At 53.4% G+C, this 57,671-nt stretch carries 47 protein-coding genes (2 of these 47 cut by a window edge); 26 read left to right on the top strand and 21 right to left on the bottom strand.

Annotation, left to right across the window (positions count from 1 at the left end):
• Both BM427_RS21030 and BM427_RS21035 read left to right on the top strand, forming a co-directional pair.
• Positions 1–697, top strand: partial view of an alpha/beta fold hydrolase gene (locus tag BM427_RS21030; RefSeq protein WP_090125363.1) — the 3' portion only. It extends 380 nt beyond the left edge of the window; the window shows 697 of its 1,077 coding nt (coding positions 381–1,077); the start codon falls outside the window, past its left edge; the stop codon is at positions 695–697.
• 107 nt (positions 698–804) lie between these two features.
• Entirely contained in the window at positions 805–2,424 is a 1,620-nt protein-coding gene (locus BM427_RS21035) for a methyl-accepting chemotaxis protein (RefSeq protein WP_090125365.1), read from the top strand.
• A 199-nt stretch (positions 2,425–2,623) separates the two neighbouring features.
• Here the strand turns inward: BM427_RS21035 and BM427_RS21040 are convergent, their stop codons facing one another.
• Entirely contained in the window at positions 2,624–3,403 is a 780-nt protein-coding gene (locus tag BM427_RS21040; RefSeq protein ID WP_090125367.1) for an acetoin reductase, read from the bottom strand.
• A gap of 175 nt (positions 3,404–3,578) precedes the next feature.
• Here BM427_RS21040 and BM427_RS21045 point away from each other — a divergent pair, with 175 nt between their 5' ends.
• Entirely contained in the window at positions 3,579–6,287 is a 2,709-nt protein-coding gene (locus tag BM427_RS21045) for a winged helix-turn-helix domain-containing protein (protein ID WP_090125370.1), read from the top strand.
• Positions 6,288–6,466: 179 nt separating this feature from the next.
• Here the strand turns inward: BM427_RS21045 and BM427_RS21050 are convergent, their stop codons facing one another.
• The 4 genes from BM427_RS21050 to BM427_RS21065 form a co-directional block, all read right to left on the bottom strand.
• Positions 6,467–7,702, bottom strand: a complete 1,236-nt coding sequence (locus BM427_RS21050) for an MFS transporter (protein ID WP_090125373.1) — start codon at positions 7,700–7,702, stop codon at positions 6,467–6,469.
• Positions 7,703–7,859: 157 nt separating this feature from the next.
• Positions 7,860–9,398, bottom strand: coding sequence for a DHA2 family efflux MFS transporter permease subunit (locus BM427_RS21055; protein ID WP_090125378.1), 1,539 nt, complete (start codon positions 9,396–9,398; stop codon positions 7,860–7,862).
• Positions 9,399–9,408: 10 nt separating this feature from the next.
• On the bottom strand, positions 9,409–10,587 hold the full coding sequence (locus tag BM427_RS21060; protein WP_090125382.1) for an HlyD family secretion protein: 1,179 nt from the start codon (positions 10,585–10,587) through the stop codon (positions 9,409–9,411).
• Positions 10,588–10,609: 22 nt separating this feature from the next.
• Complete coding sequence (locus BM427_RS21065; protein ID WP_090125386.1) at positions 10,610–11,065, bottom strand: MarR family transcriptional regulator; 456 nt, start codon at positions 11,063–11,065, stop codon at positions 10,610–10,612.
• A gap of 548 nt (positions 11,066–11,613) precedes the next feature.
• Between BM427_RS21065 and tssB the strand changes: the two genes are divergently transcribed.
• The 17 genes from tssB to katG all read left to right on the top strand — a co-directional run bounded on the left by tssB (position 11,614) and on the right by katG (position 33,591).
• A complete protein-coding gene (gene tssB, locus BM427_RS21070) occupies positions 11,614–12,096 on the top strand; it encodes a type VI secretion system contractile sheath small subunit (protein WP_090125389.1) in 483 nt (160 codons plus the stop codon).
• 2 nt (positions 12,097–12,098) lie between these two features.
• Entirely contained in the window at positions 12,099–13,580 is a 1,482-nt protein-coding gene (gene tssC / locus BM427_RS21075) for a type VI secretion system contractile sheath large subunit (RefSeq protein WP_090125392.1), read from the top strand.
• Between the two features lie 39 nt (positions 13,581–13,619).
• Positions 13,620–14,102 carry a hypothetical protein gene (locus tag BM427_RS21080; RefSeq protein WP_090125394.1) on the top strand — a complete coding sequence of 161 codons (483 nt, stop codon included), beginning with the start codon at positions 13,620–13,622 and terminating at the stop codon, positions 14,100–14,102.
• A 51-nt stretch (positions 14,103–14,153) separates the two neighbouring features.
• Positions 14,154–14,576 (top strand): GPW/gp25 family protein, encoded by a 423-nt coding sequence (locus tag BM427_RS21085; protein ID WP_090125398.1) that lies wholly within the window; start codon positions 14,154–14,156, stop codon positions 14,574–14,576.
• A complete protein-coding gene (tssF, locus tag BM427_RS21090; protein WP_090125401.1) occupies positions 14,569–16,368 on the top strand; it encodes a type VI secretion system baseplate subunit TssF in 1,800 nt (599 codons plus the stop codon). Before BM427_RS21085 ends, tssF begins: the two co-directional genes overlap by 8 nt.
• On the top strand, positions 16,359–17,300 hold the full coding sequence (gene tssG, locus BM427_RS21095; RefSeq protein ID WP_090125404.1) for a type VI secretion system baseplate subunit TssG: 942 nt from the start codon (positions 16,359–16,361) through the stop codon (positions 17,298–17,300). Before tssF ends, tssG begins: the two co-directional genes overlap by 10 nt.
• A gap of 14 nt (positions 17,301–17,314) precedes the next feature.
• Positions 17,315–19,300 carry a type VI secretion system Vgr family protein gene (locus BM427_RS21100; RefSeq protein ID WP_090125406.1) on the top strand — a complete coding sequence of 662 codons (1,986 nt, stop codon included), beginning with the start codon at positions 17,315–17,317 and terminating at the stop codon, positions 19,298–19,300.
• A 10-nt stretch (positions 19,301–19,310) separates the two neighbouring features.
• The gene (locus BM427_RS21105) at positions 19,311–19,757 is read left to right on the top strand and encodes a DUF6931 family protein (RefSeq protein ID WP_090125409.1); all 447 of its coding nucleotides are present in this window, start codon (positions 19,311–19,313) and stop codon (positions 19,755–19,757) included.
• Complete coding sequence (locus BM427_RS21110) at positions 19,757–20,056, top strand: PAAR domain-containing protein (RefSeq protein ID WP_090125412.1); 300 nt, start codon at positions 19,757–19,759, stop codon at positions 20,054–20,056. Before BM427_RS21105 ends, BM427_RS21110 begins: the two co-directional genes overlap by 1 nt.
• A gap of 6 nt (positions 20,057–20,062) precedes the next feature.
• Entirely contained in the window at positions 20,063–21,115 is a 1,053-nt protein-coding gene (gene tssA / locus BM427_RS21115; protein ID WP_090125415.1) for a type VI secretion system protein TssA, read from the top strand.
• Positions 21,115–21,747 (top strand): type VI secretion system lipoprotein TssJ, encoded by a 633-nt coding sequence (gene tssJ / locus BM427_RS21120; RefSeq protein WP_090125418.1) that lies wholly within the window; start codon positions 21,115–21,117, stop codon positions 21,745–21,747. Before tssA ends, tssJ begins: the two co-directional genes overlap by 1 nt.
• 1 nt (position 21,748) lies before the next feature.
• A complete protein-coding gene (gene tssK / locus BM427_RS21125; RefSeq protein ID WP_090125421.1) occupies positions 21,749–23,110 on the top strand; it encodes a type VI secretion system baseplate subunit TssK in 1,362 nt (453 codons plus the stop codon).
• Positions 23,107–23,727, top strand: coding sequence for a DotU family type IV/VI secretion system protein (locus BM427_RS21130; RefSeq protein ID WP_090125424.1), 621 nt, complete (start codon positions 23,107–23,109; stop codon positions 23,725–23,727). Before tssK ends, BM427_RS21130 begins: the two co-directional genes overlap by 4 nt.
• A gap of 5 nt (positions 23,728–23,732) precedes the next feature.
• Positions 23,733–27,149, top strand: coding sequence for a type VI secretion protein IcmF/TssM N-terminal domain-containing protein (locus BM427_RS21135; protein ID WP_090125427.1), 3,417 nt, complete (start codon positions 23,733–23,735; stop codon positions 27,147–27,149).
• 19 nt (positions 27,150–27,168) lie between these two features.
• Positions 27,169–29,679: a type VI secretion system ATPase TssH gene (gene tssH / locus BM427_RS21140; protein ID WP_090125430.1), complete on the top strand. Its 2,511-nt coding sequence runs from the start codon at positions 27,169–27,171 to the stop codon at positions 29,677–29,679.
• A 505-nt stretch (positions 29,680–30,184) separates the two neighbouring features.
• The gene (locus BM427_RS21145) at positions 30,185–30,727 is read left to right on the top strand and encodes a winged helix-turn-helix domain-containing protein (protein ID WP_090125434.1); all 543 of its coding nucleotides are present in this window, start codon (positions 30,185–30,187) and stop codon (positions 30,725–30,727) included.
• Between the two features lie 680 nt (positions 30,728–31,407).
• The gene (katG, locus tag BM427_RS21155; RefSeq protein ID WP_090125440.1) at positions 31,408–33,591 is read left to right on the top strand and encodes a catalase/peroxidase HPI; all 2,184 of its coding nucleotides are present in this window, start codon (positions 31,408–31,410) and stop codon (positions 33,589–33,591) included.
• Between the two features lie 341 nt (positions 33,592–33,932).
• Here katG and BM427_RS21160 read toward each other — a convergent pair whose 3' ends face one another.
• Complete coding sequence (locus BM427_RS21160) at positions 33,933–34,142, bottom strand: hypothetical protein (RefSeq protein ID WP_090125443.1); 210 nt, start codon at positions 34,140–34,142, stop codon at positions 33,933–33,935.
• 177 nt (positions 34,143–34,319) lie between these two features.
• On the opposite strand from BM427_RS21160, the gene BM427_RS21165 reads away from it, so the two are divergent.
• Complete coding sequence (locus BM427_RS21165; RefSeq protein WP_090125446.1) at positions 34,320–35,306, top strand: GlxA family transcriptional regulator; 987 nt, start codon at positions 34,320–34,322, stop codon at positions 35,304–35,306.
• Positions 35,307–35,384: 78 nt separating this feature from the next.
• A complete protein-coding gene (gap, locus tag BM427_RS21170) occupies positions 35,385–36,395 on the top strand; it encodes a type I glyceraldehyde-3-phosphate dehydrogenase (RefSeq protein ID WP_090125448.1) in 1,011 nt (336 codons plus the stop codon).
• A gap of 39 nt (positions 36,396–36,434) precedes the next feature.
• Here the strand turns inward: gap and BM427_RS21175 are convergent, their stop codons facing one another.
• Complete coding sequence (locus BM427_RS21175) at positions 36,435–36,788, bottom strand: MerR family transcriptional regulator (RefSeq protein WP_090125451.1); 354 nt, start codon at positions 36,786–36,788, stop codon at positions 36,435–36,437.
• A gap of 83 nt (positions 36,789–36,871) precedes the next feature.
• On the opposite strand from BM427_RS21175, the gene BM427_RS21180 reads away from it, so the two are divergent.
• Entirely contained in the window at positions 36,872–37,756 is an 885-nt protein-coding gene (locus tag BM427_RS21180) for an alpha/beta fold hydrolase (RefSeq protein WP_090125454.1), read from the top strand.
• A gap of 40 nt (positions 37,757–37,796) precedes the next feature.
• Here the strand turns inward: BM427_RS21180 and adhP are convergent, their stop codons facing one another.
• Both adhP and exaC read right to left on the bottom strand, forming a co-directional pair.
• A complete protein-coding gene (gene adhP, locus BM427_RS21185) occupies positions 37,797–38,828 on the bottom strand; it encodes an alcohol dehydrogenase AdhP (RefSeq protein ID WP_090125455.1) in 1,032 nt (343 codons plus the stop codon).
• Between the two features lie 27 nt (positions 38,829–38,855).
• Positions 38,856–40,376 (bottom strand): acetaldehyde dehydrogenase ExaC, encoded by a 1,521-nt coding sequence (gene exaC / locus BM427_RS21190; protein WP_090125458.1) that lies wholly within the window; start codon positions 40,374–40,376, stop codon positions 38,856–38,858.
• 273 nt (positions 40,377–40,649) lie between these two features.
• Between exaC and BM427_RS21195 the strand changes: the two genes are divergently transcribed.
• Positions 40,650–42,386: a sigma-54-dependent Fis family transcriptional regulator gene (locus BM427_RS21195; RefSeq protein WP_090125460.1), complete on the top strand. Its 1,737-nt coding sequence runs from the start codon at positions 40,650–40,652 to the stop codon at positions 42,384–42,386.
• A gap of 791 nt (positions 42,387–43,177) precedes the next feature.
• Here BM427_RS21195 and BM427_RS26395 read toward each other — a convergent pair.
• The 11 genes from BM427_RS26395 to BM427_RS21250 form a co-directional block, all read right to left on the bottom strand.
• Positions 43,178–44,782 (bottom strand): sigma 54-interacting transcriptional regulator, encoded by a 1,605-nt coding sequence (locus BM427_RS26395; protein WP_090125463.1) that lies wholly within the window; start codon positions 44,780–44,782, stop codon positions 43,178–43,180.
• 178 nt (positions 44,783–44,960) lie between these two features.
• On the bottom strand, positions 44,961–45,572 hold the full coding sequence (locus tag BM427_RS21205) for a Fe-only nitrogenase accessory AnfO family protein (RefSeq protein ID WP_090125466.1): 612 nt from the start codon (positions 45,570–45,572) through the stop codon (positions 44,961–44,963).
• 12 nt (positions 45,573–45,584) lie between these two features.
• Positions 45,585–46,079, bottom strand: coding sequence for a pyridoxamine 5'-phosphate oxidase family protein (locus BM427_RS21210; protein WP_090125469.1), 495 nt, complete (start codon positions 46,077–46,079; stop codon positions 45,585–45,587).
• Positions 46,076–46,498, bottom strand: a complete 423-nt coding sequence (locus BM427_RS21215) for a hypothetical protein (RefSeq protein WP_090125471.1) — start codon at positions 46,496–46,498, stop codon at positions 46,076–46,078. The genes BM427_RS21210 and BM427_RS21215 overlap by 4 nt, the downstream gene beginning before the upstream one ends.
• Before the next feature lie 43 nt (positions 46,499–46,541).
• Positions 46,542–47,930: a Fe-only nitrogenase subunit beta gene (anfK, locus tag BM427_RS21220; RefSeq protein WP_090125474.1), complete on the bottom strand. Its 1,389-nt coding sequence runs from the start codon at positions 47,928–47,930 to the stop codon at positions 46,542–46,544.
• Between the two features lie 11 nt (positions 47,931–47,941).
• The gene (anfG, locus tag BM427_RS21225; RefSeq protein ID WP_090125476.1) at positions 47,942–48,286 is read right to left on the bottom strand and encodes a Fe-only nitrogenase subunit delta; all 345 of its coding nucleotides are present in this window, start codon (positions 48,284–48,286) and stop codon (positions 47,942–47,944) included.
• A complete protein-coding gene (anfD, locus tag BM427_RS21230) occupies positions 48,283–49,854 on the bottom strand; it encodes a nitrogenase iron-iron protein, alpha chain (RefSeq protein ID WP_090125479.1) in 1,572 nt (523 codons plus the stop codon). Before anfD ends, anfG begins: the two co-directional genes overlap by 4 nt.
• Positions 49,855–49,898: 44 nt before the next feature.
• Positions 49,899–50,726, bottom strand: a complete 828-nt coding sequence (nifH, locus tag BM427_RS21235; protein WP_035888626.1) for a nitrogenase iron protein — start codon at positions 50,724–50,726, stop codon at positions 49,899–49,901.
• 227 nt (positions 50,727–50,953) lie between these two features.
• Positions 50,954–51,652, bottom strand: coding sequence for a glutamine amidotransferase (locus BM427_RS21240; RefSeq protein ID WP_090125482.1), 699 nt, complete (start codon positions 51,650–51,652; stop codon positions 50,954–50,956).
• Positions 51,653–51,906: 254 nt separating this feature from the next.
• On the bottom strand, positions 51,907–53,559 hold the full coding sequence (gene mqo, locus BM427_RS21245; RefSeq protein WP_090125485.1) for a malate dehydrogenase (quinone): 1,653 nt from the start codon (positions 53,557–53,559) through the stop codon (positions 51,907–51,909).
• A 282-nt stretch (positions 53,560–53,841) separates the two neighbouring features.
• Positions 53,842–54,756, bottom strand: a complete 915-nt coding sequence (locus tag BM427_RS21250; protein ID WP_090125488.1) for an N-acetylmuramic acid 6-phosphate etherase — start codon at positions 54,754–54,756, stop codon at positions 53,842–53,844.
• A 176-nt stretch (positions 54,757–54,932) separates the two neighbouring features.
• Between BM427_RS21250 and BM427_RS21255 the strand changes: the two genes are divergently transcribed.
• Together BM427_RS21255 and dcuR are read left to right on the top strand one after the other, a co-directional pair.
• Positions 54,933–56,549, top strand: a complete 1,617-nt coding sequence (locus tag BM427_RS21255; protein ID WP_090125491.1) for a sensor histidine kinase — start codon at positions 54,933–54,935, stop codon at positions 56,547–56,549.
• Positions 56,546–57,265, top strand: a complete 720-nt coding sequence (gene dcuR, locus BM427_RS21260) for a two-component system response regulator DcuR (RefSeq protein WP_090125495.1) — start codon at positions 56,546–56,548, stop codon at positions 57,263–57,265. The genes BM427_RS21255 and dcuR overlap by 4 nt, the downstream gene beginning before the upstream one ends.
• Here dcuR and BM427_RS21265 read toward each other — a convergent pair.
• Positions 57,246–57,671 carry the 3' portion of an FAD:protein FMN transferase gene (locus BM427_RS21265; RefSeq protein ID WP_090125498.1) on the bottom strand. The gene runs 537 nt beyond the window's last position, so the window shows 426 of its 963 coding nt (coding positions 538–963); its start codon lies beyond the right edge, outside the window; it ends in the stop codon at positions 57,246–57,248. The genes dcuR and BM427_RS21265 overlap by 20 nt on opposite strands.

The following is a 57,671-nucleotide window of genomic DNA, read 5'->3' on the forward strand; positions in this document are numbered from 1 at the left end:
TGATTATGACGATATGGTGACCGCGCAATATCGCTTAATTAAAGAAGGACTCGGTATTTCGCATTTACGCCTGGTGATGGGTTATTCGATGGGCGGTATGCAGACCTGGCTATGGGGAGAAAAATACCCAACGATGATGGATGCTCTGGTGCCAATGGCCTCGCAGCCTAATCAGCTTTCCGGGCGTAACTGGATGATGCGGCGCATGTTAATTGAGTCGATCAAAGCCGATCCTGCCTGGGCGCAAGGTAATTACCAACAGCAACCGCCTGCGCTGAAGACTGCAAATATTATGTTCAGTATTGCCACCACCGGCGGCACGCTGAATTACCAGCATAAAGCACCAACCCGCGCCCTTGCCGATAAACTGGTGGATGAACGTCTGGCCGCACCGGTCACCGCAGATGCTAACGACTTTATTTATATCTGGAGCTCCTCGGCAAATTATGACGCATTGCCGGCATTAAACCGTATTATCGCGCCGATGCTGATCATTAACTCCGCTGATGATGAACGTAATCCGGTAGAAACCGGGATCCTCAGTGGTGAGCTCCACAAAATAAAACAGGCTGAGCTTTTCCTTATTCCGGCCAGCGTGGAAACCAGCGGCCACGGCACCATGATGTCGGCAAAATTTTACCGCGACAAATTGCGCGCTTTTTTAGCCGCTACACCTGCACCGCAGGATAAAAAATAATGACCTCACCTCAGGAAGTGACGCACGTTGCTTCCTGATTTTTCGCATAACAACGTCTTCTTCACCCCTCTTTTCTTTTTTCATTAATTGGTAACAGGGAAAACGCTATGTTTCGTCGAATAAAGATCCGTACTGCTCTTAGCATAATGATATTTTCACTGACGGCCTTATTACTGTTCGTGGGTATTCTGGGATTGGTGGCGGTGCAATCCGGGAACAAATCCTTTGCCCGCGTCGATACTGAAGTCTTGCCCGGTCTGGTTGCCTTAAATGAAAGCTCCGAGCTATTACTGCGTGGACGTCTGGATTTACGGTTGTACGAATCGCTAGTCGGTAACGGCGAAACAGACAAAGCCAACGTGGCGCTGGAGCGTGCGCGCGGCAAAATTGATAGCGCCAGCGGCAAATGGCAGGAGTACCTGAAATATCCGCAATCGGCTGAAGAGCAAGTTATTGCCAATGAAATGGCCACCACCCGCTCCGCGCTGATGAATGAATTTATCGATCCGGCCTTTGCAGCGCTAAAAGCGGGCAAACTTGATGAATACCGCCAGCGCGCAGGGAAATCAACAGCGCTGTATGCAGCATTTGATAAGGCTGCCAAATCGCTGGTCGCGTTTAAAATTAAAAGCATTGACCGCGCCTATGATGATTCCAACAACCGTGTTAAACGCATGGAGTTTGTTCTCTACTTCTCGATTGCCTGTGCGCTGGTACTGGCGGGCCTGGCCTGGTCAGTGATGACCAACCTGATTGTCAAACCGCTCAATAACGTGATTACCGTGTTCGACCGTATTGCCGAGGGTGATTTGCGTGCGCGCATTGATATTGCCGGGAAAAATGAAATCGCCAAGCTCTTTGCCGCTGTGCAGCGTATGCGTGATGGACTGGAGAATATGGTACGTATGGTGCGTAACGGTACGGATGCTATCGGCTCCGGCGTGGAAGAGATTGCTTCCGGCAATATCGACCTCTCCAGCCGTACTGAGCAACAGGCCGCCTCGCTGGATGAAACCGCCTCCAGCATGGAACAAATTATGGCGACAGTAAAAAATAACGAAGACAACACGCGTAAAGCGAACGAGCTGTCGCAAAAAGCATCGGACTCCGCGTCGCGTGGTGCTAGTGTGGTCTCGGAAGTGGTTTCGACCATGAGTGCTATCGAAAAAAGCTCCGCACAAATTGGGGATATTGTCGGTGTGATTGACGGAATTGCCTTTCAGACCAACCTGCTGGCACTGAACGCTGCCGTCGAAGCGGCCCGCGCCGGGGAGGCCGGGCGCGGTTTTGCGGTGGTAGCATCGGAAGTGCGTGTGCTGGCGCAGCGCAGCGCCACGGCCGCGAAAGAGATTGGCACGATGATCAGTGATTCACTTAGCCGCATCGAACAGGGTTCCGGACTGGTAAAAGAAGCAGGCACGACGATGAACGAAGTGATGGTTGATGTGAAAAAAGTGGTCGAGATCATGGATGACGTGATGCTGGCTTCCGGCGAGCAGACGCGCGGTATTTCGCAGATTAATATCGCCATTCATCAGATGGACGGCGTCACTCAGCAGAACGCCTCGCTGGTCTCCGAAGTCTCGACTGCGGCCAGCTCTCTGCAACAGCAGGTGGTGAATTTGCAGCAGTCTGTCACACGCTTCCTGGTCGATGACGCATCCATGCAGCCTGCAAATGGCCGCCACGCCGGACAGCAGGAAATGGCACTGGCTAACGCCAATTAATGAAGTTTGCCACAAGGTAAGCCGACAACATCCACGTTACGGCGTGGATGTTTTTCACCCCGCCCCGCGCAAAATACATTGCAATATCCCGTTGAGAAAACGGATCGCGCGCTGTACCAGGCTAAAAGCCACGGACGTAACCGACTGGAAACGAGCCGGAACGGCGTATTGCCCGTTCCGGCTCTTTCACTTAACTCACTTAACGGTAAACAATGCCGCCATCAATCAGAATTGACTGCCCGGTGACATAATCGGAATCCGGGCCAGCCAGATAAGAGACCAGGCTTGCGACATCATCCGGCGTTTCGGCACGGCCAAGCGCAATACCGCCAACGTATTTGTTCCAGGTTTCGCCAATCGCGGCGCCGGTGATTTCTGAGAAGCGTTTATCGATTTCCGTCCACATGCCAGTGCCGACAATCCCCGGGCAATAAGCATTCACCGTAATCCCTCGGCTGGCGTACTCTTTCGCCGCCGTTTGCGTCAGCGCACGAACAGCAAATTTCGTTGCGGAGTAGATGCCGAGCAGAGCAAAACCGTCATGCCCGGCGATAGAACAGGCATTGATAATTTTCCCTTTCTGTTTACGGTCGATAAATTTTTTCGCCGCTGCCTGAATGCCCCACAGCGTTCCCTGCACGTTGATCCGCATGATGCGATCGACCTCTTCCGGCGTCACATCGGCCAGTGCCTGTACCTGCGCGATACCGGCGTTGTTGACGATAATATCGAAGCCGCCAAGCTGTCTTTCAGCCTGGTTAACGGCCTCATACACCTGCTCGCGATCGGCGATATTAGCCACGAATGTGGCAACCTGACCGCCCAGCGCTTTGACCTCTGCGGCAACCGCGTCCAGCCCTTCGCGTTTAACATCAACCAGCATCAGCGACGCACCATCCTTTGCCAGACGCAAAGCAATACCCCGGCCAATTCCCTGACCAGCACCTGTGACCAGAGCAACTTTATTTTCGATAGCCATAATCTCTACTTACCTCATCCTGATTAACGGTTATGCTGCCCGCTGGCGCATGGTCTGATGGGCAAAACCGCCCGACTATGCACCGACGGTGGATGGTGATTTACTCTATAGACACGAACACAGATGGCCTACCCCCTCTGATGGGGGGTAAAGCAAAAAGCGAGAGAGTGGCGAGATGGCGTTTTTATCCTCAACCATGGATGTATCCGCAGTGCAGACGCACGATGAACCGTTCCGTTTCGCTCGCGCGTTACCGCTGATCCTCACCAAACTCTCACCGCCGCGCTCGCCGGGTACGCTGGTGCAGCGTGACCGACTGTTACAGCAGCTTGACGGTGCCGCTTCCCGTAACCTGACGCTGGTGTGCGCCGCGGCCGGGTTTGGTAAAACGACGCTGCTGGCACAGTGGTATCATCGCCGCCTACAACGAGGTGATAGCATCGCCTGGCTGAGCCTTGAAGAGGATGACAACTCGCCGCTGCTGTTCATGCGTTATTTGCAGTCGGCGTTACACCCGCTCTACCAGCAGGAAAAAAACCCATTATTACCGGTTTCTACCGCTGAACTTGCAGGTGATTTTGCTCACTTTTGCGCCACACTCATTAACCTGTTGCACACGCACCCGCGCCCGCTGTACCTCATTCTGGATGATTATCAGCACATCCAGCATCCGTCCATCCACACCGGGCTGAGTTGGATGTTGGCTCATGCGCCCGCCTGCCTGCATCTGGTTTTAGGCAGCCGTTGTCCGCCGCCATGGGCGCTCAGCCGCCTGCAAATCGAGGATCAACTGCTGGAGATCGATGATGACGCGCTGCGCTTTACCCACGATGAAGCCCACGCATGGTTTTCCGCGACCACCGCAATACCGGTAAAAAAAGAGACGCTTCACCGGTTAATTTCAGTCACTGAAGGCTGGATTGCAGGCATGAAAATGGCCGCCTTTGCCCCGCCCGGTCACACCAATAACGAGGGGAGCCTGCGGGCCAGTTCGCGTTCAGTTTCGCGCTATCTGGATGAGGTCGTCTTCGCCCCGCTACCGGCGGACGTGTTTGATTTTCTGCTACGAACGTCCCTGCTTAATCGTCTCCACCCGGCATTGTGCGATGCCGTAACTGGTCTGCATAACGGTGAGGAGATGCTCGCCTGGATAGCCGAGCGCAACCTGTTTCTCTCCACCCTCGATGACGAGGGATTCTGGTTTCGTTACCACCCGCTAATGCGCGATGCATTGTTCACACGTTTACAGCGTCATGGGCAGCAAGTCGTGAGTTTACTGCATGAACGAGCAAGCACCTGGTTTGCCGCCCAGCAACTTTGGGCTGAAGCCATCCGCCACACGCTCGCCGCCGGTAAACCGATGACCAGCCATGCTGCCGCCGGATCGCAATCGCTGGCTGAAGAAGGCGATATCGATACTATGGTGCGCTGGATGCGCTATCTGCCCGCGGACGTGACACCCGCGCGTATTGAACTGCAAATTAACCTCGCATGGGCGCTGGCACACTATTTCCGGTTTGACGATGCGCGCCAATTGCTGGATGAACTCGACGCTGTGGTGGCAAAAAACCCGGCGCTGGCCCGCCCTTGCCGCATCAAACTTCGCGTGGTGCGGGCGATTTGCGAAGCCTTCGCCGAGAATATTGCTGCCAGTCTCGCCATTGTGGAGCCGCTGCTTCAGGCGGTGCCCTGCGGCGATATCTGGGTAGATGGCCTGGTGTGCAATATTCTCAGCTACGGCTACCTTGTCGCCTCACGCCCACAGCAGGCGCTGGATGTTCATCAGCGTATCGCCATTCCACAAGCGCCCCTGCGTAATCTGTTTGTGGAGGTCTATCGCGCTTTCGTGATGGCGCAGGCCTGCCTGCGGCAGGGGGATTTAACGCAGGCTGAACAGTTAGCTTCCCGTGCACTGTGTCATGCGGAACAGCATACCGGCACAAATTCCAGCAGCAGCGCAACATTGGCACCGCTGCTGGCGGAAATCGCCTGGGAACAGGGAAGTGACGAGCGTATCGAAGAACTGCTGACCCTGCGGTTACAAACCATTGATGGCGTCAGCCCGCCGGACGGTCTGAGCAGTTGCTACCGTGTACTGGCACGTAATGCGCAGCAAAACAACCAGCACCATGAAGCGCTGGCGCTGTTACAGCATGCAGAACAGCTGGCTGGCCAACGCGGCTGGTTACGCATCCGCGCCTTGTTGCTCGCTGAGCAGTTGGCGCTTTATCTGCTGATCGGTCAACACGATACCGCCGAACGTGTACTGGTTCAGTTGCTACAGATTCATGCGGCAGATCCTCATCAACAAGTGCATATCGACAGGTACCGCGTCATCAGCCAGTGTCGGATACTGATGGCGCACGGCGAACTGCTGACGGCGGCGAGCTTACTTCACACACAGGTGGCGGCGCTTGAACAGTGCGGCGAATGGCTTAACGCTGTGCGCTTACGTTTGCTGGAAGCTATTGCGCTGTTCCGCGGCGGAGAAATCGGGCAGGCGGCCACGGTGGGCTTACCGGCACTGCAAAGCGCGGTAGCAAAAAATCTGCGACGCAGTCTGCAAGACCTCGGCCCGGACCTTGTCTTGTGGCTGGCTCACCTGAATAAGCAGCCCACCCAGGATATATCCATCCGTACACTGCTTAGCCAATTGGGCGCGATGCTGCCCGCCCCCGCGACCCCATGCCTGCGGTTAACGGAGCGCGAACAGCAAATATTGCGCTTAATTGCCGATGGACATTCCAACAAACAAATCGCTCGCGCGCTGGGTATCTCTGTGGAAACCGTCAAATGGCACCTGAAACAGCTGTATGAAAAGTTGCAGGTGAAGGGGCGCATTCAGGCGGTTAATCAGGCACGTAAGCAACAATTGTTACGCTGACTATTCGCCAGGGGCTCCAGAAGTACCTGATTAAAGCCCGCCGCTTCTTCTCTCTGCGGCGCGTGGCGCGCCTCTTAAAATGCAATCCGCTTCGCTGCCGGCGTTTCGGCTGCCACGGGTAACATTGATCCACCGTAAGGCACACCGGGCGCTTTCCGGTCTTCCACTCGTTCCTGCGGCTAAGCTGCACTGCTCTCCAGACGCTGACGATGTCGCAGGCCAGGAAACATTTTCATCCACAGTGCCACCACCAGCAGCGTGCCAATACCGCCTAGCGCCGCAGCGGGCACAGCCCCGAGCCACGCGGCGAGCATCCCGGATTCAAATTCGCCGAGCTGGTTCGAGGTGTTGATAAAGATCGAGTTTACCGCATTGACTCGCCCGCGCATCTCATCCGGTGTATCCAGTTGCACCAGCGAACCGCGGATCACCATACTCACCATATCGCAGCCACCGAGGGCGAATAGCGCCAGCAGCGACAGCCATATCAGGTTTGAAAACGCAAAGATCAGCGTTGCCACGCCAAACCCGGCCACGCTCAAAAACATGATCATTCCGACGTTGCGCGTAAGCGCACGGTGGCTGAGCCAGAAGCCCACCAGCAACGCCCCAACCGCAGGCGCGCTGCGCAGCAAACCCAACCCCAACGGCCCGGTATGCAGCACATCGTGAGCGAAAATGGGCAGCAGCGCCGTCGCCCCGCCTAATAACACGGCAAACAGATCGAGGGAGATGACACCCAGCACATCGGGACGTTTTCGGATGAAATTCACCCCGACAAACAGTGATGAAAACGTGGCGGGTGTACGTTTCGGCTGCGCTTGTTCATAGCGTAGTGTGACCACCAGCAGTAGCGACATCAGATACAGCCCCGCCGTGGCGGTATACACCACCTCCGCCCCCGCAGCATAGAGAAAGCCGCCCAGCGCCGGGCCAACAATCTGCGCCGCCTGGCCAGAAACTGCATTGGCCGCAGTAGCGCGGGGTAAAATCGAAGCCGGAACCAGAGCTGGCAGCATCGAAATCATCGACGGTGATTCGACGGTTTTAGCGCAGGCGATAATAAAAATCAGCATCAGGATCACCCAGATGCTGGCATCACCTTGCCACGTCAACCAGGCCAGCGCCGCAATCGCCAGCCATTCGCAAATCTGCCCGATCAGCACCACGCGGCGCCGGTCAAACTGGTCGGCGATGTGCCCGGCAGGCAGCGCCAGCGTGACCGAAGGAACAAACTGCACAAGACCAATCATCCCCAGCCAGAAAGCACTTTGCGTCTGGGAATAGATCTGCCAGCCGACAATGATGGATAACATCTGAAAACCAAAGCTGGAACTGGTTCGCGCCAGCCAGAATGCCACAAACGAACGGTGCTGCAATAAACGACCATCACTGCCTGATAACACAGGTGCCATAGCTTATCTCATCTTATTCCCGCCATACTTCAAGTTGCCTGTTTATTGGCTTTCGATTCGGCTCATCCCTGAGAGTCCCACTTTGGGGAAAGCGCAAACACGGATCAACACGGAAAAGCGTTTTGTCCTGCAACTCGAATGATTTTGGGTATCTGTATTAATGTCCTGCCGCAGGCGGCGCGCTGGCCGTACCGGAACGCACAAACGGCGGACGGGCAAACCAAATCAACACCATTAGCCCCATAAAACCCCAGCCCAGCAGCCAGAAATAGTCAATGGTCGACATCATGTAGGCCTGCTGCTCGATGGTTTTATCCACTGCTGCAAGGTGCTGCTGTGTTACCCCCCCCATCTTATTCAGGTAGTCCATTGCCGTAGGGTTATAGGCAGTGACGCTCTCGGTGAGGTTAGCATGGTGATAAACCTCACGCCGCGACCAAATCCAGGTGGTGAGCGACGAGGCGAAAGAACCGCCGAGCACGCGGAAAAAGGTCGCCAGCCCGGATCCTTCCGCCACTTCAACACCATTCAAATTCGACAGCACAATGGTGGTGATCGGCATAAAAAAGAAGGCCACGCCGATGCCCATAAACATCTGTACTTCGGCAATGGTGCGAAAATCGACGCTGGTATTGAACTGAGCACGAAGCAAACACGATATGCCCATCGTCAGAAACGACAGCGTGGCGAGGAATCGCAGATCCACTTTGTGCGCATAGCGGCCGATAAACGGCGTCAGCAACAGCGGCAAAAAACCCATCGGAGCAGCGGCCAGCCCGGCCCAGATAGCGGTGTAGCCCATCTGGGTTTGTAGCCATTGCGGCAGAATAATGTTGATGGCGAAAAACGCAGCATAGCCGAGCGTCAGCGTTGCCGTACCAATCGCAAAGTTACGCTCCTTAAATAGCCGCAGGTTCACAATCGGGTGGTTTTCCCCCAGTTCCCAAATCACGAACGAGACCAGCGCAATCGCGGAGATGACTGACATAACGATGATTTCCGGCGCGCTGAACCAATCAAGATCGTTGCCTTTGTCGAGCACCACCTGCAACAACCCTACGCCAAGTACCAGCAGCGCAATGCCAATGTAATCAATCGGCGCGATGGTGGTCGTCTCTTCCCTGGTACGAAGCTGACTCCAGACGGCAATAGCGGCGAAAATCCCGATCGGCACGTTGATGTAAAAGATCCATGGCCACGAGTAGTTATCGGTGATCCAGCCACCGGTGATCGGACCGACAATTGGTGCCACGACGGTCACCATCGACAGCAGGGCCAGCGCCATGCTGCGTTTGCTGGTCGGGAAAATGACCAGCAATAGCGTCTGGCACATCGGGAACATCGGCCCGGCGAAAAAGCCCTGCAGGGCGCGGAAAATAATCAGCTCGGTCATGCTGTGGGCAAACCCGCAGAGGAACGAGGTCAGCGTAAAGAGCGCCACCGAACCGACAAACAGCTTAAGCTGACCGAAGCGTCGGGTGAACCAGCCGGTTAGCGGCAGCGCAATGGCGTTGCACACCGCAAACGAGGTGATCACCCAGGTGCCCTGATCCGAACTGACACCGAGGTTACCGGCAATGGTCGGCAGCGCCACATTGGCGATAGTGGTATCCAGCACCTGCATAAACGTTGCCAGCGACAGCGCAATCGTCGCCAGCAGCAGGCTGGGAGGCGTAAACGCCGACTTATCTTGCATAACGTCTCTCTTAACGGGCGCTGGACGCTACCGCCTGGCTGTTGTCATGAAGAATTTTCGCCACCAGTTGATCGGCATTTTGCAGCGCGTTCTGGTACACATCGGTGGTAAAGCGCGGCGCGGCAACCGTTTTCTGTGGCAGCAGGTGACCTTCCGTATCACGGATATCTACGCGGACAAACATTGATAGCCCCACGCGTAGCGGATGCTTCTGCATATCGTGCGGATCAAGCGTGATGCGCACCGGCAGACGCTGGATGATCTTGATCCAGTTACCGCTGGCGTTCTGCGCGGGTAGCAGCGAGAAGGCGCTGCCGGTGCCGATACCGAGGCTCTCAATTACCCCATGGTATTCAACGCTATCGCCATAGAGATCGGCGGTCAGCGTCACTTTCTGCCCCAGCCGCATAGCGTCCATCTGGCTCTCTTTAAAGTTAGCATCCACCCAGACTTGATCCAGCGGCACAATCGACATCAACGTCGTGCCGGAATCAACCCGCATGCCAAGCTGCACCGCGCGTTTGGCAACAAAGCCGCTCACTGGCGCAATAATGGTGCTACGGGCATTATCGAGGTAGCGCTGGCGCAGTGTGGCGACCGCACTTTTGATTTCCGGGTGGCTGTCGATCACCGTGTCATCGACCATCGCCAGATTGGTGGTTAACGCCTGCTGCGCCGCCGCCAAATCACTTTTCGCGGTGGTCACCGCATCGCGGTAATGCGCCAGATCCTCAGCCGCAACCGCTCCGCTGGCGAAGATCTTTTGCCGACGTGCATAATCATTTTGCGCGGTTTGCAGCGCCACCTGTTTGGCTTCGACCTGCGCGCGATAGTTATCGGCGGTGCTGTAAAGCCCACGCACCTGGCGCACGGTGTTGGCAAGGTTGGCTTCCGCCTGTTGCAGGGCGATCTCCGTATCGCTCGGATCGAGTAGCACCAGCGGCTGCCCTTTTTCTACGTAATCGCCTTCATCAACGGCAACCTGAGTGACGGTACCGGCAATTTGCGGCGTCAGCGTTACCAGGTTGTCATTGACGTAGGCATCATCAGTCGTTTCGTAATAGCGGGCATACAAAAAGTACCAGACCAGACATCCTGCGGCGATCGCCAGCAAAATAAGGAACAGAATAGCGAAGTTGCGCTTACGTTTGCCCGGCGCACGTTCGGCTTGTGCAGATGAAGTTTGCATCGTGAATACCTTGTTGGACAGCTTAGCGATGTGGGCGAGTTGCCTCGTCCGGCAACATTTTTATCAGTAAATCGACCAGCAATCGTGACTCTTCATGTGTCAGGCGGCAGGTCAGCGAACTCAGAATTGTGGCCAGCGCCTCATTCTGGAAACGTTCGCAGATCTGCTGCCCTTTTTCGGTCAGGGCCAGGATAACCTGGCGCTTATCCTCCGGATTGGTGTTGCGCACGATCAGATTACGTTTCGCCATCCGTTCCAGCATGCGGCTCATTGCACCGGCATCCATCAGCAAGTTTTTGCTCACTTCAACGGGGCTGTTAAAACCTTTGTAGATATTAATCAGCACCTTGAACTGAGCGGCGGTGATATCCGTCGACGAAAAATACTGATTGATAAGTTGGTCTTTAAACTGGTTCGCCAGATGAATCAGTAAGCCAAGATGCAGTTTGGGAATGGGGATATCCGTCGTGTTCGTCATGATGTTTGCCTGGTCAGTAATTACATATGAAACTACTGACCAGGCAATTATCTGTCAATGGATTGTCAAGATAAACGCACGTTTTGCCTGTCCGTCAGCAACAAACAGCATGCTGCACAGAGGTTTTCACGCGGATGCCTCTGACGTCCCATGGCAAGAGAATTGAATAAGGTACAACGCGTAATAAAGGTTTAATTGTCAGGATGATAACTTTAATCTTTAATTGGAACGGTTATTTAAATTTTACTGGATTAAATATATTATGCTTCTCCGTAAGAAAAATTAAAAACACTACCGATCACGCAATTTTTGATGATGTAACCGTCATACAGCCAGCAATAGCAAGCTTCAGTACTGAAGCATAAAAAGATCGCAAATATTAACTATAAATCGCGTTTTTAAATATCGACACCCACTCTTAATTAAGAGCATAAATATAGCAACAAACTACTATCTGAAGTAACTTATATGCGTACGTTTGAGCACAACACCAACGATAGCTTAATTGCATGGTTAATTAAGTTATACGTCATTATTTGGAGGATACCATGAGTAATACTCAACACAAATTAGATAAAGCTCGTCCACCACGGGTACAAATAACCTATGATGTCGAGATTGGTGATGCCCAGACGGCAAAAGAATTACCTTTAGTTCTTGGCGTTATGGGTGATTTCACCAATACCAAAACTGAACTGCGCGATCGTAAATTTCTGCACATAGATAAAGATAACTTTAACGAAATTATGTCGTCGATGAAACCGGTCGCTGAATTCTTAGTCGATAGCGCATTACCCAATCAGGAGGGGAAAATGGCTGTATCATTAACTTTCCAGAATATGGATGATTTTTCGCCAGATAATATTGTTCAACAAGTAGAACCGCTACGCAAATTGATGGAACTGCGTGAACAATTATCAGATTTACGCAATCGCGCCGCCAGTAATGAACGTTTAAAAACGCAGCTAGCAGAAATAGCAATGCAGCAGAGTAAACAAGCAGAGCAGACAGATAACCCGACAGAGGAATAAAAATGGATAGTGAACTGGCTGTAGGCACTGTTGCTGAAGCATCATTCGGTGATGATTTTCTTAATCAGATAATCGATAATACACAAGCTATTCGTCGTGAATCAGATCGCGGCCGGATGAAAACACAGCTTAATAATTTTCTCGCCGAAGTGACTGCAGGAACGGTGATTGTTTCCAGCGATCTGATTGGCAGTATTGAACAGCGAATTTCAGCCATTGATGAGCTGCTTTCCAGCCAGGTAAGTTTAATTATTCATGCCCCTGAATTTCAGAAAAAAGAGTCTTCGTGGCTCGGCTTGCATAAATTGGTTCAGACCAGCGTAACGGAAAATACGCAAGTCAGGGTTCTGCAATGTACGAAACAAGAGTTGATAAAAGATTTTAAATCGGCCAGCGATTTCGATCAGTCAATGCTGTTTAAATGCGTCTATGAAAGCGAATACGGTACTTTTGGCGGTACGCCATTCTCGTCCTTTCTTGGTGATTTCGAATTTGATAACACACCACAAGATATTAATCTGTTGGAACAGATCTCCCACGTTGCGGCAGCGGCTCATGCCCCTTTCCTGAGCGCTATTGCGCCTGGCATGTTGTCGATGCAGAATTTTTCCGATCTGCCTCGCCCCCGGGATTTGGCGAAAATGTTTGAGACCACGGATTATGCGCGCTGGCGTTCATTCCGCCAGAATGATGATAGCCGTTATATTGGCCTCACCTTACCCCGCGTGCTGGGGCGTATGCCTTACGGCAGTAAAACCATCCCGGCAGAAACCTTTAGCTTCGAAGAACATATCAACGAAAATGAAAGCGGTAGTGATTATCTGTGGATGAACTCCGCCTGGGAACTGGCAGGCAAAATCGTTGAGTCCTTTGAAGAGTACGGCTGGTGCGCATCCATTCGCGGCGTCGAAGGGGGTGGTCTGGTGCAATCATTACCAGCGTATAACTACACCTCATCCAGCGGTGAAAGGACCCTGCAATGTCCTACCCAGGTCGCTATCTCAGATCGGCGGGAAAAAGAGCTTTCTGATCTCGGTTTTATTCCGTTGGTGCACTGCAAAGGAACCGACTACGCGGCGTTTTTTGCCGTTCAGTCCGCCAACAAACCGCGTTTATATAACTCTGACCAGGCGAATGCAAATGCACGTTTATCGAGCCAGTTGCCCTACATCCTGGCCACGTCGCGGTTTGCCCATTATTTGAAATCCATCGTTCGCGATAAGGTCGGCAGCTTTATGTCGCGCAGCGAGTGTGAAGAATATTTACAGAAGTGGATTATGCAATATGTCGTCGCTTCCGATAACGCAGGCCCGGAAACGAAAGCACGCTATCCCCTTCGCGAAGCCCAAATAAACGTAGTTGAAGTTCCTGGTTTTCCCGGAACTTATCGCGCAATCGCATGGTTAAAACCTCATTTTCAACTTGAGGGATTAAGTATGTCTTTACGCCTTGTAGCAGATTTACCGTCTGCTGCCGGTGCGTAAATATATGTTCATCGTTTCATTATTAATAAAGGATTAGATATGGCCAAACTCCAGGATTGTCAATTCATCGAAATTAAAATTGACAACAAACCCATTAAAGGTGCATCAACGGAAGCTGCTTATAAAGACTGGCTCGAAGGGTATGTTCCGATGGGTATCGCTACCTATTCCGGTCCTGACGGTACCCATTTTGATTCAACTCACATTTCCTTATTAGTCACGAAGGAAAGCAGCAACTTTTTTGAGCAGTATTTAAAGCGTGGTTATAAAAATATTACAATCACGACTGTACACCGCGGCTCCGACGAATACTCGGCTAACTATGAAATCCAGCGTATCACCTATACTGACTGTAAAATTCAGAGCCTCCATTACGAAATGCGTGACAAATTATTTATGAATATTAATTTCATCTTTGAAGGTGAAGTTGATCTCACCATTAACGTGCCGAATGCTGCAGAGTCTGGTCTGGATAAAATCGGGCCGATTAAATACGACATTCCGACAAAAGCACTTAAATAATAGCGTGCACCGGCTGCCGCAGGTAGCCGTTTTTTTTCAGGAAGTACGTTGATGATACATTCACTACTCTTAGCTCTCAGTGATAATCACCCTCTTCGCGAAGAAGATGATTATCAGTGTGAAGCGCTTTCACATCACCAATTACTGACAGAATTAAACATGTGTTTAAGCTCTCGCGCACGCTATCCTGGCATTGAGGAGATTCCCCTTATTAATGCTTCGGTATTGAATTTTGGTATCGATGAGTCATTCCAGCAAACTAACGAACTGATCCCCAGATGCAATATTATGGAACAGCGGTTGAAAAAAACCATTGCCCGTTATGAACCACGCCTAATGCAGGTTTCTATCACCAGCACTCAGGATGAGTCGGAATACATTAAATTCCAATTACAGGCAAATTATTTAAATAAGCGCATAACCATCAGGCTTATCTGGAATGACGATACGGGAGTGTTTTATTTCGATGAATAGTTTGCTTTCTTATTATCAGAAAGAACTGAACTTTTTAAAAAAGCATGGCCGGATTTTCGCTGAGCGCTTTCCTAAAATAGCCCGCCGGCTTGGCATGATCGAGGGGGAGTCCGCCGATCCGCATATCAGCCGACTGATTGAATCTTTTGCATTGTTGACGTCGCGTATTCATCAGCGGCTTGATGAGGATATGCCAGAAGTGGTCGAGGCGCTCATTGCTTCGCTGGCCCCACAGTTCCTGCGCTCGCTGCCCTCAACCTGCATTGTTATGATGGAGCCCGATCCCGTGCGCAGCGGCATCAGCGGCAAAAATATTCTTGCGCCGGGAACCGCGCTGTTTACCCGTAACACCGCCCCGCTGCCTTGCCAGTTTCAAACCATCTACCCGGTAACGCTACTGCCACTCAGTATCGAGGCGGCAAGGCTACATTTTGACAGCGATATCCTGAACTGGAAGTTACGCTTGCAGTTTCGGGTCTGGCCCGGCAGTGCGATCGGTGCCGAAAAGATCCGCATCTATCTGCACGGCCAGGACAACGCGGTCAATCTGCTATATACGGTGCTTTGTTCTGAAGTTCAGAGTCTTGGCCTGTCGCAGGGGAAGAACAGAATAGCCCTACCCGCCACGGCAATCACCCCGGTAGGTTTTGAGGCAGAAGATGCGCTGCTTACACGTGATCCCCGCATTGCGCCGATCCATATTCTGCTGCTGGATTACTTTTATTTTCCGCAAAAATTCTCTTTTATTGACCTGCAATTGCCAGAAGGTTTTACTGCCAGCGGCAATGAAATTTTTGAAATTCAAGCCGTTATCAGGCGCAACCGGTTGACAAAAAAACTGGAAAAAATGGCTGATAGTGTCGATGCCAGCTTTTTCCGCTTATTCTGTTCTCCCGCCGTTAATTTGTTTATGCAGCGCGCAGAACCGATCACGCTCAACGATGCCACAGTAGAGCATCCGGTCATTCCGGACAATCGCTATCCGGGGCTGATTAACGTCTGGTCAATCGACACCGTTACCGTGCAGCGTAAAACCGAAGGCCGCATCGAACATTGCCCGGTGCGTTCACTGCTTGAAAGCCATCTGCATGCAGACAATAAGGACAATGCCGGGTTGCGCTGGCAGAGCACCCACCGGGAAACGCATGGCCCACGCGGCGTGGAATCAATCTGTTTTATTGCTTTCAGTAAAAGCCAGCCAGTTTCGGCTTCGCCGATCGCCGAGGTTGTGACCATTACCATGCGCTGCAGCAACCATACACTGCCGCATCAATTGTCGTATGGTCATCCTGACGGTGATTTTGATGCCGACGCCGCTGTTGCCGCACTGAAGACGATTGCCCTGACCCATCCCACACGTCCGCTTCATCCCCCGGAAAAAAGTGCGCAACGCTGGCGCTTTCTGGCACAACTGTCTCTCAATCATCAACTGCTGACAGGCGAACACGGCGCACAACAGTTGGCAGAGATGCTGTCGCTGTATAGCCGTGACGTACAACCGGGGAAAACGCCGTTATTCATGTTGATACAGTCGCTGGAGTGCCAGCCTGTTACACGTCGGCTGGTAAAAAACGATCCGCACTCGCTGGCCCGCGGCATCAATGTGCGGGTGACGTTTCGCCATCAGGCGCTGAATGAACCTGACTATTACCTCTTCTGCGCTTTGCTGGATCGCCTGCTGGCGCTGTATGCCCCGGTCAACAGTTTTATCCGGCTCGCCACCTGCATCGAGCAGGAAGCAGAAACGCTGCACCAGTGGCCGGTACGCGCCGGGAGGTTGTCTTGGCTTTGATCCCGCTTATCAGCAAATTCAATTTTTATCAACAAATCCGCCTGCTGCTACGCACACTGCGGGATGGCGAAAAAACCGATGAAGCATTGCTTGATGAAGCACTGCATCTGACATCAACCCTTTCGCTTAATGCGCCAGAGGGTGATGTGGAGTCGCTATACCAGACAGCACCCGACCAGCCTCTGACGCTAACGGCTTTCCATCATGGCCTGACCGGAGCAATGGGCGCGCTGCCTGCGGTGTATACCGAGTGGCTGATTGAACGCCAGCATCGTTACAGCGACGGCAGCGCCAGGGCTTTTTTTGATCTCTTTGGTCACAGGCTCTACTGCCTGGATTATCTCGCCTGGCAAAAAAATCATTTATACGCGCTCGCTGAATCTACAGGTTCCTCGCCGCTCAACATGGCCATCCTCGCGCTTACCGGCCTGACGAATGAAGCGCCCTTCCCGGCGATGGTGAACCACGCGGCGTTATTTGCCGCGCCCGTGCGTTCAATGGTCAATCTGGAGCGCTGGCTAAGTCAGCTTTTTGCAGTCCCGGCGCAGGTGATCCCGTTTACTGGCGGCTGGCGCAGCGTGAGCGATGAGGAGCGTTGCCAGCTCGGCAATGCTCAACACAGGCTGGAAACCGCGCCAATGCTGGGCTCTGCACGTCGGGAGGCGCATGCACATTTTGATGTTTTGCTCGGCCCGATGTCAGTGGCATCTTCCCGCCGTTTTATTCCGCAGGGTGCAGCCTGGCAGGATCTCTGGGCGCAAATCCGCAATTATGTCGGCCCGGTAATGGATTTCTCGATTTCCTTGCTGATTAGCCGTTCCTCTATCGGTGCCAGCCCGCTGGGAACGTGCGCTTTAGGGGTGGATTTTTGTCTTGGCAGCAGCGCGGGAACTTATCTGCATAAAGTGCAGAAACCTGCCCCGGTCTTTTAAACAGGATTATTGCTATGTCGATTATTGAAAAAAGCAAAGCGCAACAACACCATTTTATCGGCTGGAACGGCGATCTGGCCGGTTCGCTGCTGCTTGTCTCACTTCGCGGTCAGGAATCACTCTCCTCGCCGTATCAATACGAACTGCGTTCGCTGACCAAAATGAATGAGAAAGCGCTGTCGCGCTGGCATGGCGAAGCGGTCTCCTGCCGCATCGGCGACGGTAGTCAGCCGCTACCGCAGCGCCATTTGCACGGTGTGGTGACCCGCATTCGTTATGCACAACGCACCGGGGATGAGGCGGAGTGTATTTTCACGCTCGAACCGACACTCTCGCTGCTGCACATGGGGCGCATGATGCGCATCTGGCAAAACACCAGCGTGCCGGATCTGGTCACCACTCTGCTTAAAAGTTACGGCATTAACGATATCGAGGTGCAATTACATGGCACGTACCCGAAGCGAGAGTACTGCGTGCAGTATCGTGAGTCGGCATTGCGTTTTATTGAACGAATTTTGCAGGAAGAAGGGATCTACTATTTTTTCCGCCACAGCGCAGCGGGTCATACCTTCGTGCTGGCCGATCATCCTGCCAGCCACGCCGCCATTGGCGGAGAGAAACTCGCCTGGCATCATCAGGGCGAAATCATCACTGGTGGCACTATCGAAAGCTGGGAAGCCAGCGTGGCGTTGCTACCGGCAAGTGTGGCGATTCAGGGGTTCAATATGCCGCAAACTGCCGCGATCGATGATCTAAAAAGCGCCCGCAGTACTGATAAATCCATCACCTCAGTAACGTTTACCGATATCACGCCGCAGGGCGAACGTGAATTGATCTCCCGTCATGCCCAAACGGCGATGGCGGCGAAAGAGGCCAATATTCGCCATTTTGCCGCAACGGCGAATGCGCACTGGTTGAGTTGCGGCGAAATTTTCACGCTGAGCGGCCATCCTTCCGGCGATAAAGAATACAACATCCGGCGCCTGGATCTTGAAGCAGTCAATAACTTTGACGACAACAGTAGCGCCTGTTTTTGTCAGTTACAGGCGGTAAGCAACGATCAACCTTGGGTGCCAGACGCCAGCCATCCTTTGCCGGAGATCCCGGGCGTGCTGACAGCAATCGTCGTCGGGCCTGCTTCCGAAGAGATCCACACCGATGAATATGGCCGCATCAAGATCCAATTTCCGTGGGACAAAGAAAATCCAGGGGACGATACCAGCTCCTGCTGGGTACAGGTGGTACAGCCGTGGAGCGGCGCGAAATTCGGCGCGCAGTTTCTTCCCCGCGTCGGCTGTGAAGTGTTGGTCAGCTTTGTGCAGGGACATCCGGACTTTCCAGTCGTCATCGGCACGGTGCATAACGGCCAGAATAAGCCGCCTTTCGCCCTACCCGCCGGGAAAAACGAGAGCGGTTTTTTGTCACGCAGCACCCCTAAAGGCAGCGTTGATGAGGGCCATCGTCTGAGTTTCAACGATAAAAAAGGCGAAGAGTTGCTGACCATCATTGCGCAAAAAGATCTCGCACTGACGGTGAAAAACGATGCCACCAGCACCATTGCCGCCAACCGCAGTACCGAGCTGACCAAAGGCAACGATCTGCTAGTGCTGAAAGAGGGTGATATGAGCGTCACACTGGAAAAAGGCAACTGGCAACAGCGCATAACGGGCAATGCCACAACAGAAGTGAAAGACGGTAACTACAAACTCAGCGTGGCGGGCAATAACACCACCGAGCTAAAGAGCGGCAACTACATGCTCAGCGTGAGCGGCGGCGGCGGGGGTATCAAAACCGATAAAGCGCTGACGTTCGAATCCACACAAGGCATCGAACTGAAAGTGGGCAGCAACAAAATCAGCCTCTCGCCCAGCGGCATTACGATTAACGGCACCCTGCTCACCCTTGAAGCGAAAGCCACAGCAGAGCTTAAAGGCGCAATGGCCACGGTGTCCGGCAGCGGGATGACGCAGGTTTCAGGCGGCATTATTAACATCGGCTAAGGAGAGCTTTATGGCATCCGTTGAATTATCTCACCAACAACAACTTGCATGTGGCAACTGGGAAGAAGCCCTGCAACAGTGGCGCCAGCAGTATGACTTCAAAGCGGTCGTCACCAAATTGACCGCCCTGCTTCGGCGCTTTGCCAGCACGGATGCGCTGCCGCTGCTGAATGATATCGCCCATTACGGCCGTCAACCCGACGAAATACTGCGCTGGCGTATCTTTGAACAGGCGAAAGAGCTGGGTTTTAACACGCCAGTTGGCGCCCTCGCTTTATCGCTATTCTGGTCGCAGGGAAGTATGAGCCCGCCGGATCTTGAGCCGGTTTATCCCGATCCGCAACTGAGCCAGCAAATCCTCAATTGTGCACTGGTGATGTCAGCCTGCCAGCTCTCGGAGTCTCCGACAGAGGGCGTACGTCTGCTATTTTCCCACATTGCTAACGGAGGTCTGTGATGGCTCAACCTGCAGCCCGTATTTCTGATATGCATACCTGCCCGATGATGACGCCCGGCGTTCCGCCGATCCCACATGTTGGCGGGCCCATCATGCCGCCAGGTGTCCCTACCGTGCTGATTGGCGGTCTTCCCGCCGCGACCGTTGGCTCAATGGCGACCTGTGTCGGGCCTGTCGACAGTATTGTGATGGGCAGTTTCAAAGTGTTGATCGGCAAAAAACCAGCTGCACGCATGGGAGACAGTTGCGCTCATGGCGGCGTGATTGTCGCCGGGTGCCCCACCGTGCTGATCGGATAAGTGAACATGACCCTTGTTGCCGATATCGCGCCACTGTTAGCGCCAATAAGCCCGGAAAATCCTGCCGGGGAAAATCTGGAATATGAGCTGCTATTTGACACCATCCGCAGCGCACGAGAAAGCGACCCGGACTACTTACCCGAAGGCGGCTGGTCGGTGAGCGAACCCCGCAAAGCGGACTGGAAGAAAGTGCGGACGTTGAGTGAAAAAGCCCTCACGGAGCAAAGCAAAGATCTGCAACTGGCGTGCTGGCTCGTGGAATCGCGCTGCCATTTGCAGGGGCTGGCTGGGTTGTGCTCGGGCCTCGATTTTCTTTGTGCCTTCCTGCAACAGTTCTGGTTTCAGTGCTGGCCTTCACTTGAGGAGGATGGCGTTTTAGCTCGCCGTAGCCGACTGTCGCGCCTCGATCGCGACATAAGTATGCAGCTTATTCACCAGCCGTTGTTGCCCCAACAAATGACTTCGCTGGCGACATGGCGGGAAATCCAGGTGTTTGAACAAAAAGCAGCCAATCACCCGGACAGCCGCGAGGAACTGATAAAGCAGAAAGGCGATCTGTCGATGATCAGTTTCGACCGGCTGGCGACGCAATTTTCTGCTCATGACATCAGTCAACAGCTTGCGCTGACGAAACAACTTGCCACTGTGCTGCGGCAATGTGAGGCATGTTATGCCTCGTTGAGTGAGGACCAGGAAGGCGATGTCTTTGTTCTGATCCGCCAGACATTAGCCGAAGTGACCGACTATCTGCAACGCCTGGCGCAACGGGCAGTGCCGTTGGCTGCCAATGTGCCTGCTGACGGCGCTGGAGACGCGCCGCCCGCCACGACGTCGTCCTTCGCCACCTCACAGGTGATGAACCGCGAGCAGGCCATCAACCAGATGCTGGCTATCGCCGCGTGGTTTCGCCAGACCGAACCCTCAAGCCCGGTCCCCTTTCTGATGGATCGCGCCGCCCGCTGGGCAAACATGACGCTAACCGAATGGCTGGAAGAGATGCTTACCGACGATACCAGCCTGCATGCCATCCATAATGTATTAACAGGACAAACCCAATAATGCCGGGAAAACATACCCTTACCATTGCTTTTTGTGTCGCGCTGCTCAGCGGCTGCGCAGCAGAGGAAAACGCGGCTTCCACTACGAAACAGCAGGCCATTGATCAGGTTGCTGCACCTTTTGCCCAGGGTTCTATCACGCTGACGATTCAGACCGATCCGGATTTAAATGCCGTGCATGGCATCGCCAATAGCTGCACGTTACTGGTTATCCAGGCACAACATGCTAATACGCTGAGCAAGCTGCTCTCTAACCCATTCGCATTAAAGAGTCTGTTCAGCGCCGCAGGCGCGCAGGATGACATCTTAAAAGTTGACCGCTACGCCGCCATGCCGGGACAGCACACGACACTGCACATCGATCGCAGCGAGAATACACGTTACCTTGCAGTAGTTGCTGGTTATTACCCGTTCCCGCAAAAGCAGCATATGGTGCTAATCCGTATTCCCGTCACCACCGAAAGTTCCGGCTGGTGGACACCGCGCTGGCAGGCACAACTGGCGCCGGTAACGCTAACCCTTCATCTCGGTAGCAACGGCATGACGCAGTTTACCGGCGCGGAAAGCGAGCCACTGCGCCTGCAAAATGCGGCGCCCGCACCGTCTCACTCCTCTGCCAGCCAAGGAAGCTGATATGTATCCGGAACTTCAGCAGATTTACTGGTATTCAGGTGTTTATTTACAACCGCAACATTTGCAGTCTGTCGATCTGCATCATCACTACATGCTATCGCGCCATCGCCAACTGACACAGCCGTGGAACGTTGGGCTGATTGAGTCGGTGTTTAACCTGGAAATGCTGGTTGATTTCACGCTAAAAATTGAACGCCTGAAGGCTCTGTTACCTTCCGGGGATTATCTGGAGTTTCCCGGCAACTGTAGTCTGCAACCACGCCAGTTTCGCCAGGCATGGAGACAACTGGAGAAACCGTTAACCCTTTGGCTGGCACTGCGTCGTTTCGACCCTGGCCATGTGAATGTCGGTGAGTCGCCAAACAGCCGCTGGTTCAAAGCGCCTGAAGAAGGTGTGATGAAAGATGTCTACTTCAACGGGCCGGAGTGCAGCGTCTCGCGCATTCTTTATAACGTACAGATCCTCACCGACAGCGAGAAAGAGGCGGTGGTGGATTGTGAATTTATTCCCCTTCTGCGGTTGCGCTATGACACCGATCGCGTGATCGCTGACGCCAGTTTTTGTCCTCCGCTGGTCAACCTTGACAGCACGCCAGTGCTGAAAAATCTGCTGGACGGTCTGTATGCCGAACTGGCAAACCGCGCCTATAAACTCGAGGATTACAAACACCCGGAACAGAGCCATACCGCCCAGCATGGCGATATGACGCAACTGTTAGTGATGCGATCCCTGAATCGGACGCTGCCATTGCTGCACCACTACTGTCGCACGCCGGGCATGCATCCGTGGCCTGTCTACGGACTGCTGGCGCAACTGATTGGCGAACTCTCCAGTTTCAGCGATTGCTGTTCATTTAATGGTGAATGGGCTAAGGAAACGATACGCCTGTTGCCGTATGACCACGATGATCTTTACGCCTGTTTCGCCAGCGCGAAAACCCTTCTGCTTTCACTGCTAAATGATCTGATGCTGGAAGATAACGTCTGGATCACCTTCGTTCCAACCAGCCAGCACATCTTTATCGGCGATTTGTCGTCACTCGCCGGACAACAAAGTGACCGCGTGTTTCTGCGGCTACGTTCAGAGCAGCAGCCCACCAGCGCAACCGAGAGCAGCGGTTTTAAAGTGGCACCAGGTTCGGTGATCGGCAAGCTGATTCAACATGCGCTGCCGGGGATTGCCACTACGGTGCAGGATCCCGCTCCGCGTGGCGTGCCACAGAGTAAAAATACGGTCTATTACCAACTGAACCAGCAGGACGATCTGTGGAAGAAGATCGGCCAGGAGCAGAGCCTGGCCTTTTACTGGGATGACGCACCCGACGATCTGCAAGTTCAGGCCGTGTTTATGGGGGTGTCATGAGCGAGCTTCTTGATGACTATCTACCGGTCTTCAAGCAGGTACTGGACATGATTGCAGAGCCGACATCGTTTACCGATTACGCCGAAGCGCGACAAGGGTGTCTTGTCCAACTTGAGCAGGCAATGCAGCGAGCCTGCCAACAGGATGCCAGCGAAGAGGAGAAAGCGGCCGCGAAGTTTGCGGTCATCGCCTGGATTGATGAAACGGTGCTCTGTTCATCCTTGCCATGGCGTGAGCGCTGGCAGAGTGAATTATTGCAGCGTAAGTATCTGAATGTGACCGTCGCGGGAGAGCGCTTTTTTACCTGTCTGGCGCAACTTGAGACTGTCTGGCATCAGGCGCGAAAGATCTTTCTCTTCTGTCTGCAAAACGGTTTTCACGGTCAGTACAGCATGCCCGAGGATGACGAGCAATTGCAGAAGATCATTACAGAGCAACGTGCGCTGAGCCTTCCTGCCGCATGGCTAAGCTGGCCAAATAACAGCGCGATCACACTCGCAACATGCGGAAAAACCGTCGCCACACCGCTGCATAAACGCCTGCTACTGCGGGCAACCGTGACTCTGTTGCTGCTATACGGGTCTTTATTTTTTCTTCTTTATCACTACGCAAACTGACCTCTATGTTTAAGAAATTAGCCTGCTTTACTGGTTGGCTGGCGGTACTGTGCCTGTCGCTGATGTTCAGTTTTATGCTTGGCCTGTGGCAAGGATGGGGCACCGCGACGATCCTGCTGCTTTGGTTACTGGTGATGGTGCTGACCGCGCTGCTGTGGCACTCGCTTCCCGAGCTATTGCTGCTTATCAGGGGGAAAAAAGGCCGCCGCTGGTTCACAAAATACCGCTTATCACGCCGGGAATATGTGCTGTTTAATCACTGGAAAGCGGGTGCCGCAGTCATCAAACGCATTAAACGTCGGCGTACGCATCTTCCGTGGTATTTGCTGGTCGGCGATCGCTGTGGCAAAAGTACCCTACTGAGCAGCGCAGGGCTGCCCCGTTTTTATGGTGACAGCGCCGACAGCATCACCACCCCGACCCGCACGCTGCGGTGGTGGTTTTTTCGCGATCTATGCGTGCTCGATCTGTCGAGCAATTTTTTAAACGGTACTGCCTCCTTCCGTCAGGCCTGGAGCAAACTTGCCCGCTGGTGCACGCACATTCCCGCGCCGGGCGGCATCATTATTGCGTTGCCTATGAGCCAGTTAATGGCGAGCGATCTCAGCCAATTGCATAGGCTGGCCCGCCAGCAACGTAGCCTTGTCGAGCCTCTGGTCAGGCACTATGGCGAACGCTTGCCACTCTATGTGTTAGTCACCCAGTGCGATACGTTCCCTGGTTTCAGTTTGTGGCAGCATCAGCTTTCTGACGCCCAACGCCAACAGGCGCTGGGTTACACATGGAGCATGCCACCGTGTATTGATGGCCAGGACGACACCACGCTGCAACCGCTATTCGCGCATCTACACGAAGGATTTTCCCTTGTGCGGCTGAGTATGGCGCGCCCGGACACACTCAGTGCACTTGAATACAACGCCCTGTTAGATTTCCCGGAAGCGTTCGCCCGGCTGGAGCCAGCACTGCGCTTCACGTTGGCGGCCCTGTGCGAAGCCAACGCCTATTTCAGCCCGGTCACGCTGAAAAGTATCTGGTTCTGTTCCACCGAACCGCAGGTGGAGAATCAGGGTCGCCGCACCAGCCATTTCATCCAGGATCTGCTTACCCGCCACCTCCCGGCATTAAGTTTAAAAAAATCCGGTCTGCGCTGGTATCAGCGTTCATTCGGCAGAACCTGCTGCTACACCGCAATCGGTGTCTGCGCTCTCTGGCTAGCAATAAGCGCCAGCATGAGCGCTATGCGCTTGCGCTCGGGGCTGGCTGAATTAGCGCCGGATAAGCTGGCGGCGTTTATTGCCGCAGATGAGCAACATGCAACGCTGGCCCTGCCCTGGTTGCCATTTACGCCCTTATTCAGCCAGCAACGACACAACGCTGAAACGTTGCTTACCCGCATCCCGGTAACGCCGCGCCCTGCAAGGCAAACGCTGGAAGCGTTTCAGCTACGCGCCCTTAATGCTTCGCCCGCACAACAGCGGCACTACATTTTGCAACTGGCAGTTGCGGTCACGCACTGGCGACAAATGCAGCGCGGCGCGCCGCTGGATACGCTCGCCGGATCCTCACCAATCAGCGACGAGTTGATGCAAAATGTCTATCCGTCGGCGTTGTCGCCGCTGACCCGGCTGGCGCTGGAGCGTTATTACATTCAGCGTCCTCACGGCAAACGCTGGTTGCAGAATGCACAACGGGTGCTGGACAATCTGGTCAATAACGATCTGTCGTTACGCTGGTTGCAGGCACCAAACACCGCATTTCCGCCACTGCACGCCGCAACATTCTGGCCTGCATTACCCGATTCGCTTGCTCTTGATGGAAGATGGACGCAGGCCGGTGAAGCCACAATTAATCACTGGATGGCAGAGATTGAAGCCGCTACAGGTCGCCCTGAACCGATTTTCCAGCCATTGCGCGAAAGCTGGCCGGAAACAAGGCAGCAGGCATGGCGTCAGTATCTGATTGAGGTGACGGCTCACCTTTCTCCTGATGAGACACTCCCGGCGTCGCGCCGCCAGTTGATTGCGATCGGCCAGAATCAAAGCCCGGCGATGCGCTTTGCCGCCCGCATCGTTGACGAGCTTGAAGCCATTTTGCCGCAACAGGCGCAGCCCTGGCTGACCACGCTGCGTGATGTTCAGACACTCGCCAGCGCGGGTGATGGCACCTCACTGCGGCAATTCAACCAACAACTGCGTCTGTCGCTTGCCGACTGGTTTCAGGGCAACACCCAAACGACCGCTGCCGCCACAACGCAATCTGCCCAACAGGCGTGGCTCGACTGGCAAAAATCCCGTAACAGCGCTGTTAATGCGGCGGTGGCGCAGGAGAAACCGAGGGATACATTAACGCACGGGCTTTTTACCCCAAGACAGCAAAAACCGGATGCCAACCCGCTGGGTGCTCTCTTGCCAGCACTTGCCACGCTGGAGGAACGCGCCTCACCCGATGATATTGAGGCTGATGTGGCGGAGGTGTGGCGGTTGTATCAGGATGATGCCCGCACGCTACTGGCAAACGCGATGGCCAACAGCGCCTGTTGGTTGAATGAGCAATGGAAAAGCAGCGTGATCTGGCCGTTGGGGAAAAATACCGAAAAACGCAGCTACGAAGAGCAACAAACACTGAGCCAGCAACTGGTGAGCAATTTTCTACGCGGCCCGGCCAGACCCATGCTGTCGGTGGACAGTAATGGTCTCAGCGCTGCCGGTTTTGCCGGAATGACGCTGCCATTAACGACAGAATTTAGCCAGTTTCTCCGAAGCGCCTTCACCCCGGATATTCTTCAGGATCTGCCGCAACGCACCACCACCAAAATCCAGGATCAGAAAGCAGCGTTACAAGCCAAAGTCGCAGCGCTTGAGTTACAACAAACCAAACTCGAACAACAGGTCGTGAAAACCACGGTCACCAGCCTGCCAGCAACCATCGCTGGAGGCGCACAGGTGATCCCAACCGGAACAAAATTATTACTGAATTGCCAGAAAGGCGACCAGGTACTCAGTAGTATGAATTTTGCCGACAAGGCCGATTTCACCTGGCAGCCAGGCCAGTGCCGCGGCGTAACGCTCAGTGTCACGTTCCCTGATTTTGTCGCGATCAGTCAGATTAATGGCGACGATGCCTGGCCCTGGTTTGTCAGCCTGTTCTCTTCAGGAGAAACGCTGATCAACAGCAGTGATTTCGGTGACAGCGCTGAATGGCTTAAGCGATTAGGCATCAAACAAATCCTCGTTCGTTTTACCATGACCAACACTCCCCCTCTTGAGGATGCGTGGCAAAGCTGGAAAACGAATGCCGATGAAATCAGCGCCCTCACGCAACAAATCCGCGATCTCAACGAGCAATCTGCGCATCCGCAACCTGACGAGTTAGTCGCGCACGCGCTTTCTGGTTTCCCCGACAACATCACACAGTGTCAGTAACACCATTGAAGGTACTTTTATGAACCATCATTTAAAACCAATAATCACTAAACTTTCCGCTGAGGGACGAGCGGTACTTGACACCGCCGTCAGCCATGCGGTTTCTCTGCAACATACAGAAGTGACGCCAGAACATTTACTGATGGCAATAGTGCGTCAGCAAAGCCCAGTGATCGAGCAACTGGGATTACAGTGCGGGCTACCGGTTAGCAGGCTATTCGATGTATTACAGCAGGAGCTTCAGCGCCAGCGGCCGCAACAAAACTCAGCGCCACACCTTTCAGTTGGGCTGACCGAGTGGTTTATTGCGAGCTGGTTACTGGCAAGCAGCCACTGGGGACAATCCCGGCTGACGCCTGCCGCACTTCTGGCCGCATTATTCGATGACGGTAATCAGTTACAGTTTGCGGCCCAGGTGGAAAAAGCATTGCAATGCGCCCGCCCCGAGGCGATGGCGTTGCTGCAAAACATCTATGCGTCAGAGCCTGTATATGACGAACAGCCAGTGGCCAGTACGTCTGCGCTGCAAAAATATACGCGTAATCTCAGTGAACTGGCGCGTAAAGGAAAACTGGATCCGGTTCTGGGCCGCGAATCCGAACTGCGTCAGATGGTGGATATTCTGTTACGACGCCGCCAGAACAACCCGATTCTTACCGGTGAGCCAGGTGTCGGGAAAACAGCGCTTGCCGAAGCGCTGGCGCTGCGCATTGTCGCAGGCACCTTTCCTCATAGGCTGAAAGCGACAGAGATATTGACGCTTGATTTGGGGGTGTTACAGGCCGGAGCGAGCGTGAAAGGAGAGTTTGAAAACCGCCTTCAGCAGTTACTGAAAGAGGTTGCCCGCTCGCCTACGCCGATTATTTTATTTATTGATGAAGCACATACACTCATTGGCGCAGGGGGATCCGCCGGACAAAGCGATGCCGCTAACTTACTCAAACCCGCGTTGGCGCGCGGCGAGCTGCGAATTATTGCGGCGACAACCTGGGTTGAATATAAAAAATATTTCGAGAAAGATGCCGCGCTGGCGCGCCGCTTTCAGCTTATCAAAGTAGCGGAGCCGGATACGGACAAGGCAACGACGATGTTACGCGCGATGGCACCGGCCATGTCCAGACATCACGGCGTTCCCATCCTCGAAAGCGCCATCCATGCCGCTATATCTCTCTCCAGTCGTTACATTGCCGAGCGCCAGCTTCCCGACAAATCGGTGAGTTTACTGGATACTGCCTGCGCCCGCGTGGCGATATCACAAACTCAGGAACCGAAAGAGATCGAAGCAATCTGTGTGCAACTGCATGCCATTCAATGCGAGATTGCGGCGCTGAAACGGGAAAACAGTGCAATTGCGCGACAAGAAAAACTCCGTCAGCAGGCGAGGACGTTGCAGCGCGATCTTGATTCGCTGCGCCAGCAATGGGAGCGGCAAACGCGGCTGGTGCAACAGTTACAACAGTGCAAGGATGATGAAGAAATTGCGCTGATGCGTAAAGCGCTTGCTGCATGTCACCAGCAACATGCGATGGTGTTTGAGTGCGTCGATGCCGTCTGCGTGGCGGACGTGGTAGCGGACTGGACCGGTATCCCGCTCGGGCACATGCTGGAACAGGAGCACCAACAACTGGATTCACTGTGCCAACGGCTTGAACAACGGATTATTGGGCAAAAACATGCCCTCAAACATATCACGCAACAAATTCGTATCAGCCGCGCCGGGCTTGCCGATCCGCAAAAACCCACCGGTGTGTATATGCTGGCCGGTCCCTCCGGAATCGGCAAAACCGAAACGTCGCTGGCGCTGGCCGAGCTGCTGTATGGTGGGGAAAAGAGCATGGTGACCATTAATATGTCCGAGTACCAGGAAGCCCACTCCGTTTCCGGACTGAAAGGTTCACCGCCAGGCTATGTAGGTTATGGTCAGGGCGGTGTACTTACCGAAGCCGTTCGCCGTAATCCCTACTGTGTGGTATTGCTGGATGAAGTGGAAAAAGCGCATCCGGACGTCATGGAGCTGTTCTATCAAATTTTCGATAAAGGCATCATTGAAGACGCAGAAGGACAGCGGATTAACTTCCGTAATACGCTGATTATTATGACGTCTAACCTGGCCAGCGCGGCACTGACTAGCGCATGGGAAAAAGGCGAAACCTCGCCGGAGGCGTTGTGCAATATTATTCGCCCTGACTTTGAACGCGTCTTCAGCCCGGCGTTGATGGGACGCATGACACTGATCCCTTACCTGCCCTTGCAGCCACAGGAACTGGCGCAGATCATCGAATTGAAGCTTCAGCATCTGTGCCGCCGTTTTCAAACTGCGACCGAAAGTGACTCACGCCCTGGCTGGACAAATAAAGTGGTTAACTGGGTGGCAAAACGCTGTCAAGTGCAGCAAAGTGGCGCGCGTGATATTGACCAGATATTGATCTCAGATTTGTTACCGATTCTGGCTGACCATGCGTTAACTTCAACGGCGAAGAGTAAAGTAAAAATTGATATCCTCAAAGGTCGACTGGCATTGAAAGTGTAGCGACAAAAGTTAAATTTTTTTCGTTATGTACTACGAGTCCAGTGTCAGGATCGTTTCGTGGAGGTTCTGTCGCTGGTTTTTGATTTATGTCTTGCATTGATTCCATTGAGAAAGTTTGCGTAACCACTTCATATAAAAATAAAAATCAAAAAATATTTTTGCATCGTATGTCTAATATTTATAAAAATAATTTATATCTTTTTAAATCAGAGCAATAAAAACCAGCTAAAATCATCACAATAACCCAGCTTGATAAATCATTCACCCAAATAAATAATTACAATCCAACATTCACGCAACTTATATCACTCAGGGAACTCTCAGGAAAAAACACTATAAATGAATACAATTCATTTATTTATAATACGTTCACTTACAAAGGAATCATATAAATACATGTTATGATAATCTTATTAAGAGGAAACATTCTTAAATTTATTACTCTAACAATGTATGCTTAGGGCTTATTGTAAATGGATTCTATAAACAATCAAAAGGAGACTAAATGAACTCGCATATATATCGTATTAATAATGAAGTTGACTTTAATATAGCTGAACGCACTCTGTGTCGATGTGATATGTACCAGCCATCAGCATTATTGACCAAACCCGCATCTAAATGTCTTGAGCTTTTAATAACAAAGAAGCCGGGTGAGATTGTTAAGCATAACGAACTCTATGATTATGCGTGGGAAAAGCGCACCAGGGAGACCTCTCCCAATACTTTATATCAGACGATATTCCAGACCAGAAGAATAATTGCGACGACGTTTAACACAAAAGAACAATTTATTTTAACTCTGCCGAGAGAGGGGTTTTACTTTAATCCGGCGGTAACAATAGAACCGTTGAAATACAAAGCAAAGCCCCCGGAAAACTGCCATGCCAGAAATTTGAAATTGGCATTACATGCCACCAACCATGAATCTGAAATTCACGCCCGGCTTAACACATTGCAGCAGATTCTCCTCGATGTGTGTGATAAGGTCAATTTTATCGAAAAACTCACCCGTACGAAACACGGAAACAAAATGTCAACCGGCTAGTTTTTAAAGTAACCCGCTACCCGGATGCGAAGCTGAAGAAATATTTAGAAGTGCTATGCCTGACCCGGTATATGCCACCATGAGGAGCCCGGAAAGTCTGGTTGCCACATCGGACGACATAAAGCATGTCGAAGTAATGATTGTGAATAAAAGAGCCCCCAATAGCTATGCTGATTTTCTTCCCACCAACAGAATTAAATTCCGTGGCCCCTCTTTCCAGGACAAAAGGATCCAAGACATAAAATTCCCAGCGTCATAAAAAAGGATGAATTGAAAAAGTAAAGCAACGTAATCCCGTCCTGCCTGTTAGGGAGCATGCTATCCGGGGACGGTGAGTTTTCTGCTTTTCATGGTAAAAGTCATTATCCCGCCTTTATGCTGGCTTGTGGCGACGTCTCCGCGATCTTTTCTTTCTGCCCCCGTCTCTCTGCACACTGGCGATAATCTGTGCTTCCGCCTTCCCTTTTATGGATTCGATCAAACAAGGCACAAAAAAAACAGCTCAAGCGTAACGCGATTGCTAAGGTTGGTGAGGCAGTTATAAATTTATGTGATATTTGTCGGTTTTTTTATGCATCAAAAGAAAGGTATCAACTATCAAATCTGTAGGTTTATTCAAGTACCTTTAACAGGAAGCAGTGTATATCGTAACGGCATTACACAAGCAAATGGAGCCAGATATGAGCACGTCAGACGAAAACCCCCTCTCTTCCGCCGTCGAGAAATGCCCTTTCCATGATAAAGCCAGCAAGCACAGCACGCCCAAAGCCACCAGTAACCAAGACTGGTGGCCAAACCAACTGCGTGTCGATCTGCTGAACCAGCACTCTAACCGCTCCAATCCGCTGGGTGAATCCTTTAACTATCGCGAAGAGTTTAAAAAACTCGACTATTCCGCACTGAAAGCCGATATCCGTAACGTACTGACCGATTCGCAAGCGTGGTGGCCTGCTGACTGGGGCAGCTATATCGGGCTGTTTATTCGTATGGCCTGGCACAGTGCCGGGACGTATCGCACCGTTGATGGCCGTGGCGGTTCCGGACGCGGCCAGCAGCGCTTTGCGCCGCTGAACTCCTGGCCAGATAACGTCAGCCTTGATAAAGCGCGCCGTCTGCTGTGGCCAGTAAAACAGAAATATGGCCAGAAAATTTCCTGGGCCGACTTGATCATTCTGGCGGGGAATGTGGCGCTGGAAAATGCAGGTTTCCGCACCTTCGGTTTTGGCGCGGGCCGCGAAGATGTCTGGGAACCGGATTTCGATGTGGACTGGGGTAACGAGAAAGAGTGGCTAAGCCATCGTCATCCTGAAAGTCTGGCGCAGGCAGCAATTGGCGCCACTGAGATGGGGCTGATTTACGTTAACCCGGAAGGCCCGAACGCCAGCGGTGAACCCGTTTCCGCCGCCTCGGCAATTCGCGCTACCTTCGGCAATATGGGGATGAACGATGAAGAGACTGTTGCGCTGATCGCCGGTGGTCACACTCTGGGTAAAACCCACGGTGCCGCAAAACCGGACGGCCACGTTGGTCCGGAGCCAGAAGCCGCACCGCTGGAAGCGCAGGGCCTTGGCTGGATGAGTAGCTATGGCAGCGGCGCAGGCGCTGATGCGATCACCTCCGGGCTGGAAGTGGCATGGACACAAACGCCAACCCAGTGGAGCAACTACTTCTTCGAGAACCTGTTCAAATATGAGTGGGTGCAGACCCGTAGTCCGGCTGGCGCTATCCAGTTTGAAGCCGTCGATGCGCCGGAAATCATCCCGGATCCGTTTGATCCGGCGAAAAAACGTAAACCCACGATGCTGGTTACCGACCTGACACTGCGTTTCGACCCGGAATTCGAGAAAATTTCTCGTCGCTTCCTGAACGATCCGCAGGCATTTAACGAAGCCTTTGCCCGTGCGTGGTTCAAACTGACGCACCGTGATATGGGGCCAAAATCTCGCTACATCGGGCCTGAAGTTCCGCATGAAGATCTGATTTGGCAGGATCCATTACCAGCTGCCACTTATCACCCTGACGGCGCAGATATCGCCAATCTGAAAGCAGATATCGCCGCATCAGGCCTGTCAGTTAGCGACCTGGTTTCGGTGGCCTGGGCTTCAGCTTCCACTTTCCGTGGTGGTGATAAACGCGGCGGCGCCAACGGTGCACGTCTTGCGCTTACCCCGCAAAATGGCTGGGAAGTAAACACCCGTGCGGTGAAAGCTTTACCGGTACTGCAACGCATTCAGCAGGCATCGGCAAAAGCTTCACTGGCCGATATCATTGTGCTGGCCGGTGTGGTTGGCGTTGAGCAGGCGGCGGCATCGGCAGGTGTGCAAGTGAATGTGCCGTTTACACCAGGACGTGTTGATGCGCGTCAGGATCAAACAGATGTCGACTCCTTTAATCTGATGGAGCCGCTGGCTGATGGTTTCCGCAACTATCGTCGCGTCTGGGATGGGGTGAGCACTGAAACCTTGCTGATTGATAAAGCCCAGCAACTGACGTTGACCGCACCAGAACTGACAGCACTGGTCGGTGGGCTGCGTGTTTTGGGCGCTAACTATGATGACAGCAAACACGGCGTCTTTACCGATCGCGTCGGCGTGCTGAGCACCGACTTCTTTGTCAACCTGCTGGATATGCGTACCGCGTGGAAAGCTACCGACGAAAAAGCGGAACTGTTTGAAGGCCGCGATCGTCAGAGCGGCGAAGTGCGCTACACGGCAACACGCGCCGATCTGGTCTTCGGCTCCAACTCGGTACTGCGTGCACTGGCGGAAGTTTACGCCAGCAGCGATGCGAAACAGAAATTTGTCATCGATTTCGTTGCTGCATGGACGAAAGTGATGAATCTGGACCGTTTCGACCTGCAATAATCCGTGCTGCGGTGAATAACACACCTGCGGGCTCAAACCTGCAGGTTTTTTATGCCTGCCACTCTGTTTCGTGACAACGTCACCTTTAAATGTAAGCAAAAAAATCCCGGTATGGATACCGGAAATTGTTAATACCGAGTTTTGCTGACCGCGCTCTGCGATCAAAGAGTAATAACTGATGAAACCAGACACCGCAAGAAGTACGCCTCGGGTCAGGCTTGCGCCATTAAACGGCAGGAATGTAACGCGGAGATGACGGCGAGGTTTCAGGAAAATAAACACCCGGGCGACACCATTATTTATGTCCCCCAACCCAGTTCTGCAAAAAACAGAATTAAAAATCAGTCAGATGCTGAGGTCTCTTCTTGATCGAGCCTGAGTACAAAATGGTTATTATGGCGGGTGATTTTTGCACCGCTGTCGCCATAATTCGCAGAAAGCATGAAGAAGGCATCAGCATCGACATCAAACGCCAGCTCCACCTCCGTCTGCTTACCAGAGGTAATCATTTGATAAGCCTGCTTTAAGTTATACGCTTTTGCAATTGCCATGGATAAATCCTCGCGTGAGATGCGACCGATAAAAATCCTGTACTGTAGTTATAGTAGCGATTTGGAAATTCGTTTGCTTCTCATTAACGGCCTTTCAGATTTGGATCAGACTCACTCTTACACTCAAAATTCTGTTCGCGTCTTGACTTATAATGCAACGAGTGTACTTTTCAGGACATGAAGAGATTCCTGATTATCGTTCCCGATGGCGGCATGTTGTTCGAAGCTGCCGGTATTGCCGACATTTTGATGCAGGCCAATCGACTGCACAGGCATGCGGATGAAACCCAACAACTGCGTTATCGGGTGAGCATCGCCACCACACAGCCACACCAGGTAATCCACGGTCAGTCTGGCCTGAATCTTCTGGCCGATTTCCGTCTGCCGGAACTGGACCCACGCGAGCCGTGGGATACCATCATGATCACCGGACGCGGAACCGATGAAGAGGAAGGCACCGCCGTCGTTGACTGGCTGCGTCTTGCCGCCCCCCATGCCGACAGAGTGGCTTCCATCTGCGGTGGAGCGATGCTGCTGGCGGAAACCGGGTTGCTTGACGGGCGACGGGCCACCACCCATTGGCGGTTGCTCGAGACCATGCAATCGCGCTATCCGCTGGTCAAAGTCGAAAGCGGCCCGCTCTATATTCAGGATGGGCCGATATGGACTTCCGGCGGCGTCAGCTCCGGTTTTGACCTGACCCTGGCACTGGTCGAAGAGGATTATGGCTTCACCCTCGCCCGTGACGTCGCACAAGATCTGGTGATGTATTTGCGTCGTCCCGGTGGCCAGTTGCAGTTTAGCCGCTACCATCTGCAACAGGCAGAGAGTGTCGGGCCGGTCAGTGAATTACAAAGCTGGATTCTGGAAAACTTGATCGAAGATCTCTCGGTCGAAAAGCTTGCCGAACGCGTGGCAATGAGCCCGCGCAATTTCACCCGCGTCTTTACTCGTGAAACTGGCGTCCCTCCGGCGCGTTATGTTGCCGAAGCGCGGCTTGCCGCTGCACGACATCGCCTGGAGCAAACCCGCGAAACGCTGGAGAGTGTGGCCGCCGCCACGGGTTTCGGCAACAGCATCAACTTGCGCCGCATCTTTGAGCGTCAACTGCACCTTACCCCAGGAGAGTATCGCCAGCGCTTCCACTGCCGCAAAATGGCATAAAGTGATCCTTATCCGTCCTTTACGCCAAAGTGCTGCCGCTCTAAAGTGACTTCAGACACGAAAAAGAAGGAGTCAATCATGGTTAAGGTCGGCATTAACGGTTTTGGCAGGATCGGACGCAACGTACTGCGCGCCGCGATCGGTAACACAGAGATTCAAATCGTCGCCATCAACGATCTGACGGATAGCAAAACCCTCGCCCATCTACTGAAACACGATTCACTGCTTGGCACGTTGTCGGTTCCGGTTGAAGCAGGTGAAGGCCAGTTGTTTGTCGATGGCAACGCAGTGCGCGTCTTCAGTGAACGTGATCCGGCGAATATTCCGTGGCGCGATGTTGGTGTAGAAATTGTGATTGAAGCCACCGGATTCTTTACCGATCGCGAAAAAGCGGCGGTGCATATCAGCCACGGCGGCGCAAAACGGGTGATTATCTCCGCGCCGGGGAAAAATGATGACCTGACTATCGTGCTCGGCGTTAACGACACGCAGTACGATCCGACACGTCACTTTGTGGTCAGCAACGGCAGTTGCACCACCAACGGGCTGGCGCCTGCCGCTCAGGTACTGCACCAGCACTTTGGTATTGAACACGGGTTGATGAATACCACTCACGCCTACACCAACAGCCAGGCGCTGCACGACCAGCCGGAAAAAGATCTGCGCGGTGCGCGTGCCGCAGCGCTTTCCATCGTGCCTTACTCCAGCGGCGCGGCAAAAGCGCTCGGCAAAGTGATCCCGGAACTGGACGGACGGCTGACCGGTTATTCGCTACGCGTACCGGTGCCGGTGGTGTCGATCGTCGACTTAACGGTAACGCTGAAACGCGATGTGACAGTGGAAGAAGTGAATGACGCTTTCCGTAAAGCCGCAGCAAATGGGCCACTGAAAGGCATTCTTGGCTATAGCGATGAGCCGCTGGTTTCCAGTGATTATCAGGGCGATCCGCGCTCTTCCATTATCGACGGCCTGTCAACGCTGGTGATTGGCGGTAATCTGGTGAAAATCCTCGCCTGGTACGATAACGAGTGGGGCTTCTCCAACCGGCTGGTGGACCTGACGAAACTGATGGCACAGCGCGGTTTATAATCATCACTCCGTAAACAAACCACGCTACGGCGTGGTTTGTTATGGCTCGTCGCTACGGCTCAGTGCAGCGAGTAACTGTGCTCGGCGCTGCTCAAGGGTAGCGATTTGCGCTTCAATGCGACTGAGGCGTTTACGCTGCAATTCTCGGGTTTGCGGGCAAAATGCGGTCCCTTCCGTGCTGCGCATGCATTCCGGGAAGGTCGCGATTTCCGCCAGGCTAAACCCCGTAGCAATCAATTGTTGGATCTGACGTACCTGCCCGACCACCTGCGCAGAAAAATACCGATAGCCGTTACAGGCCCGCGTAGAGCATAACAGCCCATACCGATCATAATGACGAATAGAGCGCACACTGACGCCCGTTTGCCGGGCAAGTTCGCCAATCGATAGCATCTTTTCTCCTCGTTTGCTGCTTGACTCTGACACCAGTGTAAAGGTTGAGGATAGCCACGAATCGTTAACCAGAGGAACATTTTATGCTGTTATCGCGTGGCCGTAACCTTGCCCTTACCCTGCTGCTGTTTTGCGCCTCACTGTATGCGCAGGATAAACACTATACCGTCGTCTCGTCAGATGGCGTACCGCTGGCTGTACAGGAAACTGGCGCAGCAGACGGTCAGCCCATCATCTTTATTCACGGGCTGTTAGGCAGCCACCTTAACTGGGAGAAACAGTGGCAGGACCCTGTCCTGCAACGCTTTCGCCTGATCAGTTTCGACCTGCGCGGCCATGGCTTATCAGGCAAACCGGAGCAAGCAACCGCTTATACGGAAAGCCGCCGCTGGGCCGATGATGTCGCCGCCGTTATCAAAGGCAGCGGCGCAAAAAAGCCGCTTCTGGTGGGCTGGTCGCTGGGGGGCGCTGTCAACAGTCACTATCTGGCAGCCTATGGTGATCAACAGATTGCTGGCGTGTTGTATGTTGATGCCGTGGTAGAACTCACGCCAACGCAAATACCTGCTCACCCGCAGGTTTATCAGGATATGGTATCAGCGGATCTGAAAACCCATCTGGCAGGTGAGCGTGATTTTCTGCGCCTGTGCTTCCACCAGCAACCCGACACCGCCACGTTTGAGCGTCTGCTGGCTAACGCCGCGCTGGCCTCGTGGCAAATGCAACGCGTGGTGCCGCAAATGAAAGTGTCACTCGCACAGGGGCTGGGTAAAGCAAAAGTACCGGTACTGTTTATTTATGGGGAAAAAGATCAACTGGTAAACCCACAAGCTTCCCTGGCACGGGCCAGAAGCGTAAACCCACACATCCGTACGCTGCTTTACGCAGAGTCGGGACATGCGCCCTTTTTAGAAGAGCCGCAGCGTTTCAACCGGGATCTGGCTGCGTTTGCCGAATCACTCCAGTAGCAAAACGGGGCAGAGTGCCCCGTTTTTCACCACCACACCATCACAACGACATATCCACCACGATACGGCCGGTTATTTTCCCGGCGCGCATCCGATCAAAAATGCTGTTGATATTCTCCAGCGGTTCAACGGCAATTTCCGCATGCACTTTATTGCGTCCGGCAAAATCCAGCGCCTCTTGCAGATCTTTGCGCGTCCCCACTATTGAGCCGCGCACGGTGATGCCATCCAGCACCATATCAAAGATCGAGAGGTCGAATTTGCCCGGCGGCAGCCCGTTCAGCACCATCGTCCCGCCACGACGCATCATGGTGGTTGCCTGTTCAAACGCTTTTGGTGACACCGCCGTGACCAGCACGCCGTGCGCGCCGCCAAACTCTGCGTGGAAGCGCTTGCCGGGATCTTCTTCCCGTCCATTGACCACCACCGATGCGCCGAGACGACGGGCAAATTCGAGCTTTTCATCGTCAATGTCCACCGCCGCCACATTCATCCCCATCGCCACAGCATACTGGATTGCCAGGTGACCAAGACCGCCGATACCGGAGATTACCACCCATTCACCGGCGCGGGCTTCCGTCATCTTCAGCCCTTTGTAAACCGTTACCCCGGCGCAGAGAATTGGCGCAATCGCATGGAAGTCGACGTTATCCGGCAGAATGCCGACATAGTTGGCGTCCGCCAGACAATATTCGGCAAAAGTGCCGTTTACCGAATAACCGGAATTCTGTTGCCCGTGGCACAGCGTCTCCCAGCCGCTCAGACAGTGTTCACAGTGCCCACAGGCAGAGTAAAGCCACGGCACGCCAACCCGATCGCCCTCTTTTACATGCGTCACGCCCGGCCCCACCGCCACCACGAGGCCCACGCCTTCGTGACCAGGAATAAACGGTGGATTCGGTTTTACCGGCCAGTCGCCTTCTGCGGCATGCAAATCGGTATGGCAAACGCCGGTCGCCGCGATCTTGACCAGAATTTTGCCCGGAGCCACCGCAGGTACCATTACCTCTTCAATCACCAGCGGTTGCCCGAATGCTTTAACCACTGCCGCTTTCATCGTTTTCAGTTGCATAGCATTGCCTCATCCTGATGAGATTGATTAATACAGACCCAGCGGCGTTCCGCTGTAGCTGACCAGCAGGTTTTTAATCTGCTGATAGTGACTCAGCGCCAGCTTGTGCGTTTCACGCCCAACACCCGAATTTTTGTAACCGCCGAAAGCTGCATGTGCCGGATAGAGGTGGTAACAGTTGGTCCACACGCGCCCGGCTTTGATGGCACGCCCCATGCGCCATGCGCGGTTGATATCCAACGTCCACAGCCCGGCGCCAAGGCCAAATTCGGTATCGTTAGCAATACGCAGCGCTTCAGCCTCATCTTTAAACGTGGTGATCCCGAGTACCGGCCCAAAAATTTCCTCCTGAAAACAGCGCATGCCGTTATGACCTTTAATCAATGTTGGCTGAATATAGAAGCCGTTTTGCAGGTTATCCCCGTGCTTGATCAGCTCGCCGCCGGTGATGATTTCGCCCCCCTCTTCGCGGGCAATGTTGATATAGGAAAGAATTTTGTCGTACTGCTCCTGCGAAGCCTGGGCACCGATCATCGTCTCGGTGTCAAAGGGGTCGCCTTTGCGGATGTTTTCCATGCGCGCCAGCACTTTTTCCACGAACTGCGGATAGATGGACTCCTGCACCAGCACGCGTGACGGACAAGTACAGACTTCGCCCTGGTTAAAGAAGCCAAGCACGACGCCTTCGACGGCTTTATCGATAAATTCGGCATCACCATTGAGCACATCTTCAAAGTAAATATTGGGGGATTTACCGCCCAGCTCGACGGTGCTGGGGATAATGTTTTCCGCCGCACATGAGAGAATGTGGCGGCCAATCGGCGTCGAGCCGGTGAAGGCAATTTTCTCAATACGTTTGCTACGCGCCAGCGGTTCGCCCGCTTCCGTACCAAAGCCATGAACCACGTTGAGCACGCCTTTTGGCAGCAGATCGCCAATCAGCTCCATCAGCACGCAAATGCCGAGCGGCGTTTGCTCCGCAGGTTTCAGCACCACGCAGTTACCTGCCGCCAGCGCAGGCGCCAGTTTCCAGGCTGCCATCAACAGCGGGAAGTTCCACGGAATGATCTGCCCGACCACGCCGAGCGGTTCATAGATATGATAAGCCACCGTATTGCTGTCGATTTCAGCGGCTGTCCCCTCTTGCGCCCGGATACAACCGGCAAAGTAGCGGAAATGATCGACCGCCAGTGGAATATCCGCCCCCAGCGTTTCGCGAATCGGTTTCCCGTTGTCCCATGTTTCTGTTAACGCCAGAACTTCCAGATTGGCTTCAATGCGGTCTGCAATCGCCAGCAGCACATTCGAACGTTCCTGCGCGCTGGTTTTACCCCAGGCGTCGGCGGCAGCATGTGCGGCGTCCAGAGCCTTCTCTATATCCACCGCGCCCGAACGCGGGAATTCGGCAATCACCTGTCCGGTTACCGGCGAGGTATTTGTAAACCAGCCGCCCTCTACCGGGTCTACAAATTTTCCGTCGATATAGTTGCCATAACGCTGTTTAAAAGAGACTTTTGCGCCATCAAGGCCAGGGTGAGCGTATTTCATCAGATGTTCCTCTTTTATTATCGGTACAGGTGAGGCGCCTCGCGCCAAAGCGGACAGAGGAACATAAGCACTTCTTATGCCAGATAATCGCCATCATAAGAATAAACTGATTTTATTTTTCAAAAACAATGAGTAACAGGAAAATTTAAAGATCTACCGTTCGAAACGGCAAAAAAATGAGGTGCAATGAATACTGGAATTGTGTCGCACATCGCTACACATGGGACACTTTAATGCTACATAACTGTAACATTACAATTGCCGGAGAGTAACATGCCGACACGCGTAGACACTTTACCAACACCCCGTTCCAGTCTGCCTTGCCAGTTGCAGGATTCCTGGCAACGTAGCCTCAACTATGGGTTGACGCGGGATGATGACGCCCAGCCGTGGGTGGCTAACGCGATGCTGAAAGATGCGCGCGCCGAAAATGGCTGGTTGAAACACCTGGTGGCTCCTCTGCTGACGCGCCTGCGACCGGAGCTGAACAGACACCCGTCGATTATGGTGATGTCCGATGCGACCGGCCTGGTGCTGGAGACGCATGGTAACAGCGATTTTCTGCATAAAGCACAGCGCTATGCACTTTCGCCCGGCAATCTGTGGGGTGAACATGCGCGCGGCACCAATGCTATCGGTACCGCACTGGCGCTCCAGCAGCATTGTGAAGTGGCGGGTGACGAACACTATCTGAGCCGTAACGCCGGGTTGTTCTGCTCAGCTGCACCGGTATTTCGCCCTGACGGCCAGGTCGCCGGGGTGCTGGATCTTTCCACACCGGCACTGATACCGCGCCATGATGCAGCCACATTGATCCGCCACACGATATGCCAGATAGAACACGCCTGGGCCACCAGCGCGCTGGGCGCTAATCGCTGGTTATTAAGCCTGCACCATGATGAAAAAATACTCGGCACCGCGCAGGAGTTACTGCTGATTTTTGACGATCGTACGCTGCTCGGTGCCAATAAGCTGGCGATGGATGCTTTCGCCCTGACCAGCGGTCATTTTGGCGCACTTGAGCTGGATGCGCTGTTTCCCGGCCTTGAGCTGCGCGTCGGTGAAACGGTACTGGAAACCGGTAATAATCGGCGCTTCTATGCTCGCCAGACACTGCCAGCCCGCCGTTTTAGCGGACGCGGCAGCGCGCAGCAGACAGATCACCACGGTATCGAAAAAGAGAAAGCGCTGCGTATTGTGAATGCCGGTATTGCGTTGTGCATTACCGGTGAAACTGGCTGTGGCAAAGAGTATCTGGCGCGCGAGTTGTACAACCGCAGCCAGTGGCATACAGGAAATTTCGTCGCCATCAACTGTGCCGCCTTACCCGAACATCTGATTGAATCAGAACTGTTCGGCTATGTCCCTGGCGCCTTTACCGGCGCCAGTCCGAAAGGGTATATCGGCAAATGCCGCGAAGCAGATGGTGGCGTGCTGTTTCTGGATGAAATCGGCGATATGCCGCTGGTGCTACAAACCCGTTTGTTGCGTGTGTTGCAGGAGAAAAAAGTGACGCCGCTGGGTGCCAATACCAGCTGGGATGTGAATTTTGCCTTGATCTGTGCAACGCATCAGGATCTGGCCGTGCGGGTGCAGGCTGGCACATTCCGCGAGGATCTGCTGTATCGCATTCAGGAGTTTCACCTGCGCATTCCACCACTGCGTGAATGGCAACATAAAGAGGAATTTATCGAGAAATTATGGCGCGAACTGGGTGCCGCCAGCCGTGGGTTGACGTTAAGCAATGAGGTTGTGAACACGCTCGCGCATCGGCCATGGCCAGGCAATGTGCGTCAGTTGTTAAGCCAGTTACGGGTATTAATGGCACTGGCAGAAGATGGCGCTCAGATTATGCTCGCCGATCTACCCGGCGAAATCCGCGTCGCGACAGCGCCGCAAGCACCCTGCGACGAACAGAGTGCCATTGCGCAAGCGCAAGGGAATATGAGCCTTGCGGCGAAAAAACTCGGCATTTCGCGCAGTACACTGTATCGACGACTGGCAAAATAGAATGGCATAAATAGCTATACTATTCAGTTTGTTACTCTGGCACCGTCGCGTTGTTTCTCTCGGCAAACTTGCTACGGTGGGCGGGACAACTAAGCTTCGGGGAACCAGGCTCACAACCTGACAGTTGCCGTTGTAATCACTATACAGCGTGCCACCAGTCGGGAATTCACCGGTTATTGCCGTCGCACCGTTGGCGATTCGCCCAGGGCGCTCGCTGGCGGCAGCCGTTTGCATGGTCACCCTCGGTACGATAACCGTTGCGGCGAATGCAATGGCAATCAGTTTTGCTTTCACTATTCACTCTCCAGGATAAAAAGCCGTGCCAACATCCGTAATGCCATCAGCGCGATAACGCAATAAATTGAAATCACTGGGTGTAAAATGGCAGTTTATTCCCGAGAAAAATAAATAAAAAAACACACCACGCGAAATATATAAATCAAAAATCTTTCCGTAAATACAGACGGTCTTCTTATTTTCGGGAACAATCTGCAACCAGAATACTTTGAATCATGGTGATGGTGCGTGGCGCGAAGCTTAGCAAACTCAAGCGTCAGACGCGTGGATGCTGGTAGTAGAAAACCAGCATGTAATCAGCAGGATGAAAAACAAAAACCATACTGATGAGAGGAATAACGTCAGTACGGCAAGTTAATAAATGCAGAGACTAAACTGTGTATATTATCAGAGAGAAAGACAAATATAGAAATGGGTAAAATATACTTAGCGACAGACTCAAAGCAAATAGAGACTCTTTTACGTCTGCCCTGAAATATGCTTCATCGTTATTCTCAGGTCTGGCCTCGATAGTGTTTATAATTAATTTGATATTTTTCCAGACGCAATCCCAGTGCTCGCCGGGTCATATTCAGATAGCTGGCCGCGCGCGAGACATTGCCCTGAAATTTCGCCAGCGCTTCGGTGATCAGATCGTATTCCACCCGTGCCAGGCGCGCTTCCAGGCCTTCCTGTTCTGTCAGGTGGTCGATAATCGGTTGCAGATTAATGGGCAGATGATAACTGTGAATAAACCCCTCGTCCGCCAGCAATACCGCCCGTTCCATCACATTCTCCAGCTCGCGCACATTGCCCGGCCACGTATAGTTGAGCAGCATATTCAACGCCGGGGTGGCAATGGTCGGCACTTCCACGCCCTGCTCGCTGGCAAAGCGGGCGTTGAAATGGTCGGCAAGGATCAGAATGTCGCTTCCCCGTTCGCGCAACGGCGGAATGGTGATGGGAAAGACATTTAAGCGATAGTAGAGATCCTCACGAAAGGTGCCCTGCTCGACCATTTCACTCAAATCCCGGTGCGTGGCCGCAAGAATGCGCACATTGACGCTCAGGGTTTCATTGCTGCCTACCCGCTCGAAACTGCGCTCCTGGATCACCCGCAACAATTTGGATTGTGCAGACAGCGATAGTTCTCCCACTTCATCAAGAAACAACGTCCCGCCATCCGCTTCTTCAAACCTTCCGGCGCGCCGGGAGATGGCGCCAGTAAATGCCCCCTTTTCGTGGCCAAACAGTTCGCTTTCGATCACACTCTCTGGCAGCGACGCGCAGTTAAAGCGGATAAACGGCCCGCCCGAACAGTGGCTGTTCTGGTGAATAGCGGTAGCAACACGTTCTTTACCGACGCCGCTTTCACCGAGGATCAACACAGTGGTGCGCGCATGGCTGACTTTCTCGATCAACCGATAGACATGCTGCATGGTACGGGAGTTGCCAATAATATTAGCCGGTTTGAATTTTTCCCCGCCATGCGGCGCCGTGTGCGCCTGCACTGTTTTCTGCTGCACGCGCTCCAGCAGATGCAGTTCCACGGCCTGCGCAATAATGGCGGCAATCACCCGCAACACCTCAAGATCGAGAAAACGAAGCTGTGCGTTGTGATAAATCCGCTCGATGCCGATGGTGCCCATCACTTTCAACCCACGAATAATTGGCACGCAGATAAAGGAGTGTTGTCCGTCATGCTGGCGATCCCAACTGCCGGTGCGGTTTAAAAACAGCGGATCGTCAGCAATGTGCGGCACGATAATCGACTGGCGCGTTTCAATGACTTTGCCGGTGATCCCCTCGCCTGGCGCATAAACGCCCTTTTCCGCTTCTTCCGGCGATAAGCCATAACTCTCATGAATAAAAATTTGATCACAACTGACATCATACAAGGTGATCATCGCCCGCTTAACCTGCAAATGTTTTTGCATCAACTCCAGCACTAGCTTCAGCGTGCTGGACAAACTGCCGCCTGCACTGACCACTTTGCTCACTTCAGAGAGCAACGGCATCAGTTCAGATCGACACTCACCCAGCCGACAACTGAACGACAGCGCGCCGGTCAGTACCGGCGACAAAGCGTTCGCCGCAACGGCGGTTTTTTCATGGCGCATGGTGCATCTCCCGGTACTCCTCCTGAACAGGCTCGCAGGCAAACACTGCAAAATCAGCGCCAGTGCGTGATGGTAAAGCTATTGTGTAACATGTTGATTATTCAGGATAAAAAAACACGCATCCCGCCACATCGCTAAAAAGTGTTCCCCGGCGAACACTTTTGTCGGGTTACCGACATCAGGACGCCGTTTTTGTCACCACCACCCGCAGGGTGCCATCGTCCAGCGGTGTGCTGTGATATTGCAGGTGATAATCCGCAAGACGGGCAAACCATTTCGGCACATGGTCACACCGCAGTTCCAGCCGCGTGAACTCTGCGCGACCGAGTAGCGGCACCAGCAGCAACTTCGCAGTATGTATGTCATCGGCTCCGGCCTGTCGCGCGGCGATCAGATCGACATAAAATTCGCCAAGCTCAGCGCCAGAACGGACAAACGCCTGCGGCGGCAGCGTTACTGCTTCCGGCGCCACGGGCTGCTGCGCAATGGTGTCCAGCGCCGGTTCCGGTGCGCCCGTACACTGCCACAAGGTCAACCCGAGCCCATCGAACCAGGCGCGCGGTGCGCCGTGTACGTCGCGGGTGACAAAATGGCGGCAGGCAGGTAGCTGCGCCAGCATCGCCAGCGTCCGTTCACGAAAAACGTCAAGTGAGGTGCAGGACGACAAATCGAAAGCAATTTTTTGCACAATTTGCCAGCGCCCGTGCTCGCGGGAAAATAGCGTTACCGTGCCGGGCGCGGTGAGCGGCGCCACCTGCCCCTGCCGATCAAGAAAAACCGCAATATTCATCTTCTCTCCAGGCTAATAGCCGTGTTGCTTCCCCTTCATCGAGGTAATGTCAATGCGGATAACCTGGGTGGCTTTCAGATTGGCGGCGGGAAAGTGGAACCTTTTATCACTGAAACGTGCCATCAGGCAGTGCAACATGGTGACCTTTTCCGCCTCGTCGTCGACAAAATAGGTTTTACCGACGCCAATCACTGTGCGGTGACGCGCTTCAAAGTTACAGGCCAGGTCGTCCTCGATGATGCCGCCGTATTCAGACACCGCAAAGCAGATGTTGGCGTTTTGCCGCATGATGTCGATTTTGCTGCCAGCGCGCGCCGAGTGAAACCACAGCGCCGTGCCATCCCAGACATAAAACACCGGCAGCAGAAACGGCATATCCGCGCTGGCCAGCGCGATATACATCACCCTTCCGGCCTGCAAAATAGCGTCCAGCGCCTGAGGATCGGTCAGCGCCCGTTCATCGCGACGCATCTCGCCGTGGGGGTGCATTAGTATCTCCTGGCTCATGATTTTTCCTCCTGTAGGCGTCGTTGCTCACTGGTAATCAGCACATCCAGTGCCTGACAAATGCTGAGAATACGCACTTTGTCGTGCTCGTCCGGTGTCCCGTGGTGATAGTCATCCACCGAGCAGATGCCGAAAATACTGTCCAGCGACAAAATGCTGTCGCGCAGTGAGTGACTAAACGTGCTCTTTTCCGAAGCACTTGCCATCAGGCTGCGGTAGTTATGGTTAAAAGGCATATCACCGTGCAAGGAGCAGAGTGCAATCAGATAGCACTCCACGGCGATGGCTGCGACGTTAAATACCAGGCTCGCGGAACGGTTTTGCGCCGCCAGCAGACTGGCGCGGCGATGGTAACCTTTCGCATCGTTGTAACAGCGAACAAAACGCTGTTCATCGGTTTCAAACAGGAGTTGCGCCATGGTTTTCTCCAGCCGGGGCGAACCCCGGCGTTCAGGTCAGGCATTACCAAACATTGAGGATCCACTCTTTATTTTTCTTGTATTCCATATCGGTAAACAGCGTGTTTGCCATCTGCTCAGCCAGCCAGATAGCACCAGCGTAACCCACCACCGGATGACGATAGTGTCCGGCACGGTCATAGGTAGGAAAGCCCACGCGCACCATCGGGATCTGGTTATCAATGGCGGTAAAACGTCCTTTTGAGTGACCGAGAATCAGATCCAGTTCCAGCTCACCGTTAGTAATACGTTTTTCCATCTCCCACAGGTCGGCATTAGTAACAATTTCCATGTTGTACTCCACCTGTTGCTGCAACATCTGAATACGCGGGTCATCGGCATAGGTGGCGTTATCATCACCCAGTAACAGCAGCACCGGTTTCATCTCCAGATCGAGGCAGAATTCCGCCAGCCCCACCACCAGATCCGGGTTGCCGTAGATCGCCACCTTTTTATCGGTGAGGAACATGTGTACCAGATCGGTCAACGCATCGAGGGCAATGCCGCGTTCACGCACCAGCGATGCCGGGATAGGTTTGCCAGTAAGCGTTTTCAGGTTGTGCAGGAAAGTGTCGGTATTGCGAATGCCAATTGGCGTCGGGCCAATCAGCGCCGGGACGTCAAACTTCTCTTCCAGATAACGCGCCGCTTTCGCCCCTTCGTACCGATTAAGTGCAATCGTAGCGCTGGCGTTCGCCGTACCGATAAGATCGGCAATGGTGGTATTGCCATGCGAAACCGAATTGCCGGAAGGCATCAGCGGCGAGTCAAAGGCTTCAATTTCAAACAGCACCGTGGCATCAATCGACATCTCATCCAGCAGATGTTTTAACGCCGTAACATCGCCGGGGTTCACCCAGCCAGTGATAAGGTTTATCTTGCCGTTCGGCTCGCTTTTACGTGCGAAATACTTAACGATATCGCGCACCGCCACGTCATAACCGCTGATCATACTGCCAACAAAACTCGGCGTATGAATTGGGATCAGATGCACTTCGCGCCCGGCGTATTTCTCTTGCAGTAATCCACTGTTGAGCTTACGCACTACGCCATCAACATCATCGCCAATGACCTCTGTCGAACAAGTGGTGATAATCGGGATCACTTTGACATGCGGATAACGCATCAGCAGCACATCCACCGCCTGCTCCACGCGATCCAGCGCGCCAAATACAGCGCCATCCTCATGCACCGAGGAAGAGGCAATTTCGAAGCTCTCTTTCAGATGCTGGGAGATCAGCAGGCGCACGAACATCACACATCCCTGCCCGCCATGCACAATACCGATACAATCTTTAATGCCGATGCTGACATACTGCGCCCCGGCGGGCTGGCAGGTAAAAATCGGGTTGATCACCCCGGTGCGATCTTTCGCTTTTAATTCACAAGACATGCACGCCCCCTTTAGTAGCGCTGGTCGGTCAGTTCAGCATTCAACGAACCGGTAATGGTCAGATAATCCAGCCGCTGGTGCAGCGCCTCGATCAATGAGCCGATCTCCGCTTTATTCATGCTCTGTAGCCAGCTAAAGCGGGAACGGTAGGCATCGGCCAGCACCACGGCATCGGCCCAGTAACAGCGATCGGCAGGAGTTGTCAGCTCGACCTCTTCGCCGCACAACAGCTGGCGGGCTTTCCCCAGCACGCCTGCGTTCTGCTTCTCACGGTCCCAGCTGCGGGAGTGAAACTGCCACAGACAGTGCTTCATAATGTAATCCACCATCAACTCAACATGTTCATCCTGCGTCATACGGCCTCCTCGCGGCGGGCAGCATCAGCGGAAAAATCCGGGTATTCGCGCTGGCGTAACTTGCTGACACTGTCGAAACCGCCGCTGTATTCGCGCAGTTCGCTGTTATTGCGTACTGCGTCGTCAAGCCCAACATCCGACAGCATGCGGGCGGTAGCGAAGCCCTGACCTACCGGGATCGTCTGCTGACTGATATCGAGCTGCGCCAGCTGATGGATCGGTGAATAGATCGCGTTGTAAATATCACGGGCGAAACGTACCCAGCCTTCAAAACCTTTGTACGGCCCGTTGTGATACGCATGGGCGTTGAGGTACGGCACGCGGATTTTCTTCGCCACTTCACCGGGGCGTTTACCAGTGAAAATGACATCCGGTTTCAGTTTGTACATCGCTTCCAGCGACTCCAGTTCGTTGGGATCATCAATGGCCAGCGCACCGGGTTCACATCGGGCGATGCCTTTTTCCATATCGCCCTGATGACCAAACTTGGTGTAAACCGACACCACTTCTACGCCCATCTCCGCGTGGATCACATGCGCCCAGTGCCAGAGTTTTGAGCCACCCGGCCACAGACACACTTTCTTGCCTTTCAGCCGCGCTTTGTACCACTCCAGTTCCGGTTTCCAGCGGGCGATTTCCTCATCGATAATCGCCTGCGCCCGATCCTCAATACCGAAAAACAAACCGATTTTACGCAGCGATTCGGCGAGCGGCCCGAAGCCAAAACCGTCGATGTCGAGGCGCGGTATGCCATAACGCACGCGCAATTCGTTGCAGATATATTCCGCCGAACGTGCACACTCCAGCACATTCAGATGAGCTTTATGCATCGCCCGCAGGTCGTCATAGGAGCCGTTGCCGGTAAAAGTCGACAGCACCTGAATCCCCATGCGTTTGAAATAATCGACCATCACTTCCTGGTCACCCTGGATGTTATATTCGCCAACATAGTTGATGACATAATCGCTGGTGATCGTCGGTTCGACTGTGCCGACTTTTTGGTTTATCCATGCGATATTAATTTTATGGTGGCCACCCGACTGGCTTGGGCCAGCAAATCCCGGTGAATTACAGACGAAAATATCCACATCCGGACGCTCATCCATTACTTCCTGTGCAATGGCGGCAATATCATCACCGATTAATGCCGAGGCGCAGGTTTGATAAATGGTCATCCGTTTAATATTTGGATGTGCATCAAAAGCTTCGATAATATTGTTCTTAAGGACTTTTTCAGCACCAAAAACAATATGTTTCTCTTTCATATCAGTGGCGAACGTATATTTCAGTTGGAAGTTATCGTTATCGCTGATATAGCGTTTTGTCTGCCAGGTGTCGTACGTACAACCGACCGGGCCGTGGCTGATATGAATCACATCTTTCATCGGCGTGCCGATGACATGCTTGGCTCCACAATAGGCGCAACCGCGCTCGGAAATGGTTCCCGGAATGGTATTTAAATACCCCAGCGGCAGCGCGGAGGTGATATCTTCATCCGCACCTTTAACGACGGCATGCTGTTTACGCTCGGGAATACATTTACTGCAATCAAACTCATGATACGGCATAGTTAATCCCCCTTCCGGGAATGACGGTAAAATAACCGGACGAATTAATCACTCAGACCATATTTAACGACCATTTTTTCCAGCTGATCCATGGTCAGAGGATGGGGGATCACCAGGTCGGTATTTTCAATGATCTTGCGTCCCAATTCACGATACTCCTGGGCCTGGTTCGCTTCCGGGTCAAATTCGGTGACGGTTTTCTTGTTAAACTCCGCTTTCTGTACAATGTTGTCGCGCGGCACAAAGTGGATCATTTTGGTACCGATCGCCGCGGTAAACTCTTCGAGAAACTCTTTTTCACCGTCCACATTGCGGCTGTTACAGATAATTCCGCCCAGACGGACGCCGCTCTGTTTGGCATATTTAACAAGACCTTTACAGATATTATTTGCCGCATAAATCGCCATCATTTCCCCCGAAGCGACGATATAAACTTCCTGAGCTTTACCATCACGGATGGGCATGGCGAAACCGCCGCAAACTACATCGCCGAGCACATCAAAAAAGATAAAATCGAGATCGTCGGCGTAGGCTTTATTATCCTCCATCAGATCGATGGCGGTAATTACCCCACGGCCAGCGCACCCTACGCCTGGCTCCGGGCCGCCGGATTCAACGCAGCGAATATTAAAGACACCGGTTTTCACCACCATATCATTGGTTATTTTCTCGGCGCCCTGATCGCGCAAAACATCCATTAAGGTCTCTTGCGGCTTACCGCCAAGAATAAGACGCGTGGAGTCGGCTTTCGGATCGCAGCCATGAATAAACACTTTTTTACCGTGGAACCAGGCCAGTGCCGCCGCCGTATTTTGCGTGGTGGTCGACTTGCCGATCCCTCCCTTGCCATAGATAGCCAGCTTACGTGTCATGATATTTCCTCTTGATGAACAACATTGCGAAAGTGTGTTTGCAAACAGGCAAGAGGAAATTGCAAAGCGGAGGCCAGATTATCGCCAGTGGCAAAAAAATAGGGTTATTAGCTGAAAATATTACGCTTATTTATTTTTCACCCAGGTGACTGGCGAAATATCGGCGGGAGAAAGTGTTCCACCGCGAACTTTCCGGCCAGGAAAACGTTCGCGGAAGTGAAATTCAGTTAGCCAACGAGCGGTGTTAACCAACGACTAATCACCTGCTGAAGTGCGCGGGCCAACGCCGGGCTGTATTGCGCGGCCTGTTCGCGAAGCTGGCGTGGATCAATACCGACATGAGTCAGTTCACTGGCGTGGCCCACCAGCCAGCCTTCAAGCCCGATGGCACTTACCTCCGGATGAAACTGCAACGCCAGCGCATGCGGCGCGTAGAGAAAGGCCTGGTTATCGCAGACTGCACTGTGTGCCAGATGGCTCGCCCCCTGCGGGATGGCAAACCGGTCGCCGTGCCAGTGCAGCACCGGCAGATCCGCCAGAGGAGCCAGAAGATCGCTGTGCTCCCCGGGAGTGAGGGTCAGCGGCGCATAGCCAATTTCCGTCACGCCCATTGGCGCCACCTGTGCCCCCAGCGCCCGCGCCATGAGCTGCGCACCGAGGCAAATACCAAGTACCGGTTTGCCGTGCGCCAGCCGCTCACCTATATGGCGCAGCTCCTCGCTGAGGAACGGATAAATCGCTTGCTGGTACGCACCGATCGGCCCGCCCAACACCACCAGCAGATCGGCAGCTTGCGGATCAAGATGAGCAAATGACTCAACCGGTGTGTCGATATAGCGGCATTCGTAACCGAGCGCATACAGCATATCGGCCAGTGTGCCTAAATCTTCAAAGGGGACATGACGGAAAGCGAGAGCCGTTTTCATTACAACTCCTTGCAGGTTAAAGGCGGGAAGAAGACCATCGTCAGCCGGAAATCCAGGGTTGTCAATGCGGATGGTGTTGCTATTGATAGGGCAAAAAGGCTGTATCGGTCGCGTTTTTTATTTTTTACGCGCTATTTTAAATCGAACGGTGCCAGGCACCGTTCTTAGCGACATCTCCAGAACCCACCATAATCGTGTGCGGATTTATTAGCGCTGGTTTATGGGGATCCTAAGCGCGCAAGGGGCTTTTGTATTTACAGCACCATGTCGTGTTGCGGCGCGTTTTCCATTGTTGGCGCGGCAGGTCTCGCTTCCTGCGTTGTGCTCTCTGGCATCTGAATCACTGGCGGTTTCGCCAGTTGCAGCGTTGCGGCGGTGTCATCCCATACTTTCTGCGTCAGTGCCACGTTGCCGTTCATCTCCTGGCCGTAGCTCGGCACGATCTCACGGATTTTGCTCTGCCATTCCGCTGAGTTGAATTGCTGCGGGAACATTTTCTTGATGACGTTCAGCGTAATCGGCGCAGCGGTAGAAGCGCCCGGTGACGCGCCCAGCAGTGCAGAAATGGTTTTTTGCTGATCGACCACCACTTCGGTACCCAGCTTCAGCACGCCGCCCTTCTCTTCATCTTTCTTGATGATCTGTACGCGCTGACCGGCCTGAATCAGCTTCCAGTCCTCTTTACGGGCCTGCGGATAGTACTCTTTCAGCGCCGCAAAACGATCGTCATCGCTCAGCATTACCTGACCGACCAGGTATTTCACCAGGTCAAAATTGTCGAGACCTACGTGGGTCATCGGCATAAAGTTACTGGTGGTGGTGGTGCTCAGCAGGTCGAAGAACGAACCATTTTTCAGGAATTTGGTAGAGAAAGTGGCGAATGGCCCGAACAACACCACGCGTTTGCCATCGATAAAGCGGGCATCAATATGCGGTACCGACATCGGCGGTGCGCCCACAGAAGCCTGGCCGTACACTTTTTGCAGGTGTTGGCTGGTAATCGCCGGGTTTTCGGTCATCAGGAAGGAACCACCAACCGGGAAGCCAGCATAGTTCTCTGCTTCCGGAATGCCGGTTTTTTGCAGCAGTTTCAGCGCACCACCACCGGCACCAATAAAGACATATTTCGCATCAATAGCGTGCTCGCTGCCACTTTTCACATCTTTGATGGTGACATGCCATGAGTTGTCGGCATTACGTTTAAAGTCGGTCACTTCAGAGGAGGTTTGCAGGGAGAAATTGCTGCTTTTTTTCAGGCTACCTACCAGCTGGCGGGTAATTTCGCCGTAGTTCACATCCGTACCCACTGGCGTCCATGTCGCGGCCACTTTCTGATTAGGATCGCGCCCTTCCATCACCAGTGGCGCCCACTGCTTAATTTGCTGATGGTCAGTGGAGAATTTCATGCCCTGGAATAACGTAGTTTGCTGTAAAGCCGCATAACGTTTTGCCAGATAATCGACGTTATCGCCCCAGACAAAACTCATGTGAGGGGTGGAATTAATAAAGGTATGCGGGTTATTTAATACACCGCGTTGAACCTGCGCCGACCAGAACTGGCGGGAGATCATAAACTGCTCGTTAATTTCCAGTGCTTTGCTGACATCAATAGAACCGTCCGCACGCTGCGGCGTATAGTTCAGTTCCATATTGGCGGAGTGCCCCGTACCGGCATTATTCCAGCCGTTCGACGACTCGAGTGCAACAGCGTCGAGTTTCTCAACCATCACCTGTTTCCACTCCGGCTGTAATTCCTGCAGCCAGGTTCCCAGAGAAGCGCTCATGATGCCGCCGCCAATCAGCAGGAAGTCAGTTTTCTGATTTTCCTCCGCCCAGGCATTGGTCGCGGAACTGACGAGCAGCGCAACGGCGCTCAGCGATATAATTGTCTTTTTAATTGCAGGCATATTGATTAGATTACATAGCGATATGTGATTTGTGGAAACTGATATTAACGCATCTTTACGTTATTTTAAAATATCCTTCACAATTTTATTAAATACCCGCATTAATAGCTAAGCACTTTTTTAAATTAAAAAAAGCAATGGCGTAAAGTGTAGGGAATTAATATCGCAAAGATTTATTTTAAAACACAGAAATATCAAGCCGATTTTCGCCATATAATAAATTATGGCGGGAGAAATGCGTGCGGAAAAACCCGCCAGCTCAGCGTCTGGCGGGCGGAAATATCAGGCTTCCACCAGATGCGGTTTCGCCTCCTGTAGGGCAATACGCAAGCTCTGGTGATTTTCCACCAGTAAATCCTGCGCCTTCGCGTTGTTCAGACCAGTCAGCTGCATCAAAATCGCCGTACGGCAGTCATTATCACTGGAGGCCAGCGCGCTTTTCGCCTGCTCGCGGTTGCACTGCGTCGCCGCCATCACCAACGCGATCTGCCGCTCGATCCAGTGCGTATTATCGGGCTTAAGGTCAACGCGCAAATTGCTGTAGACTCGCCCGGTGCGGATTGCCAGCCCGCTCGCCAGCATATTGAGGATCTGCTGCTGCGCCAGGTGCGCTTTCGGTTCGTTAAAACCGGCAATCACCTCAGCGCCCGTTTCCGGCGCAATCAGGATATCCGCCATCTGTGCGGCTTCACTCTCCCGGGAGTGACTGAGCAGCGCAATGCACGCGCCAACCGACCAGGCATGGCGCAGCGCACCCCACATCCACGGTGTTTTCCCGCTGACCGACAGTGCCACCAGCATATCCTGATGGCCAAAGCGGATCGCCTGGAGATCGGCAATACCCAGCGCGTAGTTCGCCGCCGCTTTTTCCTGATCCTGCCTTTTTGCCTCCGCGCCACCCGCCATCAGACCGATGAGCTGCGGGTGTGCGTCCGGCGCGAAATCTGCAATCATCTGTAGCGCAGCGCGCCCTGACGCCCCTGCGCCCACAATCACCACCCGACCGCCGCGATTTAGCGTGGCGCTGGCGTTATCCACCAGCCGGGCAATCTCCGGTAAACAGGCCCCTGTCGCACTGGTGACCACCTGGTCTTCGCGGTTGATGAGCGCCAGCATATCCTGCGTTGCCAGCCTGTCGATATCGGCTGTCTCTGTGTGACGGCGTTCCATTACTGAACCGTTTGGCTTATTGCTCATACCCTGCTCCTTCTGAATGGTTCCACACACACTATAAGGTTATTTATTTGTTATACCTGCGAATGGGGTCACGCTTCCCGCCCCGGATTGGGCACTTTTCCTTTTTTCACACGGCTTTATGAAATCGTCGCCATCGGTGATAATACGTTTCTTATTAAGAGAGAATCAGGTCTGGCATGAATGACTTAGCCCCTGTGGCGATAAAACCGCGCAAACGTCCGATGAAGCTCGGCACCACGGTGACATTGATGGTGTGCAGTGTCACCGGCTCCGTGCTACTGCTGGCGTGTGCCCTGTGGTTTTGGCAAATCAGCAACGCCACGCGCGATGGGGTAAAAGAGACGGCGCTGGCTGTGGCCCGCACGCTGGCTGATGCACCAGAGATCAAACGCGGCCTGCGGTTGCCGCCAGACAGCAATGTAATTCAGCCGCTGACGTTGTCAGTGACCGCGCGCAATGATCTGCTTTACGCCATCGTCACCAATATGCAGGGGGTTCGTTATTCGCATCCGAATGCCGCGATCATCGGGCAGACTTTTATCGGCGATGACCTGCAGCCCGCGCTGCGTGGTAAAGAGAATGTGGCGGTGAATCGCGGCACGCTGGGACTGGCGCTGCGCGTATTTACGCCGGTTTATGACAACCGCAATCAGCAAATTGGCGTGGTGGTGGTCGGCATTTCGCTCAGCAAAGTGCAGGATCAGGTAAACCGCAGCCGCTGGGCAGTGATGTGGACGCTGCTGTTCAGCGCACTGATTGGCTCGCTCGGCATCTGGCAACTGGTGCGGATACTGAAACGTATTCTGCTGGGGCTGGAACCGTACGAAATCTCCGCCCAGTTTAAGCAGCGCCAGGCGATGTTACAGTCGCTAAAAGAAGGGGTGATTGCGGTGGATGACGACGGGCGCGTTACGCTGCTTAATCACGCCGCGCGACAGATGCTGTTAACCAATGCCGCCGACGGCACTGCCGGGCACGCGCCGCTGCTGGCCGATCTACTGGAGGTGTTGAAAACCGGGGAGCCAATTCAGGATCGTGAACTGGGCTGTAATGGCCTGCTGTTGCTGTGCAATACCGTGCCGGTGCGCAGCCAGAACACGATTATCGGGGCTATTAGCACGTTCCGTGATAAAACAGAAGTCAGCCAGTTGTTGCAGCGGCTGGACGGGATGGTGAACTATGTTGACGCCCTGCACACCGCTTCTCATGAATTTATGAACAAATTGCACGTGATCCTCGGCCTGCTGAATATGAAACGTTATGACAAGCTGGAGGGTTATGTGCTGCAAACGGCGCAGAATTATCAGACCGATATTGGCGCCATTCAACATCGAATTAAATCGCCGGTGGTCGCCGGTTTTCTGTTAGGCAAACTTAACCGGGCGAAAGAGCGCGGCGTGACCCTTAGGCTGGCCGATGAAAGTCTGGTTCCTGATAATCCGAACGAAAAACAGGTTACCGTGCTGGTAACGGTGCTCGGTAATCTGATAGAAAACGCACTCGATGCGTTAAGCCAGCAAGCGGAGGGCGAAGTCAGTCTGTTGCTGCATTATCAGGATGGCTGGCTTGTCGGTGAGGTCAGCGACGATGGTCCAGGCATTGCGCCGGACAACATTGATGCGATTTTCCGTAAAGGATTTTCAACCAAAGGCGATAACCGTGGCGTTGGGCTATTTCTTGCCAGTCAGCAACTTACCGAACTGGGCGGAACCCTGACCGTGGAGTCCGAGCCTGGCGTATTTACCCAATTTTTTGTCCATCTCCCCTGGGATAGTGAAAGGAAGACAGCGTGATAAATGTATTAATTGTTGACGATGATGCGATGGTGGCAGAACTGAACCGCATGTATGTGACACAGATTGCGGGCTTTCAGTGCTGCGGGACAGCGTCGTCGCTGCATCAGGCTGAGGAGATGATCAAAGATCCGCTGCGCGATATCGATCTGGTGCTACTGGACGTGTATATGCAACAGGATAGCGGGCTGGATCTACTGCCGGTTATTCGTGCCAGCGGGCGTGCTATCGACGTCATTATGATTACGTCATCTGCCGATGCCGCTACCATTCAGACCTCACTGCACTACGGTGTGGTCGATTACTTAATTAAACCGTTCCAGTTCCCGCGTTTCGAAGAGGCGCTCACCACATGGCGCGAAAAGCGCAAACTGATGGATGCCCGTCCTTACTATGAGCAATCAGATGTGGATCGCCTGCTGCATGGCGGCGCACCGGAAGTGGCTGACACTCGTCGTCTGCCAAAGGGGCTGACCGCACAAACCCTGCGTACCATTTGTCAGTGGATTGACGCCCATCCTGGTATTGAGTTTTCAACCGATGAACTGGCAAGCGCAGTCAATATTTCCCGCGTATCCTGCCGTAAGTATCTGATTTGGCTGGCACAGATTAATATTCTCTACACCACCATTCATTATGGCGCCACCGGGCGACCGGTCTATCGCTATCAGTTGATTGCTGAACAGTACAGCCTGCTTAAGCAGTACAGTCAGTAAGCCGATAGCTGGCATCGAGCGGTGTGAAGCGGAACTGTCGCCGTGATGAGAGGGTAATTTCGCGGTTTTTGCTGACAAAGATCGCTTCAATATCCTGCCGCTGGCGCAACAAAGCGCAGCCCTTTTCAACACCCAACCCAAACAGCAGCGTGGTCCAGATATCGCCGTCGAGAGAGTCGGTGGAAATGACGGTCACGCTGTCGAGTTCGTTACTCAGCGGATAGCCGCTGCGCGGGTCGAGGATATGGTGCCATAGTTTGCCATCCTGCTCGAAATAGCGCTCATAGGTGCCGGATGTCACCACCGATTTGTTCACGACCTCAATCGAGCCTACCAGCGCTTCGGCAGCGGCGAAGGGTTTTTTCACGCCGATGCTCCAGCCGCCCTGCGGCGCTCCCAGCGTTTG

Origin of the sequence: Kosakonia arachidis (genome assembly GCF_900116535.1) — a bacterium.
GTDB lineage: Bacteria > Pseudomonadota > Gammaproteobacteria > Enterobacterales > Enterobacteriaceae > Kosakonia > Kosakonia arachidis.

What these genes read in the sequence shown, in the direction of transcription:
- BM427_RS21035 (WP_090125365.1), top strand. Translation starts at nt 805, where the DNA reads ATGTTTCGTCGAATAAAGATCCGTACTGCTCTTAGCATAATGATATTT.
- BM427_RS21040 (WP_090125367.1), bottom strand. Translation starts at nt 3,403, where the DNA reads ATGGCTATCGAAAATAAAGTTGCTCTGGTCACAGGTGCTGGTCAGGGA.
- BM427_RS21045 (WP_090125370.1), top strand. Translation starts at nt 3,579, where the DNA reads ATGGCGTTTTTATCCTCAACCATGGATGTATCCGCAGTGCAGACGCAC.
- BM427_RS21050 (WP_090125373.1), bottom strand. Translation starts at nt 7,702, where the DNA reads ATGGCACCTGTGTTATCAGGCAGTGATGGTCGTTTATTGCAGCACCGT.
- BM427_RS21055 (WP_090125378.1), bottom strand. Translation starts at nt 9,398, where the DNA reads ATGCAAGATAAGTCGGCGTTTACGCCTCCCAGCCTGCTGCTGGCGACG.
- BM427_RS21060 (WP_090125382.1), bottom strand. Translation starts at nt 10,587, where the DNA reads ATGCAAACTTCATCTGCACAAGCCGAACGTGCGCCGGGCAAACGTAAG.
- BM427_RS21065 (WP_090125386.1), bottom strand. Translation starts at nt 11,065, where the DNA reads ATGACGAACACGACGGATATCCCCATTCCCAAACTGCATCTTGGCTTA.
- tssB (WP_090125389.1), top strand. Translation starts at nt 11,614, where the DNA reads ATGAGTAATACTCAACACAAATTAGATAAAGCTCGTCCACCACGGGTA.
- tssC (WP_090125392.1), top strand. Translation starts at nt 12,099, where the DNA reads ATGGATAGTGAACTGGCTGTAGGCACTGTTGCTGAAGCATCATTCGGT.
- BM427_RS21080 (WP_090125394.1), top strand. Translation starts at nt 13,620, where the DNA reads ATGGCCAAACTCCAGGATTGTCAATTCATCGAAATTAAAATTGACAAC.
- BM427_RS21085 (WP_090125398.1), top strand. Translation starts at nt 14,154, where the DNA reads ATGATACATTCACTACTCTTAGCTCTCAGTGATAATCACCCTCTTCGC.
- tssF (WP_090125401.1), top strand. Translation starts at nt 14,569, where the DNA reads ATGAATAGTTTGCTTTCTTATTATCAGAAAGAACTGAACTTTTTAAAA.
- BM427_RS21100 (WP_090125406.1), top strand. Translation starts at nt 17,315, where the DNA reads ATGTCGATTATTGAAAAAAGCAAAGCGCAACAACACCATTTTATCGGC.
- BM427_RS21105 (WP_090125409.1), top strand. Translation starts at nt 19,311, where the DNA reads ATGGCATCCGTTGAATTATCTCACCAACAACAACTTGCATGTGGCAAC.
- BM427_RS21110 (WP_090125412.1), top strand. Translation starts at nt 19,757, where the DNA reads ATGGCTCAACCTGCAGCCCGTATTTCTGATATGCATACCTGCCCGATG.
- tssA (WP_090125415.1), top strand. Translation starts at nt 20,063, where the DNA reads ATGACCCTTGTTGCCGATATCGCGCCACTGTTAGCGCCAATAAGCCCG.
- tssJ (WP_090125418.1), top strand. Translation starts at nt 21,115, where the DNA reads ATGCCGGGAAAACATACCCTTACCATTGCTTTTTGTGTCGCGCTGCTC.
- tssK (WP_090125421.1), top strand. Translation starts at nt 21,749, where the DNA reads ATGTATCCGGAACTTCAGCAGATTTACTGGTATTCAGGTGTTTATTTA.
- BM427_RS21130 (WP_090125424.1), top strand. Translation starts at nt 23,107, where the DNA reads ATGAGCGAGCTTCTTGATGACTATCTACCGGTCTTCAAGCAGGTACTG.
- BM427_RS21135 (WP_090125427.1), top strand. Translation starts at nt 23,733, where the DNA reads ATGTTTAAGAAATTAGCCTGCTTTACTGGTTGGCTGGCGGTACTGTGC.
- tssH (WP_090125430.1), top strand. Translation starts at nt 27,169, where the DNA reads ATGAACCATCATTTAAAACCAATAATCACTAAACTTTCCGCTGAGGGA.
- BM427_RS21145 (WP_090125434.1), top strand. Translation starts at nt 30,185, where the DNA reads ATGAACTCGCATATATATCGTATTAATAATGAAGTTGACTTTAATATA.
- katG (WP_090125440.1), top strand. Translation starts at nt 31,408, where the DNA reads ATGAGCACGTCAGACGAAAACCCCCTCTCTTCCGCCGTCGAGAAATGC.
- BM427_RS21160 (WP_090125443.1), bottom strand. Translation starts at nt 34,142, where the DNA reads ATGGCAATTGCAAAAGCGTATAACTTAAAGCAGGCTTATCAAATGATT.
- BM427_RS21165 (WP_090125446.1), top strand. Translation starts at nt 34,320, where the DNA reads ATGAAGAGATTCCTGATTATCGTTCCCGATGGCGGCATGTTGTTCGAA.
- gap (WP_090125448.1), top strand. Translation starts at nt 35,385, where the DNA reads ATGGTTAAGGTCGGCATTAACGGTTTTGGCAGGATCGGACGCAACGTA.
- BM427_RS21175 (WP_090125451.1), bottom strand. Translation starts at nt 36,788, where the DNA reads ATGCTATCGATTGGCGAACTTGCCCGGCAAACGGGCGTCAGTGTGCGC.
- BM427_RS21180 (WP_090125454.1), top strand. Translation starts at nt 36,872, where the DNA reads ATGCTGTTATCGCGTGGCCGTAACCTTGCCCTTACCCTGCTGCTGTTT.
- adhP (WP_090125455.1), bottom strand. Translation starts at nt 38,828, where the DNA reads ATGCAACTGAAAACGATGAAAGCGGCAGTGGTTAAAGCATTCGGGCAA.
- exaC (WP_090125458.1), bottom strand. Translation starts at nt 40,376, where the DNA reads ATGAAATACGCTCACCCTGGCCTTGATGGCGCAAAAGTCTCTTTTAAA.
- BM427_RS21195 (WP_090125460.1), top strand. Translation starts at nt 40,650, where the DNA reads ATGCCGACACGCGTAGACACTTTACCAACACCCCGTTCCAGTCTGCCT.
- BM427_RS26395 (WP_090125463.1), bottom strand. Translation starts at nt 44,782, where the DNA reads ATGCGCCATGAAAAAACCGCCGTTGCGGCGAACGCTTTGTCGCCGGTA.
- BM427_RS21205 (WP_090125466.1), bottom strand. Translation starts at nt 45,572, where the DNA reads ATGAATATTGCGGTTTTTCTTGATCGGCAGGGGCAGGTGGCGCCGCTC.
- BM427_RS21210 (WP_090125469.1), bottom strand. Translation starts at nt 46,079, where the DNA reads ATGAGCCAGGAGATACTAATGCACCCCCACGGCGAGATGCGTCGCGAT.
- BM427_RS21215 (WP_090125471.1), bottom strand. Translation starts at nt 46,498, where the DNA reads ATGGCGCAACTCCTGTTTGAAACCGATGAACAGCGTTTTGTTCGCTGT.
- anfK (WP_090125474.1), bottom strand. Translation starts at nt 47,930, where the DNA reads ATGTCTTGTGAATTAAAAGCGAAAGATCGCACCGGGGTGATCAACCCG.
- anfG (WP_090125476.1), bottom strand. Translation starts at nt 48,286, where the DNA reads ATGACGCAGGATGAACATGTTGAGTTGATGGTGGATTACATTATGAAG.
- anfD (WP_090125479.1), bottom strand. Translation starts at nt 49,854, where the DNA reads ATGCCGTATCATGAGTTTGATTGCAGTAAATGTATTCCCGAGCGTAAA.
- nifH (WP_035888626.1), bottom strand. Translation starts at nt 50,726, where the DNA reads ATGACACGTAAGCTGGCTATCTATGGCAAGGGAGGGATCGGCAAGTCG.
- BM427_RS21240 (WP_090125482.1), bottom strand. Translation starts at nt 51,652, where the DNA reads ATGAAAACGGCTCTCGCTTTCCGTCATGTCCCCTTTGAAGATTTAGGC.
- mqo (WP_090125485.1), bottom strand. Translation starts at nt 53,559, where the DNA reads ATGCCTGCAATTAAAAAGACAATTATATCGCTGAGCGCCGTTGCGCTG.
- BM427_RS21250 (WP_090125488.1), bottom strand. Translation starts at nt 54,756, where the DNA reads ATGAGCAATAAGCCAAACGGTTCAGTAATGGAACGCCGTCACACAGAG.
- BM427_RS21255 (WP_090125491.1), top strand. Translation starts at nt 54,933, where the DNA reads ATGAATGACTTAGCCCCTGTGGCGATAAAACCGCGCAAACGTCCGATG.